Raw genomic sequence first — 55,623 nt, forward strand, 5'->3', positions numbered from 1 at the left:
GCGCCGCTCCAGGTGCCGGTCTCCACCGCGGTGCTGGCGGCGTAGTTGGTGGCCGGCTGCAGGGAGTAGATGAACGTATCAGCCACCGGCGCCAAACTCACCGACTGACCGGCAGCCAGCGCTTGGGACGGCGCCTGCCTCTGGGCTTCGGCATGACTGCGTTGGCCGACGACAGGAATCGACAGCAGGCACACCCCCAGCGCGATCGCCAGGCTCCGGCGCGACAGAGGCAACCATGACCAACCACCGCGCATGTCGGCTCCTTGGGAGGCTCACGGGGTACAACAGGCCCGGAGAAACACCACAAAGCTAGATCAACATCAGCAAGCAGGGACATACCGCACATGGTTGATCTATTGCTGCTGCTGATGGGGGAGCCCCTCTCCACCTCGCGCAGTACCCCACACCACCGGCACCGTGGTGCGCGGCAGCCTCAAACTGAGGCATGGATCACGGCGGGGGGCAGACATCGCCGATTCCGGAAGTAGGCTGCCAGCCCGGCTGCCTACTTCCGGATGCACCCTGCCAACCTGGCGGCTTTCGCGCTCCCGGCACCGGGCTGCCATCTACTGGCGCCCCGCGCTCCCACCGCAGGAGGTCGTTCGTGGTCCAGCTCCACCTTTGTTCCGGCATCGGCCCCGGTGACCCGGACGTGCCCGTCGTGGCGCTCGTCATCGACCGCGACGGCCTACCCGGCGAGCGCGCCCTGGACCGGCTGGGCATGTACTGCCATGAGTGGGAGGGCGGGTTGTACCTGCTGCAAACCGACGGCTGGGCCGAGCGTGTCCTTGAGGGCACCCGCCTGGTGGTCGACGTCGTGGTGTACCCGATTGGACTGCACAAGGTCGGTGTGGAGGTCGCGGCGTTCCCCAGCCGCTCGGCCATCGACCCGGACGCGCTCCTGGTGCTGCGTGCCGAGGCTGTGGTGGACCGGCGGGTGTACGCACAAGCGGCTCCCGAGACCCTGGTGTTCACCGCGGACCCGGGCCACACGCCCGATGACGCGATCGCCTCCGGACTATGGCCGATGGTGCTCGCGCCCCCACCCACCGAAACGGCAAACTAAGCCCGGACGAGACCCTGCCGTCGTGCCTGTTCCACCCTGCCGATCCCCCGCTCGTTGTACTCATCACTGGCAGCCTTCGTCCGGAACGGACACCTGTTGTTGCGCGCGGAATTGAGGGCAGGGAGGTCAGGCACCACCCTGCGGCGCGACTCGGCCAAGCCAGCGGCCCCGCCCTGGACCGAGTGGCGGTGAGGCGCCAGAGGTAGCGTGCCCGCCTGCCACACGGCGCCTGGATACAGAGCCCTGCCCGCCAGCCGGGTCGGGGGCTGAGGTGCGAGATAGCCGTCCCTTGCCCCGTACATGATCCAGAAGGCGTCGCTTGAGCCAGAGCAAAGAAGATTACTTCCAGCAAATCTCTTGTACTCAGTCAAAATTTGGCGCATCCTTCAAACATGAGCACGCGACACCTGCTGAACGACCTGGCCGCCATCTGCTATCCGGAACCGGCCTTCCCCGAAGAGGACCAGACACCGCCTGCCGAGCGGGACGCCGCACGCGCCGGCACCGAAGAGGCCCGCGCCGCCTTTCTTGCGCAGCTGGCCGCGGCCGAGGAGGGCAGCGGCCCGGACTTCGACCCGCTGCTGAACACCCTGGGAAACCTGGTCGCGATCAAGAAGGACGCCGACGAGAAGATCCGGCTGCTGCTGGCCTACGGACGCATCTACACCACCCCGCGCCCGCACACCCTGGAGGCCCTCGGCCAGGCCGCCGGGCTCACCCCCTCGGGAGTCAGCCGGGCCTTCGGCGCCGAAGAGATCCTCCAGGTCGGCGACCGCACCGGCCTGCGCCCGGCCGCCGCCGATGTCAGCGACCACCACCCCGAGCTCTTCCCCGAGGGCACCGCCAGCCAGAGGAGGTGCACCTGGGGCGGCAGCCGCACCAATCCGTGCACCGATGCGGCCAAGTACATCGTCACCGACAAGTCCGGCACCCGCTGGGCATGCTGCGACAGCCACCTGCCCGGCTACCTCCGCTCCCGCCCCCGCGCCTAATTGGCTGTGTCCGCCCTCGCCCGCTCCGGGAGGGGCGGAGCTAGCCGTCGCGGCCCGCCCGACCCTCGACGGCTCGGTGACGTCGCTGGCCGCTCGGTTGCTGCTCAAGGGCCACTGTCTGCTTTGATCTCTCGCCGCCGCTACAGCGAGAGATCAAAGCACAGCAGAGATCATCTGTTAGGAGCTCTTACTCTGTCGGGCGCGGTGGCGGTGCCGGGAGACGGTCGTTGATCGTCGGAGGCTTGCCGGTCGTGGTGGAGAACGGCTGCAGGGTGAACATGATCCGGTGGGTGTCGCTATGGGTGCTCTTGCGGCCTGCGCCTACCTCCACCACGCCCAGGCTCAGCTTGCCCTCACCTCCATTTTCCCGGGAGAGGGACTGTACAAACAACGGCCCTGTCTCACATTCGGTGGTGACGGAGTGTGCAGCTATCCGAGGAGGATGCGATGGCGAAGGAGGGTGAAGCCTGCTCGTCCATGCATCTGGCGGGCAATCCGTTTGGTCTTGGTGTTGACGCCCTCGGTGGGGCCGTTGCTGTAGGGCAGGGTGAGCGCGGCGATGACGGCGGCGCGATCTCGGTCCAGGCCCCGGGTGAAGGCGTGCAGATGAGGCAGTCCGGTTGCGCGGACCTGGACGATCCAGGCCGAGAGCCTGTCGGCATTGCCTTGGCGAGGTGTGAGTAGCGTGGCGAAGTCCCTGATGTTGACGGCCAGTTCAGTCATTTCTGGGCAGGCGGCGGTGAGCCGGGCCAGGAGGTCGTGATGTTCGCTCTTGAGGTTGTCGGGCCGGGTGAGGATCATGCGGGCGAGCCTGCGCGGGGAGATGTGAGGGCGGTCGGCGTCCGCGCGGCCTTGGTTGATGTACTTGTGCAGGAGATTGAGGCAGCCGGTGAAGCCGAGGTCCTTGATCTCTTCGAAGAGGTGCTTGACGGGGACGGCGGGGTTCTCGGCTCGGCGCTTGCGCAGGTGTTCGCGGTAGGGGTCGACGAGGCCGGCGCGGTATTTGGGGACGCGGAGCATCCGCTCGGGCCGGTCGGCGCGGGCGTAGCGTTTGACGGTATTGAGGGCCAGCTGGAGGCGGCGGGCGCATTCGAGTAGACCGACGCCCTGATCGAGGAGGCCGTGGACCTGGTGCCAGCGCTCCAAGGTGGTCTGCGCGCGGGGCCCGTCGTAGATGGGTGCATCCAGGACGCCGGCCCAGCAGCTGCTGTGCGCCTTCACCTCGCTGAGCGCGGCTTCGCACAGGTTGTGCCACAGGTGCCATCGGTCGGCGACCTGCACGGCGTCGGGAAGAGCGCGGTGGATGGCCTCGGCGTAGGTCGCGGAGCCGTCGCGGCAGATGATCTGGATGCCGGGATGATCACGCAGCCATGCCTGCAGGGTGTCGGCGGTCCGGTCGGGCAGCACGTCGATCCGCTCGTGGGTCTCGGCCCGGTGGGTAACGGGATCCGTAGGAGGGTGCGCAGGGCCGTGTGCCGCGACAGGCTCACCGCGAGTATCGCCAGCAAACGCGATCCCGCCCGGCCCGCTAACTCGTGGACCACGGCCTGGACCTGCTTGGTCAGGCGGGCGGTGCGGCGCTGATAGCGCTCCAGCACCCCGGGCACCTGCTCGCGGAAGGTGTGGCGGCAACCTCGCGTCGGGCACCTCAGACGCCGTACCCGCACGCGGACCACCACCCGCCGCCCATCGACCGGCACATCCATCACCGTCCGCAGCTGATAGCCGTGCACCCGCCGCGACGATCCCCCGCACGCCGGACAGAGCGCCTCCTGCTGCGGAGTCCTCGCCCGCACCACGACCTGCTCGCTCTCGGCGGCCACATCCTCTATGACCAGTGGGGACAGACCCGAGAACACTAGCTGCGCAAGCTCGTTGACATCCTTCACAGGAAGGTCAACGAGCCTCGCGACTTTCCGTCACCACCGAATGTGAGACAGGGCCTTCATTGGACAGACCCCCATGTCGGTCTGGCAGAAGGCGGAGGCGCTCGGCCGCGATGGCCGATAAGCGGCCGGGCACCGCTGCTCCGGCTGTGATCTACCGCTTTGAAGACAGGCTCCAAGGGTCCGTGTACGGAGCCGGTCGGCGCGCACCATGGATCCGCCGGCTCTCCTCCGTCTAATGGTGCGAGATACGAGGAGAGCCCTTGCACCCCGACCATCAGCGCGACTTCACCGAGTTCGTCGCCAGGCGATCCGACAGCTTGATCAGGCTCGCCTATGTCCTGACCAACGACCAGCACGCCGCCGAGGACCTGTTGCAGACGGCGCTGACCAAGACGGTCGCCCACTGGCGGCGCATCCGGGACAACCCGGAGGCATACGTGCGCCGGGTCATGTACCACGAACAGGTCGGGCGGTGGCGCAGCCCGCGCTGGGGCCGTGAACGCGTGCTCGAAGCGCCTCCCGATCACGGCGTGGCCGACCGCACCGGCGAGGTGGAGGCCCGCATCATCCTGGCCGAGGCGTTACGGATCCCGCCCGCGCGCAAACGGGCGGTGCTGGTGCTGCGCTACTACGAAGACCTCCCGGAGTCCGAGGTCGCCAAGATCATGGGCTGCTCGGTGGGCACCGTACGCAGCCAGACCCATCAAGCCGTCGGCCGCCGGGCTCACGGCGGTGACGGCGGCCGCGGTCACCGCCATGGTGGTCGCGACGGTGGTCCTGTCCTCCCCGGGCATCTCCGGCCCGGACACCGCGGCCGGTGTGGCGGTCCTGCCGGGCAACACCCCTGAGCAGCTGCGGCTCGTACGCGAGTGCATGCCCCGGGGCGGGCCGGTGCACAGCATGGACGGCGACTGGCGGATCGCCGAGCACGGGGCGGCTGAGGGCTTCCGGGTGCTGGCGGAATACCGGGACGAGGGCGGGAGCACTGCCCCGGTGGGCAGCGAGGCCGGTTTCGTGCTCTGTACGCCGACCGATCAGAAGGACATGGCCGAGCGTGCGGTCTTCACCCACTGGGGGTTCAAGCCGTCCGGGAACCTGGCCGGGCTCTCCGGTGATCTGCAGCCGGACGCGTACACCGGCCACACGCATTCGTACACCGTCGGCGAGCAGCGGTTGCAGAAGGACGACGTGTACCGGGTCGTCGCCGGGCGGGCCGGCGACGCCGTGCGGCGGGTGGAGGTCGACTGGGTGGGCGGGCGACGCACGTCGGCGCGGATCGCCAACGGGTTCTTATCGCACGGATCATCGGCAGGCCGGTGCGCGACTCCGCGGACCCTGAGAACGCGGAGGCCGCGACCCTGGAATCGCCGCCCGTCACGGTGACGGCGTACGGGGCCGACGGGAAGGTGCTGGAGCAGGAGAAGGACATCGCGTTCGGACCGCTGGGATGCGGCAGCGGCTGACGGCATCAGGCAGCCGCCGGAGCCGCGACAGGCCGGTGCCTCCCGGTCGCCGGTCCCGGCCGCGGTGCGGCCGGGACCTTACGCCGGGACTTTACGCCGGAGCCTCGCCCCGGAAGCCTCCGCCGGAGCCTCGCCCCGGAAGCCTCCGCCGGGCCCTTTCGCCGCCGCACCCCTCGCGTGGGCGAGGTCAGCGGGAGGCGTCGTCCAGCAGCGCGAGCTCGTCCTCGCCCAGGGTCACCTCGGTGGCCGCGAGCAGCGGGCGGAGCTGCTCGACGTCGCGGGCGCTGGCGATCGGCGCGGCCACGGTGGGCTGGGCGGCCAGCCAGGCGAGCGCGATCGTCGCCGGGACGGTGTCGTGGGCGACGGCCACCTTGTCCAGGGCCTCCAGGACGCGGGGCCCGCGCTCGGTGGCGAGGTACTCCGAGGCCTTGCCGGCGCGCGGGCTGTCGACCTGCACCCCGGACCGGTACTTGCCGGTCAGGAAGCCGCGGGCCAGCCCGTAGTACGGCGTGCTGGTCAGCCCGGCACCGGCCACCACCTCCCGCAGAGCGCCCTCGTAGCCGCGCTCGACCAGGTTGTACTGCTGCTGCACCACCCCGTAGCGGGCCAGACCCTCCCGCTCGGAGACGGCCAGCGCCTCGGCCAGCCGGTCGGCCTCGTAGTTGGAGGCGCCGATGTTGCGGATCTTGCCCTCGCGGATCAGCGCGTCGAACGTGGCGAGGGTCTCCTCCAGCGGGGTCTCCTCGTCGTCGAGGTGAGCCCAGTACAGGTCGATGTAGTCGGTCTGCAGACGGCGGAGGGAGTCCTCCACGGCAGCCCGGATGTTCGCCTCCGACAGCCCCGGACGGCTGTCCAGCATGCCCACCTTGGTCGCGAGCACGATCCGGTCGCGGTTGCGGCGCGAGGCCGTCCACTCGCCGATGATCGTCTCCGACTCGCCGCCGGAGTGCCCGGGAACCCAGCGGGAGTAGACGTCGGCGGTGTCGATGAAGTTGCCGCCCGCCTCGACGTAGGCGTCCAGGACGGCGAAGGAGGCCTCCCGGTCGGCGGTCCAGCCGAAGACGTTGCCGCCGAGGCAGAGCGGGAAGAGGTTCAGCTCAGAAAAGCTCATGGTCGCCACTCTATTGCCGAGTAGTCGCTCACTTTCGGGGCAGTCTCCGAGATCGACCGGACGTTATTATTTTCCGCGTCGATAAGACGGTCGGAGGCTCGCATGGCACCCGGTTCGCGGCTGCGCGGATTCCTCGTCGGCGCCGTGGTCGTGGTCGGGCTGTTCGTCCTGGTGGTGGCCGCCACGATCGCGCTGATCACCAACCAGCGCCGGCCGGTCGCCGAGCCCGATCCCCCCTCCGCCTCCGCCACCTCCGAGCGGCCGGACCGGAGCCCGGCCCCCGAGGACCCCGAGGGCATCGAGGTGGTCGGGGAGCGGAGACTGGGCGAGCGCCGCATGGAGCTGACCCTGCGCTCCACCGCCCTGGCCGACGTCACCAAGGTCCGGCTGCTGCTGCCCCGGGGCTGGTCCCGCGAGGCCGGGCGGACCTGGCCGTCGCTGTGGCTGCTCCACGGCGGCCTGGACGACTATCGGGCGTGGTCGAGGTCGGACGTCGAGCGGCTCACCGAGGACGCGCAGGTCATCGTGGTGATGCCCGACGGGGGCAGGTGCGGCAGCTACTCCGACTGGTACAACGGCGGCGACGGCGGCCCGCCCCGCTGGGCGACCTACCACCTCAAGGAACTGCTGCCCCTGCTGGAGAGCCGCTACGCGGCGAACGGGGAGCGGGCGATCGCCGGATACTCCATGGGCGGCCAGGGCGCGATGCTGTACGCCGCGAGCGGGCGGTTCAAGGCCGCCGCCTCCTTCAGCGGGGCCGTGCACACCCTGATGCCCGGGGTGGACATCGCCGTGATGCTCGGCACCACCGCGGGGTGCTTCGGCACCGACTGGAAGCGCATCTGGGGCGACCCGCGCGGCGACCGCGAGGTCTGGGAGCAGCACAACCCCTACCATCAGGCCGCCGAGCTGCGCGGGGTCGGCCTCTACGTGGCCGCGGGCGACGGGCGCAAGGGGGAGGGCGAGCTCTTCGGCGACATCACCGAGGAACTCGCCCACAAGGCGGCCACCGCCTTCGCCGGGCGCCTGCGGGAGCTCGGCGTCCCGGTGGAGACGCACTTCTACCGCGGCCGCCACAACATGACCTACTGGAACAGGGAGCTGCGCCGGGCGCTGCCCATGCTCCTGGAGTCCGTCGGCGTGAAGACCGGCTGAGCCGGGGATCGCCGGCGGGGATCGCCGCCGCGCCGGCCCCGGCCCGCCCCTCGCCCGGGCCGGGACCGGTCGTCCGCGGTCAGGCGGGGACCGGCTGCCCGGCCGGGCGGGAGGCGGGCGCGAGCCGGGTCTCACCGGGGGAGCCCTGCGCGTCGGCCAGCTGCACCAGCTCGTCCATCGCCTCCTGGATGTGCCCCATCAGCCGCCAGGCGTCCTCCACCCGCTCCGGGCAGGTGACGAGGCCGAAGTCGAGCGAGCCGTCGTAGGAGAAGCAGGTGATGTTGACCCCGCCGCTCACGTCGGTGAGCACCGACATCGGGTAGTAGGCCGTCATCCGGGCCCCGCACAGGTACAGCGGGAACTGCGGCCCCGGCACGTTGGAGACGATCAGGTTGACCGGGGGCGCCGCCATCGAGGCCAGCCGGAAGACCACGGGTGTGGCCAGCGCCGTCACCGTCGCCGGCACCATCGAGGACAGCTCGTCCGGCCAGTTCGTCGGGGAGCGGGCGAAGCGGCGCTTGGCGGCGCGCATCGCCGCGCCCACGGCCAGCAGGCGCTCGCGGGGGCAGTCGAGGTCGGTGGGCATCGGGGCGAGCATGGCCGACAGCTGGTTGCCCACCGTCTCCCGGGCGCTGGCCGTGCGGACCGCCACCGGGACCGCGGCGATCAGCGGCCGGTCCGGCAGCGCGTCGTGCTCGCGCAGCCAGGAGCGCAGGGCCGAGGCGCACAGGGCCATGACCACGTCGTTGACGCTGATCTCGAAGGCCCTGGCCACCCGCTTGACGTCGGCCAGCGGGACCGAGCCGTAGGAGAAGCGCCGCTCGGCGGTGATCGGGCCGTTGAACGGGGTGCGCGGGGCCGACAGCGAGGGCGGTTCGGGCAGGTTCCCGGCGCGCCCGAAGAGCCTGCGGGTCGCGGCGGCCACCAGTTTGGCGCCGGGCAGGGTGGCGGCGACCGGGATCACGTCGAGGTCGGCCGCGGCCCGGCCCAGGGAGCGCAGCACGCGCACCGGGTGGGTCGCCGAGCGGGCGAGCGCCCCGGCGAGCATCGTGATCGTCCCGGGGGCGGAGGTCGGCGCGCGCTCGGCGGGCGGATCGACCGCGCGGATCTCGGGGGTGAGGTCCAGCAGCGCGGCCAGGGTCTCCGCGCCGGAGATCCCGTCGACGGCGCAGTGGTGGACCTTGGCGTACAGGGCGATCCTGCCGCCGGTGAGGCCGTGGATCAGGTGCATCTCCCACAGCGGGCGGCCGCGGTCCAGGCGCCGCTCGTGGAGCCGGGCGACCGCGTCGGCGAGCTGGGACTCGTCGCCCGGCATCGGCAGGGTGGTCTCGTGCACATGGCCGGCGACGTCGAAGGACTCGTCCTCGGTCCAGTACGGGCGGTCGAGGCCGAAGGGCACGTCGGCCAGGCGCAGGCTCAGCGCCGGGATCAGGTGCAGCCGGTCGCGCAGCAGCGCGACCAGCGCCTGCCTCGTGACCGTGCCCGTCGGGGAGCCGGCCGGGTCCAGGACCGCGACGCCGGCGACGTGGGCGGAGGTGGTGGCCGATTCCGTGTGCAGGAACTGCGCGTCGAGCGAGGTCAGCTGGCGCATCGTCTCGGACCTCCGGGGTGAATAAGGCGGCAACGGATGACGGCAATCATCGCGCCGGTTCGTTTCCCCTACGTTTCACCGGTGCGACCGCAGGAGTATTTCAGATGAAATCAGCGGATCGGAACGCCGATTGTGGTAACACGTCTTGCCTGATCAACGGACATGCGCGCCGTACAGCGAAAACATTATCGGCGATCCGGGAAGGTGATATTCGTGTGTGGCAGACCTGTCAGTCATGCGTTTATCACCGTCACGGGATGGTGCGCGACCGCACCGAAGAGATAACCCAGTTCGTTGTACGGTGTGCGTTCGTCCTGGACCGTTCCGGCCGCGTCGGCGGCCCGGGCCAGCAGGGTGTGCGGACCGGTCGCCCGCGGGTTCCAGGTGATGTGCCAGCGTCTCCATGCCGCGGCGACGTCCGCCCCGTGCAGCAGGGCCCGCTGCCAGGTGAGGCCGCCGTCGAGGCTCACCTCGACCCCCGTGATCCGGCCCCCGCCCGACCAGGACCGGCCGTGCAGCACGTGCGGGCGACCGGCGGCCAGCGCGGCCCCCCAGGGGAGCTCGAAGGCGCTGCGGAGGTCCCGGACGGTCAGCGGTTCGCTGCCCCGCGCAGGGTGGTCGCCGCCGAACATCCGGTAGAACTCGGTGCTCCACGGGGAGGTCAGCGGCGAGGCGGAGACCTCGATGTCGCCCACCCACTTGATCGAGGCCAGGCCGATCCACGACGGGACGATCAGCCGGACCGGGTATCCGTGGTCGGGCGGGAGCGGGTGGCCGTTCATCTCGTAGGCGAGGATCACGTCGTCGAGCGCCTTGGCGATCGGGATCGCCCGCCGTACCCGCCCGTGGTCGACGCCCTCGGCGACGTAGGCGGGGTCGAGCCCGGTGGCCATCACGTCGACGGCGCCGGGCCGGAGTCCGGCCCGCTCCAGCACCGCGGCCAGCGGCACCCCGCGCCAGCGGGCCACCCCGATGCCGCCCAGCCGCCACGGAGTGCCGCAGACCTCCTGGCGCTGCTGGGTGGTGAAGAGGCTGCGGCCGTTGCCCGCGCACTCGATGGCCACATCACGCGTCACCGCCGGCATCGAGAGCAGTTCGCGGTAGTCGAAGGCACGCGGGGCCCGCAGCCCGGAGCCGTGCAGGAGCAGCCGCCAGGCCGTCACGTCGATGATCGGGGTGACGGTGTGGTTGCGCACGAAGAAGCGGTCGGCCGGCACGTGGTAGCCGATGCCGCGCATGGCCTCCCAGCGCATCTCGGCGTTGGTGTCGTGCACGACGAACAGCTCCGGCGGCAGCGGCTTGACGATCCCGTGGACGGGCGCCCTCCCTCCGGAGGCCGTCCCGTCCGGCGGGGACGTCCGGGCCGGATCGGCGGGCACGCCCGTGGCGGCCGCCCGGTCCGGGGTCGCCGTGCCTGCCCGGGTGGTCCGGCGGATCAGGTCGTCGTAGGCCATGTGGCACCTCCCCTTCCATTGTCATTCATTTCCTACCAGGAAACCATGTAATCCGGAGGAGGGGGAGGGAACCGCCTCCTAACCGCCGAGGAAGTCCAGCAGCCGGTCGAGCGGCCAGGCGTTGATCACGTCGTCCGCGGTCAGCCAGGCGCGCTGGGCGACGCCGACCCCGAAGCGCCGGTTCTCCAGGTGGGGGACCGCGTGGGCGTCGCTGTCGATGGAGAACTTCACGCCGTGGTGGCGCGCCAGCCGTACGAGGTCGGCGGGCAGGTCGGAGCGGTCGGGGAAGGAGTCGATCTCCATCGCGGTGCCGGTGCGGGCGGCGGCGCGGAAGACCTCCTCCCAGTCGGCGTCCACCGGGGGGCGCCGGCCGATCAGCCGGGTCGTGGGGTGGCCGATGACGTGGACGTGCGGGTTCTCGCACGCGGTGACGAAGCGCCGGGTCATCTCCTCGCGGGACTGGGTGAAGTGCGAGTGCACGCTGGCCACGCAGACGTCGAAGCCCGCCAGGATCTCGGCGGGCCAGTCGACCGAGCCGTCGGGCCCGATGTTGAGCTCGGCTCCGTGCAGGATCCGCATGTCCGGATATCTACCCTGCAGCTCGCGGATCCGCTCGCGCTGCTCCAGCATTTTCTCCAGCGTCATCCGGTGCATGGCCAGATCGGGGGCGTGGTCGGTCACCGCGTAGTAGGAGTGGCCGAGCGCGCGGGCGGCGGCGACCATCTCCTCCAGCGAGGCGATGCCGTCGGTCAGGTCGGTGTGGGTGTGCAGGTCGCCCTTGAGGTCCTGCAGGGTGACCAGCTCGGGCAGCGCGCCCTTCAGCGCGGCGGGGATCTCCCCGCCGTCCTCGCGCAGGGCCGGGGGGATCCACTCCATGCCGAGGGCCCGGTAGACGTCCTCCTCCGACTCGGCGGCGATCAGCCGGTCGCCGTCGAACAGGCCGTACTCGGAGAGCTTCCAGCCCTTCTTGACGACGATCTCGCGCAGGTGCACGTTGTGCGCCTGGGATCCGGTGAAGTACTGCAGGCCGGCGCCCCACGACTCGGCCGGGATCAGCCGCAGGTCCACCTGCAGGCCCTGCGGGGTGCGGATCGAGGTCTTCTTCTCGCCCGAGGCGATGACCTCCGCGACGTACGGCTGCGCCTTGAAGTCGTCCATCAGGCTCTCGGGGCCGACCGCGAGGATGTCGATGTCGCCGACGGTGTCCTTCATCCGGCGCAGGGACCCGGCGTAGGCGATGCGCTCGGCCCCGCCCTCCAGCGAGGCGATGATCCGCTCGGCCAGGTCCATCGCCACGCCGGTGTGCACCCGGGTGTCGGCCTGTTCGAGCTGCTCGACGCCGCGCAGCAGGTTCTCCTCCGTCTTGGCCCCGAAGCCCTTGACCCCCTTGAGCCGGCCCTGCCTGATCGCCTCGGTGAGGGCCTCGGGGGAGTCGATGCCGAGCTCCTGATAGAGGAAGACCGCCTTCTTCGGGCCCAGGGAGGGCACCCGGGTCAGCCTCCGCACCCCCTCGGGGACCTTGCCGCGCAGGTCGTCGAGCTGCCGGAAACCGCCCCGATGGAGGTATTCCTCGACCTTCTTGGCGATCGCCTCGCCGACCCCCGGCACGCTGCGCACGGGCACGGCCGCGATGTCCTCGGGGAAACCCGCGATGGCCTTGGCCGCCTTCTGGTAGCTGCGCACCCGGAACGCGTCGCCGCCCGTCATCGCGAACAGCTCGGCGTATTCCTCCAGGGCCGCGGCCACATCGTCATTCGCTCTCGCCATGGGCCCAGCCTAGAAGATCGCACCGACGTTTCCCCGGTTCCCCCTTGACTAAGCGGACTGTGGTCCGTATCTTCTCGAGAAGAAACGGACTACAGTCCGATTACTGTTCGGGAGGACGGACCCATGAGACTGCTGCACATCTCCGCCTCGCCGCGGGGCCCCCAGTCGGCGTCGCTGGCGATCGCCGAGGAGTTCCTCGCCGCCTACCGGCGCACCCACCCCGGCGCCGAGATCGACCGCTTCGACCTGTGGGACGGCACGCTGCCCGCCTTCGGCCCCGAGGCCGCGGCCGCCAAGATGGCCCTGTTCGCCGGGCAGACCCCCCAGGGGGACGCCTGGGACGCGGCGGTCAGGACGTTCGAGCGCTTCGACTCCTACGACGCCTACCTGTTCAGCGTCCCGATGTGGAACTCGGGCGTGCCCTACGTCCTGAAGCAGTTCATCGACGTCGTCAGCCAGCCCGGCATGGTCTTCGGCTTCGATGCGGAGACCGGCTACATCCCGCTTCTGAAGGACAAGAAGGCCGCCGTCGTCTACACCAGCGCGGTCTGGGCCCCCGGCCTGCCGCCCGGCTTCGGCGCCGACTTCCAGGCGCCGTTCTTCGACGGCTGGCTTCGCTGGGCCGGGATCACCGACATCACCGACATCCGCTACCACCCGACGGTGACCGGCGACGCCGAGCTGGAGCGCAAGAAGGCCCTGGCCCGCGCCCGCGAGGTCGCCGCCGCGTTCTGAGCCGCCCCGGCGGGCCGGGGGCCCGGTGTGGACGATCATGACCGCTCCGTCGGTGAACCGGTGCCGGCCCCCGGCCGGCCCGCCGGGGGAAGATCCTGTGCAGCCGTCCGGGCGGGTTCTCGACCGCGTGCCGCCCCAGGCACCGGTCGCCGTCGACGCGCACCAGGGGGATCCCGGCCGCCGCGAGATGGAGGGAGAGCTCGTTCATCTCGCGGTCGGCGGCGCGGGTCATGACCACCATGCAGGGGATGGCGCCGTCCCGCGAAAAGGGCGGCCGATGGGGATTCCCGTGACGGATTTCCGCGCCCGGTCCCGTACTGGATTTCCGTACGGTGATTCTGCGCGGTGACTTCCTGCCGGAGGGCCGGACGGCGGAACGAGGGCGTGCCGTCAGGTGACGCGCACTCACCCTCAGGCCACCGTCACCTCATCGGCCGCCGTGGCAGTCTTCGCGATAATAGACCTGGTCACCGGCTTACGCGCTCGCGAGCGCCTCGAAGGTCGCCCCCTCGATCTCCGACCACTCCTGCAACGACGCGGCCTCCCCGGCCGACATGGCGATCAGGGTCTGAGCCCGCTCCTGAATCGTCATGTGATCCACCCCCTTCGATGACGACACACCGGAACGGAACCAGAGGGGAATGCACTCCGGCCACGTAAAATTTCACACTTTTCCTGATTTTCCGGATTTATGGAAAACGCCGGAGCGATTCTCCGCAGCCGGCTGGACCCTGACACGGTGGCAGGGCGTAGAAAGGGATCATGGACACCGCGACGCTCACCGACCGCCTGACCCGGACCCTCGAACAGGGCCGGGCGCCCGACCTGCACGCCGTCGTCGCCGCCCGCCACGGCCGGGTGATCCTCGAACACTACGGCGAGGGCGAGGACTTCAGACTGAACGAGCCCCTCGGCCGCGTGCGCTTCACGCCCGACACCCTCCACGACCTCCGCTCGGTCACCAAGAGCGTCGTCGGCCTGCTGTACGGCATCGCCCTGGCCGAGGGCCGGGTCCCCGAACCGCGCGAGCCGCTGCTGCGCGGTTTCCCGGAGTATCCCGACCTCGCCGAGGACCCCCGGCGCGCCCGGCTGACGGTCGAGCACGCGCTCACCATGACGCTCGGCCTGGAGTGGAACGAGGACGTCCCCTACACGAGCCCGGCCAACAGCGAGATCGCGATGGAGCTGGCGCCCGACCGCTTCCGCTACATCCTGCAGCGGCCGGTCGTGGAGGAGCCCGGCCTGCGGAGGTCCTACTGCGGCGGCGCCTCGGCGCTGGTGGGACGGATCATCGAGAAGGGCACGGGGCTGGCGCTGCAGGACTACGCCCGCGACCGGCTGTTCGCCCCGCTGGGGATCGAGCGCTTCGAATGGTCCACCGGCGCGGACGGGGTGGCCATGGCGGCCTCCGGGCTGCGGCTGACCCCGCGCGACATGCTCGCGATCGGCCGGCTCGTGCTCGACGGGGGCGGCGGCGTCGTGCCCGCCTCCTGGCTGGAGACGGCGCTGCGCCCGCACGTGCGGATCGACGACGACTCCCATTACGGGTACCACTGGTACGTGGGCGACACCTGGGCGGCCGGGTTCGGCAACGGCGGCCAGCGCATCTACCTCGCGCCCGCGCTGGATCTCGTGGTCGCCGTCACCGCGGGGCAGTACGACCGGCCCGACCAGCCGGCCGCCTCGGTCGTGCTCGACGAGGTGATCCTGGCGGGGCTCCAGTCCTGACGCGCGACGCCGTACCGGGATGTTGGAGAATGCCGGGGTGAAACTCACAGACCTCCGCAATCTGGGCGCCAAGAGCGAGGACTGGCTGGGGCGGGTGGGCGTCCACGACGCCGGCGGGCTCGCCGAACTGGGTGCGGTGGAGGTCTACCGGCGGCTGCAGGACGCCGCCGTCCCGGGACTGTCGCTGAACGCCCTGTGGGCGATGGAGGGCGCGCTCACCGACATCGACTGGCGTCTCATCCCCGCCGAGCGCAAGGAGGAGCTGCTCGCCGAGCTGGCCGAGGGGTGAGCCGGGCGGGGGAGCCGGGCGGGGGAGCGGGCGGAGGAGCGCGGCGCCTTCCGGCCGCAGGTGTGCCATGATCGGTGCATGTCCGGGAGCGGAGCGGGTGGGGAAGACGGGCTCGCGCAGAACCGCGCGCTCTGGGACGAGCGGGCCCGCCTCCACGGCTCCACCGCCGCCGACCGGTTCTACGACGTCGAGTCGTTCCTGGCCGGCCGCCAGACGCTCTACGCGCTCGAACGCGAGCTGGCGGGCGACGTGACCGGCAAGGACCTGCTCCACCTGCAGTGCCACTTCGGCATGGACACGCTGAGCTGGGCCCGCCTGGGCGCCCACGTCACCGGCGTCGACTTCTCCCCGGTGGCGATCGAGCGGGCGCGCCTGCTGGCCGGACGGGCCGGGCTCACCGCGGCCTTCGTCGAGGCCGACACCCAGCGCCTGCCCTCCGGCCTGGCCGGCCGCTTCGACCTGGTGGTCGCCACCTACGGCGTCCTGTGCTGGATCGCCGACATCGCGGCGTGGGCGCGGAGCGCGGCGATGGCGCTGCGGCCCGGGGGCAGCCTGGTGCTGGTGGACCTGCACCCGGCCTACCAGTCGGTGGCCTCGCTCGACCCGCTGGTCGTCGACTGGCCGTACGGCGGCGGCGAGCCGCAGCGCGAGACGGTCAGCGGAACCTACGCCGACCCCGATCTGGCGACGCCGGAGCAGGAGACGGTCCAGTACCCCCACTCGCTCGGCGAGATCGTCACCGCGGTCGCGCGCGCCGGCCTGACGGTCAAGCACCTGGGCGAGCACATCGCCGCCGACTTCGACCCCCGCGGCATCCTCCCCCCGGACGAGGACGGCCTGTACCGCCTCCCCTTCGGCGACTCCCATCTCCCCGTCCTGTACTCCCTGCGCGCGACCTCCCCCGGCGTACGCCTGTCCTGACACCCGCCACCCGGCGCGACCGGCGCCCTGCGCGTCGCGTCAACCCGCGGGGGCCGGCTCGACATGGTGGCGGTCGTAGATCGAGGGCGGATCGTCCGGGTCGCCCGCCTGCCGTACCTCCGCCACGTGCGCCGGATGCTCCTCCAGCCACCGCCGCAGCCCCCGCAGTGCCCGCCCCTCTCACGACTGAATTCCCCATCCGTGAGAGGGGCGCCCGGATGTCAGCCCGCGGGGCGGCTCCAGAGCTGCGAGGAGTTGCCGTTGCAGAACCGCAGCTCCACGACCAGGCCGTCCTGCGAGCCCGGTGTGGCGACGCAGTGGCTCGCGGTGCCGGAGATCCTCGACCCCAGGAGGTTGTTGCCGATGCCGAAGGTCCAGTTCTCGTTGCTGATGTTGGCGCACCCCCACTGGTCGACGCGGGCTCCGTTGTAGGCCCCGTCGCGGACCTCCATGCAGTAACCGCTGGCCCGGTTCCTCAGGTGCATCTTGTTGCGGGGGAGGTACTCGATCAGCCACTGCTGGGCATGGGTCCCGTTGCAGGTCTGCTGGATGATCACATCTCCCTCCGCAAGGGTCTTCGGCTGGAGGCACTTGCCGTTCTGGACGCTCACCAGCTTGACGATCTCGCTCTCGGCCTGCGCCGGCGCCGCCGTCAGCCCGATGCCGGTCGTTACCGCCGCCGCGGACAACAGCGCGATGAGTGACTTCCGCATGAGGTTCCTTCTCTCAGTGATCGGCGTTCACGGTGATGGAGCGGTCCATCACCGGCTGCACGCCCTTCCGTGGCTTCTAGATCTGGGCGTTCCAAGCCGTTCCATCACAGAGAAGGCCGCGGATTCTCACCTCGGCCGGTGATCGACTTCTACGGCGTCAGGCATGGGGGCTCGCGCCGATCCCGGCTGCCTCAACAGCCCACCCGCGGGTGCGGCGGCGGGCGGGAGGCAGCCGGGGCCGGTCAAGCCGCGAAACCGGTCAGCACCCGCTCGGCCTGCTCCATCATCTCCCCGACGATCTCCGCCGCGGGCTTGATGTCGTGGACCAGGCCGACGCCCTGCCCCATCAGCCAGGGCATCTCCTCCCAGTCGCCCTCCGTCTCCGGGACCGGCAGCAACAGCCCGAACTTGCGCATGGCCGTCTCCCGCCCGCCGACGACCGTGGTGCCGACCTGATCGAGGGAGCCGAGATCGGCCGGGATCTCCGCCGGCCGGTCGCCCCACTCGGCCACCACGCGGTTGCGCTGCAGCCGCATCGGGTTGAACCGCGGAAACTCCGGCCCGAAGATCGAGGTGAGCACGGAGCCGTCGCCCGTGGCGGCGACCAGCCGCCGGTGGTGCTCGGGATGCACGCGGGCCTCGCGTGAGGCGACCATCCGGGTGCCGACCCACACCCCGTCCGCCCCCAGGCACAGCGCGGCGGCGACCTGCCGCCCATCCGTGATCCCGCCCGCGGCCAGGACCATCGCGCGCCCGCCCACGGCGTCCACGACGGCGGGCACGTTCACCATGGTCGGCAGGCCGCCGTAGTTGTGCCCGCCGGCCTCCCAGCCCTGGGCGATGACGACCTCGGCCCCGTCGTCCACGGCGATCCCGGCCGCGCCGGCGGAGCCGACCTGCTCCCAGACCGACACCCCGGCCTCGCGCAGCAGCTTCACCTGGTCCGCCGGCGGATGACCCCAGTGGAAGGAGACGATCGGCACGCGCTCGGCCGCGCACACCTCGACCAGCTCCCCGGTGGGGAAGAAGGTGATGAGGTTGACGTGGAACGGCCTTCCTCCGGTGCGGTCCCCGACCTCGCGGATGACCTCCCGGAGCCGGTCGGGGGACATGAGCGCGGCTCCGATCGCGCCGATGCCGCCGGCGTTGGTGACCGCCGCCGCGAACTCGGGCGTCTCAGCCACGAAGGCCATTCCGGCGCAGGCGAACGGGTACGGGTTGGCGTACCTGGCGGTGAGTCTGGTGGACAGCACGGACATGACGGCGTCCTCTCAGATGGGGCCGTGCAGCAGTTCGTGGAACCTCTTGTGGCTTTCGTAGGAGGCCGGAGGCCCTGCCTGGGCCCTGGCGGCCTGGGCCGTCACCGCCGCGGGCGGGTGGGCCGGCTTGCCGGGTTCGAACAGCCACGTCTGGAAGAGCGAGTCGAGCTGCTTGCCGGAGATCTTCTCCGACAGCGAGATGAACTCGCCGGTGTCCCCGTTGCCGTGCTGCTTGGTCCTGGCCCAGGCCTTGAGGATGGCGAAGAAGTCCTCGTCGCCGACCTCGCCGCGCAGCGCCTGCAGGGTCATGCCGCCACGCCAGTAGACCGAGGCGTAGAAGAGGAAGGGCGGGGTCGGATCGCCCGGCACCCTGACCCAGAACCGGGGGTGGTCGGCCGGGATGTCGTCGTAGATGGCGTTGGCCAGTTCGGCGGCGGTGCCCGTGCCCTCCTTCTCGGACCACAGCCACTCGGCGTAGGTGGCGAAACCCTCGTTCAGCCAGATGTCGCGCCACTGTTCGAGCGCGACGCTGTCGCCGAACCACTGGTGGGCGTTCTCGTGCACCACGACACTGACGTCGGGTCCGGACTCGAAGAAGATCGAGTCGTAGACGGGGTGCGACTGGGTCTCCAGCGCGAAGCCCACGTTCTCGTTGACGACCGAGCCGCCCATCGAGGAGAACGGATAGCGGCCGAAGACGCTCGACTCCCAGTCGATGATCTCGGCCGTGCGCTCGACGCTGGCCTTCGCGAACTCCAGGCGCGGGGAGGTGAGGCTCTTGTCGTAGGCGGTGGTCACCGGCAGGCCGGTGGACGAGCGGGCCCTGTGCACCTCGATGTCGCCGATGTAGAGCGTGGCCAGATACGTGGCCATGGGCTTGTCCATCAGATAGTGGAAGGTGGTCTTGCCGCGCGAGGTGCGCTGGGAGACGAGAACGCCGTTGCTGATCGCCTGCTTGCCCTCGGGCACGGTGACCGTGATGTCGAAGGTGGCCTTGTCGGCCGGGTGGTCGTTGCTCGGATACCACCACCAGGCGATCTCCGGCTCACCCAGCGCGAGCGCCCCGTCTGCCCGCTTGATCCACGGCCGGACGATGCCGGGCACCTCGACGGAGCCGGGGGTGCCCGCGTAGGTCACCTCGACGACGAACGGCAGGAACCTGGTCAGGGCCCGGGCCGGAGTGATCTCCAGCTCGTGCGCGCCCGTCCTGGCGAAGGCGGCCGTCCTGCCGTTGACCTTGACCTCCTGCACGTCCAGCAGGAAGTCGAGGTTGAAGCGGGTCAGCGTCTGCGAGGCGGTGGCCAGCAGAGTCGCCTTACCCTCCAGCCGGTCGGCGCCCGGCTGGTAGCCCAGCTTCAGGTTGTAGTGCTTGACGTCGTAGCCCCCGTTTCCGTAGTCGGGGAAGTAGACGTCTCCGATGCCGGGCGCGCCCGGGCCGCGGTCGGCGGCGGAGACGGGGGCGGACAGCGGTACGGCGAGTGTCAGGGATAGGGCGGCCGCCACGGCCGCACGCCTGATCGAGCGCGGGAACATGTCCCTCCTCGGGGGAGATCCGGTGCTCGCGAAGCTACGTCAACCGCAGCCAAAAGGCAGGGCACTTGACCGGAACCGGTCATCCCCGCGGTCAGGCGCAACGGCGGGCCGATCAGCGCGGAGACCGAGGCCGCTGTCACGACTGCGCATGATCTTGTATTGATCTAGTCTCAGTCTAGACAGACTAGACAGGAGGCTATATGGGTGGCTGGCAGGTTCAGGAGGCGAAGCAGCGCTTCAGCGAGGTCGTACGGCGAGCGGTGAGCGAAGGCCCTCAGGTGGTCACCCGGCACGGGGAAGAGGTGGCCGTGGTCATCGACATCGCCGAGTACCGCCGCCTCAAGGGGGAGACTCCCGACTTCGGGCAGTTCCTCCTGGAAGACCCCGACTGGAACGACGACATCGAGTTTCCCCGGAGCCGGGACCTGCCCCGAGAGGTGGACTTCGACTGATGGGCGTCGGCTACCTGCTCGATACCAACGTGGTCTCCGAAGTGCGCAAGAGAAACGGGAGCCCGCACGTCCGGGACTGGATCGGCGGGTCTCACGGGCCCACGCTCTACCTCAGCGCCCTGACGGTCGGGGAGATCCGCTGCGGAGCCGAGCTCCGCAGACGCAAGGATCCGGCCCAGGCGACCCTCCTGGAACGCTGGCTGCACACCCTCCACCGGCAGTTCGGTGATCGCATCGTCCCTGTCACTCCGGAGGTCGCGGAGGAATGGGGGCGGATGAACGCCGTCCGCCCGCTTCCGACGATGGACGGGTTGATCGCGGCGACGGCCAGGGTGCACGGATGGACCTTGGTGAGCCGTAACGTGAAGGACTTCTCGGGAACAGACGTGTCCGTGGTCGATCCCTTCGAGCCGCTCAACTGACCGGACAGGCGTCATCCGCGGGTGTAGCGGTGTTTGGCGCCGGGTGGGAAGCAGTCGGGGTCGCCGGTCTCGCGCAGGCGGATGTCGGGGGTCTGGCGGTGTTGCGGGACGTAGGCGGCGAACTCGCTGTTGAGGCGGAGCAGATGGGTCAGGATCGACTCGCCGGCGGCTTGGGCGATCTTGTCGGAGGGGGTCACACCGGGGGCGAGTTCGACGGTGACGGTCAGGCGGCGGTCGCGGTGCTCGTCCTCGACGGCCTCCAGGACGAACTTGCCGGTCACCAGGGAACTGACCTCCGGCTGCTCCAGGCCGATTGAGACGTTCTCCGGGTAGACGTTGGCGCCGTAGTAGGACACCGTGAAGTGGCTGCGGCCGAAGACGTGGGCGAAGGGGTGCCGCGGGCCGGTGGCGGCGGGGCGGAAGCCGTGCTCGCCGAGGAAGGCGAGCATGCGGTCGTACGGCGTCAGGCCGCCCTCGTCGGCGATGTGATAGCGGATCAGCGGGACGCCGTTGTCGCCGGAGAACAGCAGGGTGCCCTCGTGCTCCTCGAAGAAGCGGACGGCGGGGTCGTACTGGACGAGGGTGGGCAGACGGGAGGAGCCGAACAGCCGCCCGGCGACCTCGGGGCGGGCGGACAGGAAGCGCCGGATCTCGACGGACAGCGGGGTCTCGTTGCCCAGCACGCCCGCGTCGGCGGTGCCGTACAGCGAGGCGGTGTCGCGGACCGGGTCGGTCATGCCGGCGCGTTCGGCGACCAGGGTGCGCCACTCCTCGCTGAACACCTCTCCGGCGGTGACGAGCTTGACGCAATAGTCGGCCCACGGGACGCCCCGGGCGGTCCCGGCGTCGATCACGTCCTTGAGGAACGGCGGATAGCCGAGCAGGACGACCTGGTCGAAGTGCGGGGCCAGCTCGGGGACGACCCGCAGGATCTCGCGGCGGTCGCTGCCGGGGGCGACCACGGTGATCGGATAGCCGCGGTCGGCCAGGTGACGGCAGCAGGCGGTGGTGAACAGCCCACCCACCCAGGTGCCGAGGGCGAAGCAGACCACGGCGAGGGTACGGCGGCCGCGGGCGTCGAAGGCGTCCCGGAAGACCTCCTCGAAGCGCTCGGCGATCACCTGCTCGTCGGCCGTGGAGCGGGCCCAGAACGTCGGCGTCCCCGTCGACCCGGACGACACCGCGATCATGTCCCCGATCGTGCCGTCGCGGCAGAGGTCGGGCAGGGGATGACGGCGGACGTAGTTGTCCTTGGTGGTCAGCGGCAATCCCGCAAAATCCTGATATGTCCGGACGCGTTCCGGGTCGACGCCGTGCTCGGAGAGGAACACGCGATAGGCGGGCACCGAGGCCGCCACCCGGTGGAACAGCTCGACCACGCCGTCATGAGGATTCACCAGCCGACTGTACGGCCCGGCCCTCGCGCCCGGCCAGGACCCGCTCCGCGTATTTCTACCGTCGCCGAACGCGTACGGCGACACAGCGGACACGCCCCGCGTTGACCAGGATTTCCGGCATGTCTCTTCTGATGAGAACCCTCGTTCACAACCGGATACCGGCCTCCCCCGAGGAGGCCCTGACGGCCCTGCGGGAGGTGTCGGACACGCTGCGCCGGGAGGGCGACGCCCGGGCGATCTTCCCGGACGTCTACGCGGTGATCACCGAAGGGGTGGTCGACGGCATGGCGGCCGGCCTGTTCAGGCATCCGGAGTTCATCTCCCGGCTGGCCGGCCGGTTCGCCGCCCGCTATCTGCAGACGCTCTCCTGGTCGCTGTCCGGCGCCCCGCAGGACTGCGCCGCCTGGTCCGTCGCCTACGCGCAGGTGGGCAGGCCCGGTGTGGCCGCGCTCCAGCACGCCGGACTGGGCATCAGCGCCCACATCAACTTCGACCTCGCCCTCGGCATCGCCGAGGTCATCGGCGAGCTGGCCCCCGGCCGCGACCCGGGGCCGATGAGCGTCTTCAAGCACGACCACGACGCGGTGAACCGGATCCTGGAGGCCGCCATGCCCGTGGTGATGCGGCTGCTCGCCGAGCGGTACGGATGCCCGGTGGCCCCGCTGTTCACCGGACCCCTGGGCGGGCCGGCCGGGCGGCAGTCGCTGGCGGTGATCTCCCAGTGGCGGGAACTGGTCTGGCGCAACGCGCTGGACCTGCTGGAGGCCGGAGGTTCCGAGAGGAGAAGGCGCGCCGTCATCGAGCGGATGGACCTCAACTCCCGGGCCGTCGCCCTGCTCATCACGGGCCCGCCCCTGGTGGGACCGGTCCTGTCCCTCATCCGCCGCATCCCCGGGACGCGCCTGCCGGGGATGCGTGTCCTTGCCACGTCTGCGGCCTGAGCACCGTCCTCCCCGGCGTATCGCGAGCTGCGTATGATCACCGTGACGGTCCGCCGGTTGCCGCCCCGGCCCGTGACCGACGACTTGAGCGTGGCGCCGGTCTCGCCCTACGGCAGCCGGAACAGCCTCGGCGCGCGGTGACCCGCAGCCGATAGCCTGCGCCGATATGGGCGATATGGAAGACGACGTCCGGCGGTGGTTGCGGCGTGCCGGCACGGAGGACCCCGATGCCCGGCGGTGGTTGCTGCACGTCGACGAAGCCCGCCACTCCTGGGGTGTCCTGCCCCCCTGCCCGGATCCGGGAGACGACACGTGGCGGGTCCTGTGGTCGGCCGGCCTGCTGGGGCACGAGCAGTTCCGCCCTTCCTGGGACAACCAGCAGGACGGGGCGATCAGCGTGGCCGTGAGCGGGAACCTGGCCGTCACCGGTGGCGACAGCGGCGTCCTGCGCGTGTGGGACCTGCGTACGGCACGGCTGCTGCGTGAGATCCGGATCGGGTACGAACGGCTGAACGCCGTGGCGATCGCCGGCACGCTGGCTCTCGTCTCGGACCACGTCTGGAGGGTCCTGGCGTGGGATGTGACCGGTGCCGGCGGGCCGCGCGCGCTGGACGGCCACAAGGTCGGCGAGGCCCGGGCACTCGCCGTGGTCGGGGCCGGATCGCGATCGCTGGCCCTGGCCGCCTGCGGATCCGACCTCAGGGTCCGTGACGTGCGCACCGGAAAGGCCCTGCACGGCGTGCTGTTCCGCGGGCACGCGGGCCGGATCAACGCCGTGGCCACGATCGGGCTGCGCGGGCGCGCCATGGCGGTCACCTGCGGTGACGACGGGACGGTGCAGATGTGCGACCCCCGCACCGGCGAGCGCCACGGCGATCCCCTGACCGGTCACGACGGGCCGGTGCTCGGGGTGGCCACCGCCCGTCTCGGCGGGCGCCCCGTCGCCGTCTCCTGCGGGCAGGACGGCACGCTGCGGATCTGGGACCTGCTCACCGGCGAGCAGTACGGCCGGACCGTCGCCGTCCGGGCGGCCTCGGTGGCGACCGCCGTACTCGACGGCAGGCCGGTCGCGGTGACCGGCGGCGCCCGGACCCGGGTGTGGGACCTGCGCACGGGACGGGAGCGGGGCAGGCCGCTCGGCGAGGCCGGCGCGGGCGTCGCCGCCAGCGGCCACACGGCTGTGACCTGCGGTTCCGACGGGGTCGCCCGCCTCTGGGATCTGCGTACACGGCGGAGCACGCCTCTGGTGGCCGCCTCCCGGGTGGGCGCCGTCGCCCTCGGCGACTTCGGCGGATGGCCGGTGGTGGTCCACGCCTACGAGGAGGCACGCTGGCTGTCGGTCGCCGACCTCGGCGACGGCGGCCGGCACGGCCACGAGGGAGGCCGCTGGACCCGTGATCCGGCCGGGGGCGATGAGCGCCGTTCCCGCGGACAGCGCCGGGATTACGACATACCCGGCCGCATCGACGCCCTGGCGACCGCGACGGTCGGCGGCCGCTGCGTTCTCCTCGTCGCCAGTGGCGGCGACGGCCTGGTCCGGCGGTGGGATCTGGAGAGCGGAGAGCGCGACGGGGAACCGCTGGCCGTCCACACCGGCGTCGTGCACGCGATCGCCACGGCGGGGCCGATCGCCGTCATCGGAGGCGAGGACGGCGTGGTCGGCATCTGGGACCTGCGCACGGGCAGCTCCCGGGCCCTGCCGACCCCCGCCGCGGTCAACGCGATCGCCGTCACCGGCCGCACCGTGCTGACCGGCGGCGCCGGCGAGGTGACCCACCTGTGGGACCTGCGCACCGGAGAGCCGCGGGGGAGCCTTCCCACCGGTCAGGTCCACGCGATCGCGGCCGAGGGCGACCGCGTCCTGGTCGGGGGAGCCGGCCTGACCCTGTGGAATCTGCGCGGCGACCGCCTTCCCGGGGACCGGCGTGGCGACCGTCTCACGAGGAGCCCGCGTGACGACCGCCTGCCGGGACTCCGGGGTCGTCCCGGACCGTCCGGCGGCCGCTCCGGCGGCCGCTCCGGTGGCCGGTCCGCCTCCGCCGTATCCCTCGGCGGGCACCCGGACGGCGTCACGGCGGTGGCCGTCCGCGGGCACCGGGCGGTCTCCTCGGGCTGGGACCGTACCCTCAGGACCTGGGACCTGCGCACCGGCGAGCAGACCGGCCCGCCGGCGCACTTCCCCTGGCCGGTCTCCGCCCTGGCCTGGCACCCGGGCGGACGGCTGGTGGCCGGGTTCTCATGGGAGGTCGTCGTCCTCGACGAGACGGGGCGCCGGTCGTACGGCGAGACGTCCGTGCCGTACGGCCGGGCGCACTGACCCCGCGACGGCCGTGCCGCGTCAGTGCCGGACGGGACGCGGGCGGTACGGCTCGGCCAGGAAGGAGAGCTCCTTGTCGGTCAGCTCCAGATCCACCGCGGCCACGGCGTCGTCGACGTGCCGTTCCTTGGTCGCGCCCACGATCGGGGCCGTGACACCCGGCCGGCGGAGCAGCCACGACAGCGCCACCTGCGCCGCGGGCACCTCGCGCTCGCGGGCCACCTGGGCGACCCGGTCGAGGATCTGCCGGTCGTTGCCGGGGTCGGTGTAGAGCTCCCCGATGCGCGGGTCGTTCCCGGCGCGCACGCTCTCCTCCTCCGACCCGGCCCGGGCGAGCAGCCCCCGCGCCAGCGGGCTCCACGGCAGGAGTCCCACCCCCTGGTCGGCGCAGAGCGGGTTCATCTCCCGCTCCTCCTCGCGGTAGAGGAGGTTGTAGTGATTCTGCATCGATACGAATGTGGTCCAGCCGTGGAGCTCGGCGGTGTGCTGGGCCTTGGCGAACTGCCAGGCGGCCATGCTGGAGGCGCCGATGTAGCGGGCCTTGCCGGCCTGCACGACCTCGTGCAGGGCGCCCATGGTCTCCTCGATCGGGGTCTCGTCGTCCCAGCGGTGGATCTGGTACAGATCCACGTAATCGGTGCCCAGCCGGCGCAGCGAGTCGTCGATGGCGGCGTGGATGTGCTTGCGCGACAGACCCTGGTCGTTGGGGCCCCGGCCCACCGGGAAGAACACCTTGGTGGCCAGCACATAGTCCTCACGGCGGGCGAACAGCCGCGCCAGCAGCCGCCCGGTGACCTCCTCGCTGGTGCCGAAGGAGTACACGTCGGCGGTGTCGAAGAAGGTCACCCCCGCCTCCACCGCCCGGCGCACGATCGGTTCGGAGGCCTCCTCGTCCAGCACCCACTGGTTCCACTTGGCCGGGTCGCCGTAGCTCATCATGCCCAAACACACCCGGGAGACCTTCATCCCGGTCGAGCCCAGCCGCACGTACTCCATCGCGAACCCTCCTGATCTTGATGACCGCCCCCAGCCTACGACCGCGACCTCATCCGGCGCCCACCGGCTGTGCCCGTCGCGGCGGGTTGCGGCTCCCGGCCGTCAGGCGGCGTGTCCCAGCAGCAGGGCGGCGATCACCGGGCCCATGTACAGCAGGGGGAAGACGACGGTCGAGTACGAGCGTGCCCGCAGGACGGTGACGACGGCTCCGGTGAAGTACAGGACCAGGCAGATCCCGGCCAGGACGCCGATGACCGGTACGAACAGGCCGACGAGCAGGCCTGCGGCTCCCGCGGCCTTGGCGGCGCCGAGCCAGGGCCACCACGAGCGGGGGACGCCGTAGTCCGTCAGCGGCTTGACGACCCACTCGGCGCGGCGCAGGAGGGAGAAGGCCGAGAAGCCCACCCAGAGGGCGGCCAGGACGGTGACGACGGTGGCGGTGGTGGACATGAGGTGCTCCCTGACTGGTGTTTTTCTGTCACACCGATCCTGGAAGCCCCGGTTGATAACTCCGCGATGCGTTCACGATGCGTTCCAGCGGAGGGGTGCGGCCGCCGTGCTCGCTCCCGGCCTGGGCACGAGCGGGGCCGTGCCTGCCGGTGGGCGGGCCCGGAACCTCTCGCCTACCAGTCGATCACAGGTCGTTTTCAAGCACCGACGGCCACAGTGAGGGCGTGAGCCGTACGCGCAAGACCACGATTCCGCGCTCTCCCCTGGCGATGACCGGTCGGACGAAGAGGACCCCGGTCTACTGGGTGGAACCGGCACCAGCCAGGCCACCGGAGTCTTCGGGCGCCAAGAGGAGCATCCGGGGGACGGTGGGAGGGATCATCTACGGGACCTTCCTGATGGCTCTGTTCGTCATACTGGTGGTCACGATCGTCGGAGTCGTCAGCACGGAGGTGAGGACGGCCTTCGGCCACGAGGGCACGCCCGGCGTCGCGACCGTGCTGTCGTGCGAGCCCCACACCGTGGGAAGCGGACGGTCGAGGCGCACGAACTACGACTGCGAAGCGCGTTTCGTCTTCGACGACCCCTCCAGGCCGCCGATCGTCATCGACACCGTCCCTGAGGCGGAAGTGGGTCAGGTCTTTCCGGGCGTGCTGACCGCCGAGGGGGATCGGGTGCTGCCCACCGGGGAGTTCGGCAGGTGGCGGGCGGTCCTGGTGCCGGCCGGTCTCGGGCTCGGCCTGGCGGCCACGGTGTTCTTCGGCGCGATCATGACGGGCTCCAGGAAGGCGATCATCGTGACCGGCGTGCTGATGCTGCCCTTCCTCGCCGTGGTGATCATCGCCGGCATCGCCGTCGCGTGATCCCGGATCGGCTGCCGTGCGGCGCGGCGTGGGCGGGCAGCACCCGACCGCCATGGGTGGGCTCACCCGCGCGGCCCGCACTGCCGTACCCGTACCCGTTCCCGGCTCGGGAACCTGCTCCGCTAGCAGTCGCAGATGAAGCCGTAGGTGCCCCAGTCGGCCTTGATGGTCAGCTGGTACTTGCTGCCGTAGAGGCCGTAGATCCCGGTGCGGAAGCTCTGGTTGGGCCGCACCTCGCCGGAGCCGACCCGCGCCCCGGTCTCGCGGTCCCAGACCTCCCAGCGGGCGATGTAGGTGTTGGCCTCGATGCCGATCCACACCCGGTGCAGATCGGCCCTGGCCGGGGTGTGGCCGCTGGCGCACTTGCCGCTCCACAGATCCGGCCGGCACGTGTGGTAGGTCTCGGCGGCGGCGGGCTGGGTGAACACGGCGGATGCGGTGAGGACGCAGAGGGCGACGAGGGCTGATTTCAAGGATGTACGCATCGAGTCGGTCTCCTTGATCATTTCGGGTGGGGTCAGTATGTCAGTGACGCCGATCACCCCATAAGGCCCAATTGTCGGAGGCGCGTCCCACCCCTCCGACGACCGGCGGTTCAGTCCCGCACGGCCGCCTCGATCGCCTGCTTCATCTCCGCCGAGCCGCGTTCGACGCGGATCCGGAGCTCGGCGCCGAAGGAGTGCGGCAGGACGTCGGTGGTCCAGATCAGCCGGCTCGCCCGCTCGCCCTCGGGACGGACCTCGAAGGAGGCGTGGTGGTGCCGGAGCGGCGGGCGCGCGCCCTCGACGACGGAGTAGGCCAGGCGGCGGGCGTCGTCGTCGATCGAGACGATCAGCTCGCGGACCACGTGCCCGTCGGGGAAGGTCAGGAACCGCTGGTCGCCCTCGATCCGGGTGGCTGCGACGCGGCCGGGCAGCAGGCGTTCGTGCACGGCTCCGACGTCGCGCAGCACGTCCCACGTGTGCTCGGGGGAGGCGTCGATCACGATCTCGTGGCGGATGGAGGCCATGGGCCGGGGGCTCCTCTCAAGGCGGTACAGATCGTGATCAACCTAGCCGGAGGGCCGTTCGGGGAAGGAATAGGGTGGGACCTCTTCGTGTCCGGCGCATCGCCGGGGTTCGATGTGCTCCGTCGCAGGGCGAGCGCTGGGTGATCTTTGTGGTGGAATGTTCCGCGTGGAGCGGGCGAGGCAGTTGCTGGGGGAGATGCTGGTCTACTGCTTCGCGGTGGTCCTGCTCACCGGGGGATTCCTGGCGTTCTTCTACAAGCCCAGCGGCGAGGCCGTCCTCTACGGTGGCGGCTACGAGCCGCTGCGGGGCGTCACCTTGAGCGCGGCGTACGACTCGATCCTGTACATCGGCTTCGATGTGCGCGGCGGGGCGTTCATACGGGGCCTGCACCACCACTCCTCGATCCTGCTCGGCCTGGGGACCGTCGCATGGCTCCTGCTCGGCCGGTTCCGGTACGCCTTCGCGGTGCTGGGACTGGGCGCGTTCGCGGGGATCTCCGGTTACGGGGCCGCCGACGACCTTCTGTCCGGAACCTTCCTGGGCAAGGCGCCCATCCCCCTGTGGTACGGCCTGCACCTGCTGGTGGCCGTGGCGGTGGGCGCCGTGCTGGTGGTCTCCTCCCGGCGGGAGGCGGCCCGGCAGCCCAGGACGGTCCCGTTCGTGGTGCTGAGCATCGGTCTCACCCTTCTGGCGGTCTTCGGGCTCTGAGGCGTCACCGGTTCCGGCGATCGGCCGGCGGCCCGCCGTACCGGATAACCCGGTGATCAAACGGCCGGGGACTGGCAGACTTCGGGGGACTTTTTGTGTTCTGCCGGTGATGCGAAGAACGTCCTCCGGGGGAGAGCCGATGGTGCGGCGCGTGGGTTTGCTGGGGCTGGTGTCGGCCGTTCTGGTCGGGGCCGCCGGGTGCGGGAGCGGTGCGGAGGCGCGGGCGCAGGTGCTGGAGGCCGCGGGGGTACGGCAGAGTGTCGTGTGCACGGGGACGGGGAGCCCGGCGGTCGTGATGGTGCACGGCATCGGGGACCGGGCGAGCTCGGGCGACCTCGTCCCGGCGCAGGAACTGCTGTCGCAGACCCATCGCACCTGCCGGTACGACCGGCCCGGGACCGGGCAGAGCCCGCCTCCGCCGCGGGCCGGGCGGACGGGCGACGACCTGGTCGCGGAACTGTCCGCGGTGGCGGATCTGGCCGATCCGTCGGCCCCCGTCATCGTCGTGGCGCACTCCTTCGGCAGCTATCCGGCGCTGCTGATGGCCGACAGGCATCCGGACCGGGTGGCGGGCCTGGTGCTCGCCGACACCGTGGATCCGGGGTTCGGCCTGCTGGCCGCGCTGGGCGCCGGCAGCTGGAAGGAGGCGCGGCAGGGTCGCGAGGGCCTGGACCTGGAGGCGGTGGAGCGCCAGGTCGGTCGGGTCGGCTCGCTGGAGCGGCTTCCCCTGGTGGTGGTCAGGCGCGGAGAAGGCGTGAGCCAGGCCTGGCTGGCCGCGCAGCAGGCGCTGGCGGGCAGGTCCTCGCACAGCAAGCTGCTGGTGGCCGAGGACAGCGGTCACGAGGTGCCCTCCGACGCGCCCGAGAAGGTCCGCGAGGGGGTGGAGGCCCTGGCCGGCCTCGGCGGATGACGCGCCCCGAGCGGAGGGCGGCCGGGCCGGAGAGGACGGCGGGGCCGGAGCGGGCCACGGGGCCCGGATAGGTTGGGAGGACGCTCCGCCAGGTGTGGGTATGTGGTCGTGAGCGAGTCCATCGGATGACCGGTGCCGGCCGCGGCGTCGACGACGGCGCGGTGCCGGTCCACCCGGCCGGGCGCGAAGAGCGGAGGAGGGGGCATGACCGTCATCGCCGTCACCGGTGCCACCGGCAGGCTCGGGGGGAGGATCGCCCGGCTGCTGTCCGGGGCCGGTCTCGCGCAGCGGCTCGTCGTACGCGATCCGGCGCGGGCCCCGCGGCTGGAGGGGGCCACCGTGGTCACGGCCGAGTACGGCGACGCCGGGGCGGCGCGCCGGGCGCTGGAAGGCGCGGGCACCGTGCTCATGGTCTCGGCCTCGGAGACGCCCGACCGGGTGGAGCGGCACCGGGCCTTCGTCGACGCCGCGGCCGCCGCCGGGGCCGGGCATCTGGTCTACGTCTCCTTCTACGGCGCGAGCCCGGCGGCCACCTTCACCCTGGCCCGCGACCACTGGGCCACCGAGCAGCACATCCGCGGCAGCGGGCTGCCGTTCACGTTCCTGCGCGACAACCTGTACGCCGACTTCCTGCCCTTCATGGTCGGCGAGGACGGCGTGATCCGCGGTCCGGCGGGGCAGGGGCGCGTCGCCGTCGTCGCGCAGGACGACATCGCCGAGGTGGCCGCCGCCGTCCTGCGTGATCCGGCCGGGCACGCGGGCGGGACCTACGACCTGACCGGGCCGCAGGCTCTCGGTTTCACCGAGATCGCCGAGATCATCAGCTCGGTCACGGGCAGGAAGGTGACCTACCATCCCGAGACGCTGGAGGAGGCCTACGCCTCCCGCGCCTCCTACGGCGCCCCGGACTGGCAGGTGGACGCCTGGGTGTCGACCTACACCGCCGTCGCGGCCGGGGAATTGGCGGGGGTCGGCTCCGCCGTACCGGACATCACCGGCCGCCCCGCGACCTCCCTGGCCGACCTGCTCCGCCGTACGTCGTGATTCCCCCGGCCGACCTGCTCCGGCGAACATCGCGATCTCCGTGACCGGAGCCGGACCGTGGCGGACAATTCGGTTCATGAGTTCATCGCGGCACGACCACGCCCTGCCTCCGGCCCGCGTCGAGGAGGTCTCCGACGGCGTGTACGCCTACATCCAGCCCGACGGAAGCTGGTGGATCAACAACACCGGCTTCCTCGCCGGGCGGCGCGGTGTGATCAGCATCGACTCCTGCGCCACCGAGCGGCGCACCCTGGCCTACCGCGAGGCGATCGGGTCGGTCACCGACCGGCCGGTCACCACGCTGGTCAACACCCATCACCACGGTGACCACACCTTCGGCAACTTCGCCTTCCCCGAGGCGACCATCGTGGGGCACGAGAAGACCCGCGAGCGGGTCATCGAGGAGGGGGTCTCGGAATACCTCACCGTGGCCTGGACGCCCGTCGAATGGGGGAACCTCAGGACGGATCCGCCCTTCCTCACCTACACCGACGGGGTCACGCTCTACTCCGACGAGCTGCGCTGCGAGGTCCGGCACGTGGGCGTCGCCGCGCACACCACCAACGACTCGATCGTGTGGATCCCGGAGCGCAGGGTGCTGTTCTCCGGTGACCTGGTCTTCAACGAGAGCACGCCGTTCGTCCTGATGGGCTCGGTGCGGGGCGCGCTGCGGGTGCTCGACGACCTGGAGGCGCTGGACCCCCGGACGATCGTGCCGGGGCACGGCGGGGTCTGCGGGCCGGGCGCCATCGACCAGGTCCGCGGCTATCTGCGGTTCGTGCTGGAGACCGCCGAGCGCGGCCGCAAGGCCGGTCTCTCGCCGCTGGAGACGGCGCGCGAGACCGACCTGGGGGAGTACGGCGAGATGCGCGACCCCGAGCGCATCGTCGGCAACCTGCACCGGGCCTACGCCGACCTCGACGGCCGGGCTCCCGGAGAGCCGATCGACGTGGTTACCGCGGTCCTGGAGATGATCGAGTTCAACGGCGGCAAGCCGCTGACCTGCCTGGCCTGAGGCACACGGCCCGGCGGGCGCCGGTCAGGCGCCCGCCGGGCGCGCCCGGTCACGGGGCGAGGTGACGCGACCACCACTCCAGGACCGCCTCGAAGCGCTGCAGGCGGTGCCTGGGCCGTCCGCTGCGGGTGAGCTCGTGGCCCTCCCCGGGGAACAGCAGGAACTCGGCCGGGACGCCGTTCTTGCGCAGGGCGACGAACATGCGCTGGGCCTGCTCGACCGGGCAGCGCCAGTCCTCCTCCGAGTGCACCACCGCGAACGGCAGGGTGATCCGGTCGGCGTGGTAGAGCGGGCTCATCGCCCGCTGGGCCTCGGCGCCCGGACCGCAGTAGGCCTCGGCGAAGTACCAGCCGATGTCGGAGGAGCCGACGAAGGAGTCCCAGGCGTTGACCGCGCGCTCGCTCCAGGCGGCCTTGAAGCGCGACCCGTGGTGGGCCGACAGCCAGCTGGTCATGAACCCGCCGTAGGAGCCGCCCATGACGCCCACCCGCTCCGGGTCGCACTCGGGCTCGGCCAGCGCCGTGTCCAGCAGCGCGAGCACGTCGTCGGCGTCCACGGTGCCGAGCGCGCCCACCACGGCCTGGCCGTGCGCCTGGCCGTACCCGGCCGAGCCGCGCGGGTTGGGCAGGACCACCGCGTACCCGGCGGCGGTGTAGACCTGGGTCTCGTCGAGGAAGCCCCACCCGTGGTGGTGGAACGGTCCGCCGTGGACGTTGAGCAGGACGGGGTGGGGTCCCTCGCCCTCGGGTACGGCCAGCCAGCCGTGCACCGGGTAGCCGTCGCGGGAGACGCCGTTGATCTCCCGCAGCGGGCGGGTCCCGGCCAGCGGGCCGCAGAAGTCGGCCAGCACCCGGCCCCACGGCGCGGCGTCCGGGCCCGGGTCCTCGCCGGCCGGGACGGCCTCGACGACCTGGCCGGGGTGCTCGGGGGTGGAGAGCGTCGCGACGGTGCGCCCGGCGCCGGCGGCGAACGCCTTGACGTTGGCCCGCTCGCCGAGCACGACGGGCAGTTTCTCCAGGGGCGCGTGCAGCGAGCCGGAGCGCACCAGGCGCACCTCGATCGCGCCGCGCGTGCGCACCGCCACCAGGATCCCGTCCTCGACGGGCACGGGCGTCAGCGCCTCGCAGTCGACCGACTCCTCCTCGGTCAGCCGCGTCCCGGTCGCGGGCTCACCGCCGATCCGCAGGGGCGCGCGGTATAGGCCGGTGTTGCGGGCCACGCTGTGGACGCCGGTGAACTCCGTGCCGAGGTAGAGCACCTCACCGCCGGGCAGCGCGACCGGGCAGGAGGCGGAGCCGGCGCTGCGGACCACCGGGACGGGGTCTCCGCCGATCGCCGGGACCGCGTACAGGTCGCTGTGCAGGCTGTCGGGATCGAGGTCGCGCGGGGCGGAGACCAGCACGTGCTCCTCGTGCCAGAAGGGGTCCTCGACGCCGCAGCGCCCGTCGGTCAGCCGTACCGGCTGGGGGATGTCGGCCAGCACGTTGATCACGTACAGGACCGCCGGCCGGTCCTGGGTGAAGCCGATGTTGTCATAGCGGTAGCGGAAGCGGGTGATCCGGCGCGGCGCCTCGGCCGCGGCCCGCACTCCCTCCTCGGTGCCGTAGCGGCCGGGTTCGGGGCACCGGGCCACGAAGGCGATGCGCCGGGAGTCGGGAGCCCACGCCGGGGCGCCCGCCCCGAGCGGCAGGTCGGTGACCGCGCGGGCCTCGCCCCCGCCGGTCGGCATCACGTGCAGTTGCGGCCGGCCGCCCGCGCTCGCCCGCAGGAAGGCCACCCAGGCGCCGTCGGGGGAGATCCGCGGCTCGGTGTCGTGGTCGCCGTGGGTGAAGCGCACGGGCGGGCCGTCGTGCGGGATCCGCCACAGGCCGCCACGGTAGGAGTCGGTTTCCAGGTCGGGGTGTGAGACGTCGGTCAGGAGAAGGTCGCCGTGCAGGGCGACGGTGCCGGGGACGTGCAGTAGAGCGAGGTCTTCTGGGCGCATGACCTGGGACGCTACCACTGGGGGACGAACCGGTCACTGGTTGTCGAACGCCATATTTCACATCCCCCTGCGGAGGGTCTTACCCCTCCGTGACGGTCATCTGAAGAGTGGTGGGTCGGGGCTTGGGGCTGCGCATATCGGATGCCGGGTAACGGTTGAGCGATCAGTGAAGTCATGACACGTTGGGAGAAAAGCCGGTGAATGGACATTCCGTGGTCTCTGCCAAAAGAGTGATTTCCCGCGTTGTGTACGGCTCCCGCTACGATCGCGTGCCCTGGGGGCAGCGGATCTACGTCCGCCCGGGCGAGCGCCTCGCCCGCGAGATGCAGTGGCGCATGAGACTGCGCCGGACCCGGGTCATCACCCTGGAGGAATTTCAGAAGCAGATGGAGCTGGGGGAGATCGAGGAGTTCATCACCTGTCACCTGTGCGGTGACACCCGCCAGCAGCCGCTGTTCCGGCCCACCGGGGGCAAGGGCAAGAAGATCAGCTGGAGCTACCGGGTGGTGCGCTGCCCGGCGTGCGGCTTCCTGTACCGCAACCCGAACATCCGGCCCGAGCGCCTGGGCGACCTGTACGCCAAGAACTACAGCGGCTTCCTGACCGGGAACTACGCGGCCGGCCGCCAGCGCCGCTACCGGCTGACCATGGACGCCTTCAGCCCGGTCTTCGACCAGGGGCACGACGGCGACGGGGACCGCCGGCTGCTGGACTTCGGGTGCGGGTCGGGGCTGTTCCTGGAACTGGCCGAGCAGCGGGGGTTCGACGCGGTCGGCATCGACCTGTCGCCCGACTCGGTGGCCGAGGCCAACCGGCGGCTCACCCGGGCCCGGGCCTACTACGGCGTCCCCGAGGACGTGCCGGAGATCGCCGGGGGCGGCTTCGACGTGATCACCCTCTGGTCGGTGCTGGCCCACCTGCCCCGGCCGATCCAGGACTTCCGCACCTTCCGCGGCCTGCTGGGACCGGGCGGGGTGCTGCTGATCCTGACGGTCAACGCCGCCTCCCTGCAGCTCAAGGCCTACGGCAGCAAGTGGAACGGGTTCACCAGGAACCACCTGATGTTCTACTCGGCCGAGACGATGCCGGCGCTGCTGCGCCGTACCGGGTTCGCCGGAGTGGCCTTCGCGCCCTTCTACGGCGACACGGTGGAGGCGGGCACCACCAGGCTGCCCGAGACGATGCGGCGGCGGCTGCGCCGCAACGTCGAGCTCGCCGACGGCGGGAACATGCTGCGCGCACTGGCCTTCGCCGACGAGGAGGCGATCGAGAAGTGGGGCGGGGGCATGAAGGTCCGCCGCCTGACCGGCGTGTCCGAGCCCGTCGGCTGATCCGGGTCCGCCGGGTCTCACGCCACTGTGATCCGGCAGACCGGGACCGCCGGGTCACAGCAGCGTGAGACCGCCGTCCACCGCCAGGACCTGGCCGGTGACGTAGCCCGCCTCGGCCGACAGCAGGAAGGTGACCACGCTCGCCACCTCCCAGGCGGTGCCCTGGCGGCCCATCGGGATCATCACCCGGTCCCGGTGCTCCCAGAGCTTGGCCGCGTCCCGTCCGAGGGGCGTGTCGATCAGGCCGGGGGCGACCAGGTTGGCCCTGATCCCCAGGCCCGCGCCCTCCAGCGCGACATGCTTGGCCAGCCCGACCAGTCCCGCCTTGGAGGCGTCGTAGGCCGGGATCAGGCTGCCGGGGCGCAGCCCGGCCACCGAGCCGATGAAGACGATCGACGCGCCCGCCTGGAGCAGCGGCAGCGCGCCCTTGCAGATCAGGAAGTGGCCGCGCAGGTTGACCGCGAACACCCGGTCCCAGTCGTCCGCGCCGGTCCCGGCCAGGGCGAGCCCGGCGCCGATCGCGGCGTTGAGCACGATCCCGTCCACGGCGCCCACCCGGCCGGCCAGCGCCTCGCAGGCGTCGCCGTCGGCGAGGTCCACGGCGACCACCTCGGCCCGCCCGCCCTCGCGGGTGATCCACTCGGCGGTCTCGGCGGCCGACTTGTCGTCCACGTCGGCGCAGACCACCGCGGCGCCCTGCCTCGCGGCCTCGACCGCGATCGCTCTGCCGTTGCCGGGCGGCGCGTCCGGCTCGGAGGAGGGGCGGGTCCCCGCGCCCACGACGAGCACACGTTTACCTACCAAGCGATCGTTCACAACGGTGATCGTAGTAAGTAACCTCTGGTCCGTGAATCCCCGAGTCGAGCCGCTGCCGCCCGAGCAGTGGGACCCGTTCCTCACCCGCGTGGTCGAGGGGACCGGGCCCTACCACGTCTTCACCACCCTGGCCCGCCATCCCGCCCTGTTCCAGGCGTGGATCGGCTTCGGCGCCGCGCTGCTGTACGGCACGCTGTCCGCCAGGGACCGCGAGCTGGCGATCCTGCGCACCGCGCACCACCGCGGCAGCGCCTATGAGTGGGCCCAGCACGTACGGCTGGCGCGCGAGGCGGGCCTGACCGACGCCGAGATCGAGGCCGTCCGGACGAGGGGGGAGTGGAGCCCCGCCGACCGGCTGGTCCTCGACGTCGCCGACGAGCTCCACGCGCGCGGCGACCTCGCCGACGCCACCTGGGAGGCGTTGTGCGCCCGCTACGACGAGCCCGGCCGGATCGAGCTCGTCATGCTCGTGGCCCACTACGACATGCTCGCCGTCGTCCTGAACACCCTGCGCGTGCCCCTGGAGGAGCCGGGCCCGGCCCCGTGACCCCGCCGTTCCCGCCGGTCAGGGTCAGCGCGGCGCGTCCTGCAGCATCCTGAGCATCCGCAGCGCGTCGTGGGACGGGGAGCCCGGGTCGGTGGTGTACAGCACCACCCGCTGGTCCAGGTCGGGGACGTGCAGCACCTGGCACCACACCTCGATCATGCCGATCAGCGGGTGGTGCATCTGCTTGCGCCGGTCGCGCTGGACCTCCACGTCGTGCGCCGCCCACATCCGCCCGAACTCCGGGCTGGCGGCCAGCATCTCCGTCACCAGCTCGCCGATCGACGGGTCGCCGGGATAGCGCGCGGCGGCGGCGCGCAGGTCGGCGACCGCGACCCGGGCGAAGCCGCCCCGCGCCGGCTCGCACAATCCCATGCGCAGGTCGGAGGAGCCGAAGATCCCGCGGATCATGTTGAGGTCCTGCGGGGCGGCGTCGTCCAGGCTGTGCAGCATGCCCGCCAGCCGGTTCCAGGCGAGGACGTCGTACTTGGCGTCGAGCACGTAGGCGGGCGTGTCCCCCAGCGACTGCAGCAGGTTCAGCACCCCCGCCGGCACCTCCCGGGACGGTCCGCCGCCGGGCGCCGGGGCCTCCCCGGCCAGGTGGAACAGGTGCGCGCGCTCGTCGCCGGTCAGCATCAGCGCGCGGGCCAGCGCGCCCAGCACCTGACGGGACGGGCGGGGACCGCGGGCCTGCTCCAGCCGGATGTAGTAGTCGATCGACATGCCCGCGAGCTGGGCCACCTCCTGGCGGCGCAGACCCGGGGTGCGCCGGGGCCCGGCCTCGGGCAGCCCGGCCTCGCGCGGGGTCAGGCGGGCGCGGCGGTTGCGGAGGAACTCGGCGAGCTCGCTGCGGTTCATGCCTCCAGCATGGCCGCTCGCGGGCCGCCGTGGGTGGTACCGCCGATCCCAGCCTCCCCGGGTCTCTCCCGCTCCGGCCGGACCCCCGGCACGGTGGGACGCATGATCGCTCTCATCACGGGTGCCAACAAGGGCATCGGATACCAGACCGCCAGGCTCCTCGCCGAGAAGGGCGCGACCGTTCTGATCGGGGCCAGGGACGCCGGGCGCGGGCAGCGGGCGGCCGGGGAGCTCGAGGTCCGGTCCGTCCAGCTCGACGTGACCTCCGCCGAGTCCGTCGCCTCCGCCGCCAAGTGGATCGAGGAGGAGTACGGCGTGCTCGACGTCCTCGTCAACAACGCCGGGATCATGGTCTCGGAGGACGACCCGGCGGCGCCCAGCGCGACCCCGGTGGACGCGCTGCGCGCCACCTACGAGACCAACGTCTTCGGCGTGGTCGCCGTCACCAACGCGCTGCTGCCGCTGCTGCGCCGCTCGGCGGCGGGCCGGATCGTCAACGTCTCCAGCGGCCTGGCCTCGCTGACCCGCATGACCGACCCGCAGGACGAGTTCTGGGCCGCCAACTACCTGGCCTACAACTCCTCCAAGGCGGCGCTGAACATGATCACCGTGTCCTACGCCAAGGAGCTGGCCGGCACCGCCGTCAAGGTCAACGCCGCCGACCCCGGCTACTGCGCGACCGACATCAACGGCCACAGCGGCCCCCGCGACCCCGAGCAGGGCGCGGCGGTCGCCGTACGGCTGGCGCTGCTGGACGCCGACGGCCCGACCGGCGGCTTCTTCGAGGACGCCGGCACCTCCCCCTGGTGACGGGTGCCCGCCGGAGGTGAGGACGGGGACGGCCGGCCTTCGCCGGCCGTCCCGGTCCGTGCCGTCGCGGCGGGCCCTGCCGCCCCGGGCGGAGGGCTCAGCCCTGCTTCAGCAGCTGGGGAGCGTTGTCGATCAGCCAGGTCTCACCGGCCCGCTGACTCACGGGGAACCCGGTGGTGAAGCCCCACGACGCCGGTTGCACTCCCAGCGCGGTCAGGATGCTGGGCACCAGCTTCATGTCGGGCGCCGAGGGCAGGTTGAAGTACCACCGGAGCTCCTCGGCGATGTGGTTCTGGCGGATGCCCGGGTCGAGTCTCTGATCTGCGAGAGGACGGCCGATCTCGTCTCTCAGGAACTTGAGGCTCATGATCTCTCCGATCGACAGCCACTCCCTCCTGAGACGTTCGTAGGTCTCGGCGGCCTCCTTCATCCGCTGGTCGAAATCCTGCTGGTTCAGGGTTCCCTTGTTGTCCTTGTTCTGCCGCATGAGCGTGAGGGCCTGGGAGTCGAGCGACGGGTAGGTGACCTCAGCGAAGATCGAGATCTGGCCCGGCCAGTTGGCCTTGGCGAAGATGTGGTCCACGCTCTGGGACGCGGTCAGGTCCACCCAGGCGATCTCCCTGCCGCTCTTCTCCGCGAGCACCAGGTCCGGCCGGGTGCCGCCATGAGTGATCTGCGGGGTGACGGTGTATCCGTCGGGCACTCTGTGGGCGAAACCCGACCGCTGGTCGCTGACGAACGTCTCGATCACGTAGCCGAAGCAGGCGGCCATGCACATGACGGGCTTGCCCTGCAGGAACTCGGCCCACATCTCGCCCCACCTGCGGGTGTAGCCGTTCAGGCCGGTCAGCGGCCCGAGACTCGGTACGGAGACGGCGTGCAGGTAGGCATTCTGGGTCGCCCTGTCGACCTCCTCGAAGAACGCCTTCGCCAGTCTGCTGGTGTCCGGGTTGTTCCTGTCGTACCAAGCGTTCTCGACGGCCATTGCCGACCTCCTCGTCGTCGCGGCGACCCGGGCTTCAGTGAACAACGCCCTTCCCCGCCTGGCCACCGGCCGGTTCATTACGGTCCCGGTCCTCTCATCACGGCCTATGCAGGGGTGATTTACGTCTCGTGCCGATTAGACGGCGGCATCGGGGAAGACGGGGAGGGAGGGCCGTGACCGATTGAACGGATGGTGTGATGGGCCAGCAGGTCGACAAGGATCGTTACTCCGAGGCGGAGTTCGCCCGTTTCGGGGAGCGGCTGGGGGAACAGCTCACCGAGCTTCACGAGCTGCTGGCCCGGCCCGGGTTCGGGACGGGGCCTGCGACGATCGGGGCCGAGGTGGAGCTGTTCCTCACCACTCCCGACGGGCACCCGCTCCCGCGCAACCGGGAGGTGTGCGACGTCGCCGGCGACGACCGGCTCACTCTCGAGCTCGGCCGGTTCAACCTGGAGGCCAACCTGACCCCTCTGCCGCTGGCGGGCAGGCCCTTCACCGCCATGGAGCGGGAGGTGCACGAGGTCATCGCCAAGGTGGACGCCGCGGCGGCGGCCGAGGGCGGCCAGGTGGTGGCCATCGGCATCCTGCCCACGCTCAGCGAGCTGGACTTCAGCCACGAGACGATGAGCGACGAGAGCCGCTACCGGGCGTTGAGCCGGGGCATGCGGCGGCTGCGGGTCGAGCCGTACCGGGTGCGCATCCACGGGGCGGAGAAGCTGGAGCTGGAGGTCAAGGGCGTGATCCTGGAGAGCGCCAACACCTCCTGGCAGGTCCACCTGCGCACGGCCCCCGGCGACTTCGCCCGCGTCTACAACGCCGCCCAGCTGGCCACCGGGCCGGTCCTCGCGGTCAGCGGCAACTCCCCGACGTTCATGGGCAGGCGGTTGTGGGAGGAGACCAGGATCGCGCTGTTCGAGGAGTCGGCCGACGACCGCGACCTGGAGCGGCTCGGGCGCAGGGACCGGCGGGTGGCCTTCGGGTCGGGCTGGGTGGAGAGCGCCGAGGACCTGTTCGCGGCGTGCGTGCGCGACTACGAGCCGATCCTGCCGATGACCTCCGAGGACCCGGGGGAGGACGGGCGGGCGCCGGCCCTGGCCGAGCTCCGGCTCCACCAGGGCACGGTCTGGCAGTGGAACCGGCCGGTCTACGATCCGGCGGACGGGGGTCACCTGCGCGTGGAGATGCGGGCGCTGCCCGCCGGGCCGACCGCCGCCGACATGGTGGCCAACTCCGCCTTCCTGCTCGGCCTCACCTCGGCCCTGGCCGTCGAGCCGGTCGAGGAGTTCCCGTTCTCCTCCGCCTACCGCAACTTCTACCGGGCGGCGATCGACGGCCTGGACGCCTCGCTGTGCTGGCCGGGCCTGCAGGAGGACAGGCCAGCCGCCGAGCTGGCGCTGGAGCTGCTCCCGGTGGCCCGGGCCGGTCTCGACCGGGTCGGGGTGGACCCCGGGGAGTCCGAGCGGATGCTGGGGATCATCCGGGAGCGGGTGACGCGGCGCCGTACCGGGTCGATCTGGCAGCGGGAGACGCTGGCCGCGACGGACGGCGACGCGGCCCGGATGGTGACGCGCTACAGGGAGCTGGCGCTGAGCGGGGAGCCGGTGCACACCTGGCCCCGGTGATCGGCCCCGGTGATCGGTCCCGCTGATCGGAAAGGAGACGATCACGGCATACTCATGAACTCCACACCATGATCCGCCAGACTGGTGAAAACGGGGAAGGAGTTCCATGAGTGGTATGAAGGCCGTGCCTGCGGGGCCGTTCCAGCTCAGGAGGGGCGGGGGCCCGCCTCCCGGGATCGCCGTGCTGGAGCGCGAGCTCGACCGCGTGCCGCTGAGCACCGTGCTGGCCAAGGCCAACCGGGTCACCGTCAGGAAGGGCGCGGAGGGGACGGGGGCGTTCGGCTCGATGAGGCCCCGCCCGGCCGACTGGTACACCTTCGACGCCGCCGACAACGCCGTCACCGACTGGTACCCGCAGGGGCTGACCAGCGCCGCCGACGCGGGCGTGTCCGGCGGCGTGTTCGTGGTGAGCTGGTACTTCAAGCCCGTGGGCGCCGCCGAACGGGGGGTCCGCCTGTCCTTCATGAACACCGCGACGCTGCGCTACCGGCACGTCCTGCTCGTGGACGTCCGCCCGGACGGGAACATCGTCCCGATCAACATCCACGCCGGAGGCGTGGCCTGGTACGGGGACCTGCTCTACGTCGCCGACACCGCGCGGGGGCTGCGGGTCTTCGACGTCCGGCACATCTACGAGGTGAACGGCGAGGACGGCGCCGCCATCGGCAGGCGCGACGGGGTGTACAACGCCTTCGGCTACCGCTACGTGATGCCGCAGACCGGTTCCTGGAACACGACGACCGGCACCGCCCGCTTCTCCTTCGCCTCCGTCGACCGTACGGCCGAGCCCGACCTGCTGGTCTCCGGGGAGTACGTCGACGACCCGACCGGGGTCGGGCGGGTGGCGCGCTGGCGGCTGGCGGCCGACGGCACCCTGGCGGCCGACGGCGAGGGCGTCGCCGCGGCCGCCGACGCCTACGCCATGCCCGTGCTCAAGATCCAGGGCGCCCTCTCCCACGGCCGCACCTGGTATCTGAGCCAGACCGCCGGATCGAGGGGCAACGGCACACTGGTGGTGGCCGGCGACGCCGTGACCCGGCGGCCGTACCCGGTCGGCCCCGAGGACCTCACCCGCGTGCGCGAACAGGTGTGGAGCGTGAGCGAGTTCCCCGGGCGCCGCGTGGTCTACGGCGTCCCCCTGTAGACCCGCGGGCGCAGACCCGTGACCCCGCAGACCCGCAGACCTGTGCCTCCGCAGAGCCCGGCGGCGCTCAGTGGATGGCGCCCCCGACCAGGCGCAGGTCGTCGTGGAGCAGGACCGCGGCCGTCACGATCGCGGTCAGCGCCTCGGCGACCAGCTGCACCGGCATCGACGGCTCGCCGTGGTCCAGCACCTGCTGCGGGGCGTAGGGCACGTGCACGAACCCGCCGCGGAGCTCGGGGAACTCCGTGGCGATCAGGTGCATGAGGCCGTAGAAGACGTGGTTGCACACGAACGTCCCCGCGGTGTGCGACACGCTCGCCGGGATCCCCGCCTTCCTGGCGGCGGCCACGCACGCCTTCACCGGGAGCGTGGCGAAGTAGGCGGACGGGCCGCCGGGGACGATCGGCTGGTCGATCGGCTGGTTGCCCGCGTTGTCCGGGATGCGGGCGTCGTCCAGGTTGATCGCGACGCGCTCGACCGTGACGGCGTGCCGGCCGCCCGCCTGCCCGACGCACACGACCACCTCGGGCTCGTGCTCCAGGATCGCCTCGCGCAGGCGCTCCGTCGCCTCGCCGAAGACGCACGGCAGCTGTACGGCGTGCACCGTCAGCTGCACCGGCGGCGCCTGCGCCACGAGCCGGACGGCCTCCCAGGACGGGTTGACGGTCGCGCCGTCGAACGGCTCGAAGCCGGTGAGCAGTGCCCTCATCGCCGCTCCCCTTGGTTCGTCATAGGACGAACCTTACTTATCGGGCATAAGCGTGACGGCGACGGGGCGGTGGTCGGAGTGCTGGACGTTCGGGTTGGCGTGGTCCGCGCCGGTGAATCCCGGCGTGACCAGCACGTGGTCGATCTGCTCCACCGAGCGGCCGGGGGAGGGGATCGTGTTGAACGGCCTGACCGGGGCGATGGGGTCGGTCAGCCCGGCGCCCATCAGCACTTCCCAGGCGGGGTCCGACGGCTCGATGTTGAGGTCGCCGGCGACGACCACCGGCCGGGAGGCCGCGGCCCGCCGGACGATCCCCGCCAGTTGCTCCACCTGGTCGAGCTCGCGCCAGCCGGGCGGCGGCTGCAGGTGGGTGCCGATCACGGTGATCTCCCGTCCCCGCCACCGCACCCCGACCTCGACCGCCTGCGCGCCGGTGGGCCCGCCCTGGACGAGCACGTGGTTGCGGACCGAGGTGATCGGCAGGTTCGTCAGCACGGCGTCGCCCCACACCTCGTCGGCGGCCGGGGCCCAGACCAAACGCATGCCGAGCCGCTCGGCGATGAGCCGTACGTCGTCGTGGGCGCCGTTGAGCAGCCAGCCCCGGTCGGCCTCGCTGAGCACGACCACGTGCGGCCTCAGCTGCCTGAGGGTGTCGGCCTGCTGCCCGAGAGAGAGCCGGCCCGGCTCGCCGTACCCCATCCGGATGTTGTAGGCCGCGACCCGCAGGCCCTCACCGGGCGGCTGCCAGGCGGGGACCGGGCCCTGCCAGAGCGGCACGGCGGCCACCAGCGCGGCGGCGGCCACGGCGCCCGCCGCGGTCACGGGCAGCCGCGGCCGGGGGACCGGCTCCAGGCGGCGCACGCCCCCGGTCGCGCTCACGGCGGTCACCAGCAGCGCCGCGGCGATCGGCACCCAGTCGTTGGGCAGGTAGAGGTCGTAGGCGGCGTAGTAGGCGAAGGTGAGCACGACGAAGACCAGCATGCCCCCGGCGGCGGCCAGGCCGCGCCGGGCCGGCCGGTCGGCCCCGGCGGGCGGGGAGGAGGCCGCGGCGTAGGCGAGGCAGGCGACCAGCGCCAGCTGGCCGAGCACCTGGGCGGCGATCAGCCATGACGGGGAGACCCCGTGGATCCCGCCGATCACCGGGTGCAGGAAGGCGAACGCCACGGCGGAGGCGGTCAGGACCGCGCCGGGCAGCAGCGGGTGCGACCGCCAGGGGAGTACGGCGGGCCGCAGCGACAGCACCGCGAACCCCGCCACGATGGCCGCCACCCAGGCGGGGGCTCCCGCCGTGGACTGGGCGTAGGCGGCGTTGCCGGTGTACAGGCCCCACAGCAGCAGCGCCGGTCCGACCAGCAGCCAGGAGCGCGGAGCGCCCGCCCTCTCCCGGAGTTCCGCCGGGTGTTGCGCGCCGCCCACCTTCACCGGGCGCTCCGTGTGCCGGGCGCGCACCAGGAAGATCGCGAACAGTGCGAGCTCGGCTGTCACCAGCGATCGCGGCAGCCCTCCGGGGCGCCACATCAGGTCGATGCCGTCGAGGGCGGAGTGGACCACGGTGGAGAGCACGAGCCCCGCGGCCACCCCGGACAGCGCGGGCCGGGCGTCCGCGGCGGTCATGGCCACGGCGACCAGCCAGACCAGCCCGGCCAGCACGCCGGCGCTGGCCGTGTACAGCTGCGCGTCACCGCCGTCGGTCAGCTGCAGCACGGCCCGGGCGGCCAGCAGCAGCGCCCCGGCGCCCAGCGCGATCCGCGGGGCCGGGACCAGCCGGGCCAGCGGCACCGCGAGGAAGGCCGCCACGAACCACGACAGGGCGTACAGGCCCATCATCTCGGCGGGCGTGCTGCCGGCCCGGCCGAAGAGTGTGATCAGCGACGGCAGGAAGACGCGCAGCACGTCGGTCAGAACGAGCACGCCCAGGGCGACGTCCGGGCGGATCCGCATGCCCACCTCCAAGGAATATGAGCCATCCTCGCTTCCTTGGGGCGTCCCGGCAAGAGAGATCGCCGGAGCCGTACCCGCGAATCGGCCCGAGCGGACCGCGGCGGGGCCCGGGGCGGGAGACGGTGAGGATCAGGCCTGGGCGGGGCCGTCGAGATAGCGGAACGCCTCGTGCGCCGAGCGCACGCTGTCGCGCAGCGCCTGTTCGAGCCGCCCCGCGTCCTGGGCCAGATTGTCGATCTGCGGCACGGCCAGCGCGTCGGCGCCCGTCTCGGCCAGGAGCTGCTCGTACTTCGGCAGCCGGGACCTGAGCACCTCGATCTGCTCGTGGGCGCGCAGCGCGCGCTCGGCCTCCTCGACGTGGCGGGCGTAGCGCTCCAGGGCCTCCACCCGGGCGACGACGGCGGCCTCGCTGGCGGCCAGGGCCCGCTCCAGCGGCTGCATCGCCGCGACCACCTCGGGGCTGTCGCCCTCGGTGACCAGGCGGCGGTGCTCGCCGCGCAGGGCCGACAGCTTGGCCAGCAGCCGGGAGATCTCCCACTCCTGCGCCGGCAGCATCACCGAGTTGCGCACGCCGTCGAGCATCCCGCTGATGTGGACCCCGGAGGACAGGACGTACTCGACCGCCTGCCGGGTGCGCTCGCGCAGCAGCTCGGCGGGGTAGTCGAAGTCCTCCGCCAGCAGGAAGCGGCCCTCGTACCAGCGGGCGTGACGGTAGACGTCGTGCTCCTCGGGGTCGGTCTCCATCGGCTCCTTGGCGGCGAGATGGCCGACGAAGGCGACGAAGATCAGGAGGGCGGTGACGAACATGAGGATGTGCCCGCCGTCGGCGAGCAGGACGACGCCCAGCAGGAAGAGCGCGGCGGCCGCTCCGCCGGCCTGCAGGAGCCGGGTCGCGAGCTTGGGGGTCACAGGTTGCGGTTCGGGGGTCCAGCCTGCGCGGATGCGGGACAGCAGGGGCCCGTGCCGGCGGAACAGGTCGGCGACGTCCGCGGGCACTTCCGGATCGACAACCACATACTGCACCTGGTGGCTCCCCCTCCTCCGGTTATACCGTAGTCAAGAAAGCTTATATTTTCGGCTATCCATCGAGATAGCGGAACGCTTCGTGTGCCGAGCGCACGCTGTCGCGCAGCGCCTGCTGCAGCCGGTCGGCGTCCTGCGCCAGGTACCCGATCTCCGGAGCCATCAGCCTGCCGGCGCCGGCCTCGGCCAGGAGCTGCTCGTACTCCGGCAGGTGGGAGCGCAGGGCCTCCAGCTGGTGCTGGGACGCCAGCGCGCGCTCGGCCTCCTCGACGTGGCGGGCGTAGCGCTCCAGGGCCTCCACCCGGGCGACGACGGCGGCCTCGCTGGCGGCCAGGGCCCGCTCCAGCGGCTCCATCGCCGCGACCACCTCCGGGGTCCTGCCGCTCCTGGCGAGGTCGCGGTGCCTGGCGCGCAGGGCCGACAGCTTGGCCAGCAGCCGGGCGATCTCCCACTCCTCGGCGGGGAGCATCACCGAGTTGCGCACGCTGTCCAGCAGGCCCATGGCGTTGATCCGGGAACGCAGGATGCGGTCGATGGCCCGCTGGACCCGGCCGAGCAGTTCCCTCGACGGATGGTCGAAGTCCTCCAGCACCAGGAAGCGGCCCTTCCACCGGCGCGAGTGGCGCAACAGCACGCGCTCTATGGAGTCGGCGGGCAGGGGCTTCCTGGCGAAGTACACGACCATGAGGACGAACAGCTCCACCAGCATCAGGAAGAGCAGGGGATAGGCGGCCCCGCCCACCGCGATCACGGTCCCCAGCGCCAGCGCGGTCGTCGCCCCGAAGAACCCCATGACGGCACCGGGGATCCCCGTGCCCGCCTCGGGGTCCCAGCCGTTGTGGAACCTGGAGAGCAGCGGTCCGTTCCGGCGCATGAGGTTGGCCACCTCGGCGGGCACTTCCGGATCGACCACCACACGCAGCACGGTCTAGCCCCCTTCGCCGAAGCCGAAAGCATATCCATCACCCCGGTTTCAGGTGATGCGTCCTTCCATGGTGCATCGTGATGGGGTATGCGTGACGCCTGCGGGGACACTCCATCCCCTCTTCGTCCCTTCTTCTTCGCTCAGCCGCGGCCGCCGTACGGCGGGAGCAGGCGCTCGGCGACCGCGCCCAGGGCCGCGACCTCACCGGCGTCCAGCCGCACGGGCCGGTGGGCGATCCAGCCCGGCACCCGGGCCGCGCGCATCAGCATGACCTTCGAGGCCATGAACGAGCACCCGCGGGACAGCCGCGTCCCGTGCACCGCCACCAGCGGGGTGACCTCCACCGGCCGGCCGTGGCCGTACCCCAGCATGTCGGCGACCGCCCGCGCCCCGGACGCCGCGGCGCGCACGTGGTCGTCGGCGGGGGAGCGCCCGATCCACAGCCGGCCCTTGCTGCTGGCGACCCGGGCGCGCCGGTGCCAGCTCCCGGAGTCCACGACGTAGACGCCGGTCGGGCCGACGATCAGGTGGTCGAGGTTGTCCTCGGCGCCCGGCAGCGCCCGGTCGTGCAGGACCACGTAGCCGCGCCGCTGCAGGGAGCGCAGTATCCGCGCGGTGGCCCGCTCCCCGGGCGAGGCGGCGTCCCGCGGCCGGACGCGCCGGTGGTACAGCAGGTCGGCCAGTACGGCCAGGGCGGCGGCGGTCACGCCCGCGCGCCAGTTCCACGTCCACGCCGCCACGGCGGAGACGAGGGCGACGGCCGCCCCCCGCGGCACCAGATCCCGCTCGCGTACGAAGCCGCGCACCACCCGGCGCCGCGCCACAAGCGGGGCACCGCACACCGCCGGACCGTCCATCCCCGGCTCCCCCTCCGCCGACGACACGCATTCATTGATTCGGTATCGTGACACACCGAACACTGTGGGTGACCGGCGGGGTGGAGGAACGGCGGGGTGGAGGAACGGCGAAAGCCCCGGTCGTGGACCGGGGCTTTCGGCGGACCGGGGGACCGGCCGGGTGGTGGACGATACTGGGATTGAACCAGTGACCTCTTCCGTGTCAGGGAAGCGCTCTCCCGCTGAGCTAATCGTCCTCGGGTGAGACCAGAGCGGAAGACGGGATTCGAACCCGCGACCCTCACCTTGGCAAGGTGATGCTCTACCACTGAGCCACTTCCGCGTGCCTGCTCCGGGTCGCCCCTTCGCAGTCGTGCTTCACTTTACCGGATCCCGCAGGCTCCGATGTCCGTGAGCTGAGGTGGAGACGGGATTTGAACCCGTGTACACGGCTTTGCAGGCCGTTGCCTCGCCTCTCGGCCACTCCACCAGCCGGATCCCGAGGGATCCGCCGAGCGGAAGACGGGATTCGAACCCGCGACCCTCACCTTGGCAAGGTGATGCTCTACCACTGAGCCACTTCCGCGTGTTTCCCGGTGAATTCGCCCGGGGCACGGAGAAACTCTAGCGCCTTTTCGGAGGTGCGTGCGCGCATCGGGGGGCCGGTCGTGCGGAACGGCCCGTCAATTGGGCCTTGATCCGCGCCGGGGAGGGGCGCACGCTCGGGGTGGGTGAGGGGGGACGGCCGGAATCTGGGAGGCGCCTCGTGACCGAAAATCCGCCGGGAGTGACGGAACGTCAGCTCGGAGTCAGCCGCCCCGCCCTGGTCGTCACCCACCTCCCCGAGCCCGAGGAGGTCTTCGGGGTAGGCAGGCTCGGAGCGAAGGAGCTCTTCAAGTTCGCGGTCGGGCCCAGCCTGATCGCCCTGGGGATCTCCATCGGCAGCGGGGAGTGGCTGCTCGGTCCCCAGGCGGTCGGGCAGTACGGGTTCGTGGGCGTCGGCTGGGTGATCCTCGTCTCCGCGATCCTGCAGACCTTCTACAACGTCGAGTGCTCGCGCTACGTGATCGCCACGGGGGAGGTGCCCGTCGTCGGCTGGGGCCGGGTGCCGCCCGGCTATCTGTTCTGGGTGCCGATCTCCGTCTTCATCATCATCTTCGCCTTCATCGCGGGCGGCTGGGCGAGCGCCGCCGGGCAGGGCGTCTACGCGCTCGTCCACGGCGTGGTGCCGCCCGCCGAGTCGACGGAGCCCGAATGGTGGGCCGTCGCGCTGCTCGTGCTCGTCTTCCTCATCACCGCCTCCGCCCGGCGCATCAGCCGGGCGCTGGAGCTGGCGAACTGGGTCATGGTCAGCACGATCCTCCTCGGCCTGCTCCTCATCGACCTGTTCGTCGTCCCCTTCAGCCAGTGGTGGGAGGCGATCCGCGGCTTCGTCACCCCCGCCGCGCCGCCCGCCGGGATCACCGCGACCCAGATCGGCGCGCTGGCCGGGTTCACCGCCCTGGCCTCCGGCCTCAACTGGTACGTCATGGGTCACTATCGGGACAAGGGGTACGGCATGGGCCACCGGGCCGGGTTCATCGCCGGCCTGCGCGGCGAGCGCCGGGAACTGCTGGCCAGCGGCGTCACCTTCCCCGAGGACGAGCGGAACGCGGCGCTGTGGAAGCGCTGGTACCGGCTGCTGCTGATCGACATGTGGGGCGTGTTCTTCGCCGGCGCCATGCTGGGCATGCTGCTGCCCACGATCCTGATGGCCCAGGCGGTCGAGATGTCCGGCCGGCGGCCCACCCAGGCCGACGTCCCGACCTTCGTGGCGGGCGTGCTGCGCGCCGAGTACGGCCCGTTCCTGTTCTACGTCGCCCTGGTGCTGGGCGTGCTGATCCTGTTCTCCACCCAACTCGGCATCTTCGAGGCGATGGTCCGGGTGACCACCGATGCCGCCCACGCCACCAGTCCCCGGCTGCGCGCCCTGATCGAGGGCGACCCGCGCCGGTTCTACTACCCCTTCATGATCGTGCTGCTGGTGATCATCAGCATCATCATCTTCCAGGCGCTGCCGGTCAGCCTGGTCCAGTGGTCGGCGAACATGTCCAACCTGGGCGCGCTGATCTATCCCTTCCTGCTGATGTACCTCAACAGCCGGCTGCCCCGCGCCGCCCGCCCGCGCTGGTGGCACTACGTGATCCTGGTCCTCAACTTCCTGTTCTTCGGGTTCTTCTTCGTCAACTTCATCGCCGACTTCGTGGGGGACCCGCTGCTGACCTTCTGACCGGGTCCCCCGCGAAGGGATCAGCGCCGCAGGAGCGTGACGTCGGCGGCCCGGACGAACGCGAACCGGTGGCCGAACTGGACCTGGTAGTAGACCGTGCCACCGGTGATCAGCCGGTGCTTGGAGGTGTCGAAGGTGACGGCCCGCAGATAGGAGCCGCGGCGGACCAGGCCGACGCTGTAGCGCTGACCGGCCGGCATGACGTACTGCAGCGGGGTGAGCTTCTGCGGGCTGAGCCCCCGGTAGGCCCCGGGCTCGGGGTAGGCCCTGCCGTACAGCTTCACCGCCGACAGGCCGGGCCGGGGCGTCACCAGCGGCCCGGAGGCGCGCACGGCGGTGCGCGCGCCCTTCGGGTCGTGGAACCAGGCCTTCTGACCGAGATACCAGATCGCGGTCCAGGCGCCCCGGCGGTCGGCCACGGCGTAGCGCTGGCCCGTCGAGGCGCGCGCGGCGTGGTCCTGCACGCCGTAGCTGGAGCGGCCCCCGGGATGCTTGCCGACGTCCCTGACCAGCGGGGCGGTGGCGGAGGGCCGGGTGTGCAGCCACACCGAGGACGAGCCCCGCGAGGGGCACGCGCCCCCGCAACCGGTGAAGCGCTGCCGGTGGGCGGCGAACCTCGGCAGGATCATCACCGAGCGCGAGCTCTGCCCGCCCGAGCGGGCCACCCGGGCCAGCGGGCTGCCGAGCAGCTCGAAGTAGTGCGCCCAGTCCCAGAACGGTCCCGGGTCGTTGTGCATGCCGCGCACCGACGAGCGGGTGGGGCCGGGCACGTTGTCGTGGCCGACGATGTGCGCCCGGTCCAGCGGCACGCCGTACTTGCCGGCCAGGTACCTGACCAGCTTCGCCGAGGCGCGGTACATCGCCTCGGTGTACCAGGAGCCGCCCCTGGCCAGATAACCCTCGTGCTCCAGCCCGATGGAGCGGGAGTTGACGTCCCAGTTGCCGGCGTGCCAGCCGATGTCCTGGCCGCGCAGGTGCTGGGCGATGCGGCCGTCGCCGGAGCGCAGCGTGAAGTGCCAGCTCAGGTAGGTCGGGTTGCGCACCGAATTGATCATCGAGCGGTAGCTGCTCTCGCCGTCGTGGATGACGATGTAGTCGATCTTCCGCGGCACCTGGAGGCGGTCGTGATTGCCGTAGTGGCCCTTCTTCTTGAGCCGCTTGTACGGCGAGGGCAGCCACACGCAGGAGACCGAGGCCGGGCAGTCGGGCCCGGCGGCAGCGGCGGCCCCGGCCGCCCGGCGCGTGCCCAGCCGCTCGGGCGAGCCGGCCGGCGGGTTCACCGACGGGTCGGACCGCAGGACCACCCGCTCTCCCCCGTCGGTGACCCGCGCGGCGCCGGTGCGGATCGTCGCGTAGACCTCGTCGGCGAAGACGGCCGCCGCCCCGGCGTCGTCCGAGCCCGCGTAACGGGCCACCGCCCCGTACCAGCGGGCCGGGTCGTCGTCCGCGGGCCCGCCGGTCCGCCGCTGGTACTCGGCCAGGAGCGCGGCGCCGCCCCGGACGTTGGCGGCGGGGTCCTCGCGCAGCCGGTCGGCGGGGACGCCGGTCAGCCGGGACGCCAGGCCCAGGGTGTCCTCCAGCGGCTCGGGCGCGGCGGGCGCCGGGGCGGAGGGCCTCATCGGCCGCGTCTCGTCGCCGCGCGGGTCCTCCTCGCCGTCGTGGTGGCCACCGGCTTCCGGCGGTACGGCGAGCCGCCCGTCGACCAGGTGCATCGGGCCGTAACCTCCGGAGACGCTGGGCAACCCGTCGTTGCCGTCCCAGCGGGACTCCAGGTAGGAGACCGCGAGCAGCACGCTCTGCGGCACGCCGTAGTCCTCGGCGGCTCGGGCGAAGGCGGCCTGCAGGCCGTCGGGAGGGTCCTCCCGGAGGGCGGCGTTCCCCGGAGCCATGGGGATCATAACGGCGAGAGCGGCAAGAGCTGCGGTACCTGACAGACGTCGCATAGTAGTTCCTCCCGCACCAATGACTACCCTTGGTCGCTATCGGTTACCTAGAGTCACGGTTGTGTTTGAGCGGGAAGGGAAGTGGTCAATCCCTGCCCGAATCCGGGCAGGGAACTTGGAGAACGGCGAGACGAATGCATAGTGTCCAGATCTGTGTCCATGACCTGGCAACAGCACGAGGACCTGATCGCCCACCTGACCCGGACGAGCTCGCTCCGCCCGGGTGAGGCCGCGCGGGTGGTGGCCGACGTGCTGGCGTACTTCTCGGAGCCCGTGGAGGAGTTCGTCCGGCGGCGTCACGCCGAGCTGCGGGGCAGGGGACTGGCCAACGACGAGATCTTCCCTCGGATCGCCGCCGAACTCCCGGGCCGGAGGGTGGCGGCGCCCGAGCTCTCCCTGCGCCAGCTGCGCAGGATCGTCTACGGGTAGCAGTCGGAACAGATGAACGGGCAGCAACGGGTAAGTCTGCGGATGTGCCGTCGACAGCGAAGGAATAGCTGAATGTGTGGAATCGTGGCCTATGTCGGGCCGAAGGACGCGGCGCCGATCCTGCTGGAGGGCCTGCAGCGCCTGGAGTACCGGGGCTATGACTCGGCCGGTGTGGTCGTCGTCAACAAGGGCCTGAAGATGCGCAAGGTCAAGGGCCGGGTCGCCGACCTGGCGGCGGCCGTACCGGCGCGCTTCAAGGGCGCCACCGGCATCGGCCACACCCGCTGGGCCACCCACGGCGTGCCCAGCGACGAGAACGCCCACCCGCACCTGTCGAACGACGAGCGCATCGCGGTCGTGCACAACGGCGTCATCGAGAACGCCGACGAGCTGCGCGCCAAGCTGGAGGCCGACGGCGCGGTCTTCCTGTCCGAGACCGACACCGAGGTGCTGGCCCACCTGGTCGCCCGGACCGTCAAGGAGTCCGACTCGCTGGAGGAGGCCGTGCGGACCGCGCTCAAGCGGGTCGTCGGCACCTACGGCATCGCGGTCATCGACGCCGAACGCCCCGGCGAGATCGTCGTGGCCCGCAACGGCAGCCCGATCGTGCTGGGCATCGGCGAGCGGGAGATGTTCGCCGCCTCCGACGTGGCCGCGCTGGTCCGCTACACCCGCCAGGTGGTGCACCTGGAGGACGGCGAGCTCGCGGTGCTGAAGGCCGACGGCTTCCACACCTTCGCCAGCGACGCCCGGGAGACCGCCAAGGAGCCGCTGACCGTCGACTGGGAGACCGCGAACTACGACACCGGCGGCTACGAGCACTATCTGCTCAAGGAGATCTCCGAGCAGCCCGAGACCGTCGCCCGCACCCTGCGCGGCCGCCTCGACGAGCGTTTCAACGTCGCCCACCTGGGCGGCCTCAACATGGACGCCCGGGAGATCAGGTCCTTCCGCCGCGTGAAGATCATCGGCTGCGGCTCGGCCTACTACTCCGGCCAGATCGGCGCGCAGCTCATCGAGGAGCTGGCCCGCGTCCCGGCCGACGCCGAGCCGGCCAGCGAGTTCCGCTACCGCAACCCCGTCGTGGAGCCCGACACCCTGTACGTGGCCATCAGCCAGTCGGGGGAGACCTACGACACCCTCGCCGCCGTCCAGGAGCTCAAGCGCAAGGGCGGCCGGGTGCTGGGCATCGTCAACACCGTCGGCAGCGCGATCGCCCGCGAGTGCGACGGCGGCGTCTACCTGCACGCCGGCCCCGAGGTCTCGGTCGCCAGCACCAAGGCGTTCACCTCCACCGCCGTGGCCTTCGCGCTGCTGGCCCTGCACATGGGCCGGGTGCGCGACCTGTCCCCGTCCGACGGCCGCCGCATCTGCGAGGGGCTGCGCCGCCTGCCCGACCAGATCAAGGAGATCCTCGCGCTGGAGCCGGAGATCAAGGGGCTCGCGCAGAAGTACGCCTCCGCGCCGAGCATGATGTTCATCGGGCGGGTCCGCGGCTATCCGGTGGCCCGCGAGGGCGCGCAGAAGCTCAAGGAGATCTCCTACGTGCACGCCGAGGCCTACCCGGCCAGCGAGCTCAAGCACGGGCCGCTGGCGCTGATCGGCCCCGAGATGCCGACCGTGGCGATCGTCCCCGACGACGAGCTGCTGGACAAGAACCTCACCGCGCTGGGCGAGATCCGCGCCCGCGGCGGCCAGGTGATCATGATCGGGCACCGGGTGGCCGACCCCAAGCTGGCCGAGGACTGCCTGGTGGTGCCCAAGAACGAGGTCGAGCTGGACCCGATCCTGCTGGGCATCCCGCTGCAGCTGTTCGCCTACCACGCCGCGGTGGCCCTGGAGCGCGACGTCGACAAGCCGCGCAACCTGGCCAAGAGCGTCACCGTGGAGTGATCCGGAGCGCCCTCCCCCATCCGGTCCGTGTCACAGAGTGGCGTTCATGTAACCTTCTGTGAAGGACCTCGGGGGAGGGCGCCGATGCATCGCAGACGGTTCTTCACGCTCGGTGCGCTGATGCTGGCCGCCGCGGCCGGATGCGGCCGGGACGAGGCCCCCGGTCCGGTGACGGGCCGGCTGTCCTTCATCACGCCCGCGGCGCGCGGGGAGCGGTGGGACCGCACCGCCCGCGCCCTGGCCTCGGTCGTCACCGCCGAGAGGCTCGCCGCCGCGGCCGGGGTCGGCAACCAGCCGGGCGAGACCGTCGTGAGCCTGCTCGACGCCTTCGCCGTCCCCTCCCCTCCTTCCACGCCGTTCGCCCGGGAGGGCAGGCTGCTGGTGGCCGGGATGTCGACGGTCACCGGGGCCGAGATGTCGGGCGGCGTCAGCGTGGTGGAGTCCGCGACCCCGCTGGCCCGGCTGGTCGGCGACTGGGCGGCGCTGGTGGTCGCCGAAGGCTCGCCCCTGCGCTCCTTCGAGGACCTGGCCGCCGCGCTCCGCCGCGACCCGGCCGGGCCCGCCGTCGGCGGCCGCGAGGTGGGCGGTTCCGACCACGTCCTGTACGGCATGATCGGCCAGTGCCTCGGGGTGGACGTCCGGCTGCTCGACTACGTCGGCTACCTCGACTCCGCCGACGCCCTCGAAGCCCTGCACGGCGGACGGCTGGCCGCGCTCCTGGGGCCGGCCCGGTCCTTCTCCGGCGACGTCGCCGCGGGCCGCCTGCGCCCGCTGGCGGTCTCGGCCGCCGACCGGATCGACGGGATCGACGCGCCGACCCTGCTGGAGCTGGAGATCCGGCTGGAGTACAGCGACTGGTGCGGGGTGCTGGGCCCCCGGCGGATGAGCGAGGCGGACGACGAGGCCGCCGTCGCGCTGTGCGACCGCGTCGACGCCTCCCCGCGGTGGCGGACGCTGTGCGCGGAGCAGGGCTGGGACCGCTTCTACCTGAGCGGCGGCGACTTCCGCCAGTGGCTGGCCACCGAGACCAGGCGCACCCGGGAGGTGCTCTACGACCTCGGCTTGCTGAGCGCCTCCGACACAAGGTGTGGGGCTGCTTGCGTTGAGAGCCACTAGATGTAGGATCCTTCCTCGTTGCTGGTTCGCCCCGGGAGGGGCGAGGCAAGAGGGAACCCGGTGCGAGTCCGGGACTGCCCCGCAGCGGTGAACGGGAACGACCGCCGTCAGTAGAGCACTGGGGAGACCTGGGAAGCGACGGCCAGTAGGAACGCGTGTGACGCCCGTGAGTCCGAAGACCTGCCGGTGACGTGATCAGTCCAGGGCCTCGAGGGAGGGCCCGCGGACGACGGCGGTCCCGGCGTGCCCGTGAA

At 71.6% G+C, this 55,623-nt stretch carries 51 protein-coding genes, 4 tRNA genes, 1 pseudogene and 1 riboswitch; of the genes and pseudogenes, 27 read left to right on the forward strand and 29 right to left on the reverse strand.

Going from position 1 to position 55,623, the window contains the following annotated elements:
• A partial coding sequence (locus tag Pta02_RS06730) for a hypothetical protein (protein ID WP_203873821.1) occupies positions 1-254 on the reverse strand: 254 nt, incomplete at its 3' end.
• Positions 255-604: 350 nt separating this feature from the next.
• Between Pta02_RS06730 and Pta02_RS06735 the strand changes: the two genes are divergently transcribed.
• Positions 605-1,066 carry a hypothetical protein gene (locus Pta02_RS06735; RefSeq protein WP_203873822.1) on the forward strand — a complete coding sequence of 154 codons (462 nt, stop codon included), beginning with the start codon at positions 605-607 and terminating at the stop codon, positions 1,064-1,066.
• Positions 1,067-1,458: 392 nt separating this feature from the next.
• Positions 1,459-2,058 (forward strand): hypothetical protein, encoded by a 600-nt coding sequence (locus Pta02_RS06740; RefSeq protein WP_203873823.1) that lies wholly within the window; start codon positions 1,459-1,461, stop codon positions 2,056-2,058.
• Positions 2,059-2,245: 187 nt separating this feature from the next.
• Here Pta02_RS06740 and Pta02_RS42275 read toward each other — a convergent pair whose 3' ends face one another.
• Both Pta02_RS42275 and Pta02_RS06745 read right to left on the reverse strand, forming a co-directional pair.
• Positions 2,246-2,449: a trypco2 family protein gene (locus tag Pta02_RS42275; RefSeq protein ID WP_373872348.1), complete on the reverse strand. Its 204-nt coding sequence runs from the start codon at positions 2,447-2,449 to the stop codon at positions 2,246-2,248.
• A gap of 38 nt (positions 2,450-2,487) precedes the next feature.
• A pseudogene (locus Pta02_RS06745) lies at positions 2,488-3,947 on the reverse strand (ISL3 family transposase).
• 260 nt (positions 3,948-4,207) lie between these two features.
• Here Pta02_RS06745 and Pta02_RS06750 point away from each other — a divergent pair.
• Together Pta02_RS06750 and Pta02_RS06755 are read left to right on the forward strand one after the other, a co-directional pair.
• The gene (locus tag Pta02_RS06750) at positions 4,208-4,795 is read left to right on the forward strand and encodes a SigE family RNA polymerase sigma factor (protein WP_203873824.1); all 588 of its coding nucleotides are present in this window, start codon (positions 4,208-4,210) and stop codon (positions 4,793-4,795) included.
• Positions 4,704-5,330, forward strand: a complete 627-nt coding sequence (locus tag Pta02_RS06755) for a hypothetical protein (protein ID WP_203873825.1) — start codon at positions 4,704-4,706, stop codon at positions 5,328-5,330. The genes Pta02_RS06750 and Pta02_RS06755 overlap by 92 nt, the downstream gene beginning before the upstream one ends.
• Before the next feature lie 267 nt (positions 5,331-5,597).
• Here Pta02_RS06755 and Pta02_RS06760 read toward each other — a convergent pair whose 3' ends face one another.
• On the reverse strand, positions 5,598-6,521 hold the full coding sequence (locus Pta02_RS06760; RefSeq protein WP_203873826.1) for an aldo/keto reductase: 924 nt from the start codon (positions 6,519-6,521) through the stop codon (positions 5,598-5,600).
• A 102-nt stretch (positions 6,522-6,623) separates the two neighbouring features.
• Between Pta02_RS06760 and Pta02_RS06765 the strand changes: the two genes are divergently transcribed.
• Positions 6,624-7,676: an alpha/beta hydrolase gene (locus Pta02_RS06765; RefSeq protein WP_203873827.1), complete on the forward strand. Its 1,053-nt coding sequence runs from the start codon at positions 6,624-6,626 to the stop codon at positions 7,674-7,676.
• A 79-nt stretch (positions 7,677-7,755) separates the two neighbouring features.
• Here Pta02_RS06765 and Pta02_RS06770 read toward each other — a convergent pair whose 3' ends face one another.
• From Pta02_RS06770 to polX, 3 genes are all read right to left on the reverse strand, one after another.
• A complete protein-coding gene (locus Pta02_RS06770; protein ID WP_203873828.1) occupies positions 7,756-9,267 on the reverse strand; it encodes a WS/DGAT/MGAT family O-acyltransferase in 1,512 nt (503 codons plus the stop codon).
• Positions 9,268-9,500: 233 nt separating this feature from the next.
• Positions 9,501-10,721, reverse strand: a complete 1,221-nt coding sequence (locus tag Pta02_RS06775) for a sulfite oxidase (protein ID WP_203873829.1) — start codon at positions 10,719-10,721, stop codon at positions 9,501-9,503.
• A 78-nt stretch (positions 10,722-10,799) separates the two neighbouring features.
• Positions 10,800-12,488: a DNA polymerase/3'-5' exonuclease PolX gene (polX, locus tag Pta02_RS06780; RefSeq protein WP_203873830.1), complete on the reverse strand. Its 1,689-nt coding sequence runs from the start codon at positions 12,486-12,488 to the stop codon at positions 10,800-10,802.
• Positions 12,489-12,611: 123 nt separating this feature from the next.
• Here polX and Pta02_RS06785 point away from each other — a divergent pair, with 123 nt between their 5' ends.
• The 4 genes from Pta02_RS06785 to Pta02_RS06800 all read left to right on the forward strand — a co-directional run bounded on the left by Pta02_RS06785 (position 12,612) and on the right by Pta02_RS06800 (position 16,161).
• Positions 12,612-13,223, forward strand: a complete 612-nt coding sequence (locus Pta02_RS06785) for an FMN-dependent NADH-azoreductase (protein WP_203873831.1) — start codon at positions 12,612-12,614, stop codon at positions 13,221-13,223.
• A gap of 762 nt (positions 13,224-13,985) precedes the next feature.
• The gene (locus tag Pta02_RS06790; protein ID WP_203873832.1) at positions 13,986-14,951 is read left to right on the forward strand and encodes a serine hydrolase domain-containing protein; all 966 of its coding nucleotides are present in this window, start codon (positions 13,986-13,988) and stop codon (positions 14,949-14,951) included.
• A 37-nt stretch (positions 14,952-14,988) separates the two neighbouring features.
• Complete coding sequence (locus Pta02_RS06795; protein WP_203873833.1) at positions 14,989-15,240, forward strand: TfoX/Sxy family protein; 252 nt, start codon at positions 14,989-14,991, stop codon at positions 15,238-15,240.
• 78 nt (positions 15,241-15,318) lie between these two features.
• On the forward strand, positions 15,319-16,161 hold the full coding sequence (locus tag Pta02_RS06800) for a class I SAM-dependent methyltransferase (RefSeq protein WP_203873834.1): 843 nt from the start codon (positions 15,319-15,321) through the stop codon (positions 16,159-16,161).
• 221 nt (positions 16,162-16,382) lie between these two features.
• On the opposite strand, the gene Pta02_RS06805 is transcribed toward Pta02_RS06800, so the two are convergent.
• From Pta02_RS06805 to Pta02_RS06815, 3 genes are all read right to left on the reverse strand, one after another.
• Complete coding sequence (locus Pta02_RS06805) at positions 16,383-16,874, reverse strand: RICIN domain-containing protein (RefSeq protein WP_203873835.1); 492 nt, start codon at positions 16,872-16,874, stop codon at positions 16,383-16,385.
• A gap of 242 nt (positions 16,875-17,116) precedes the next feature.
• A complete protein-coding gene (locus Pta02_RS06810; RefSeq protein WP_203873836.1) occupies positions 17,117-18,133 on the reverse strand; it encodes an NAD(P)H-dependent flavin oxidoreductase in 1,017 nt (338 codons plus the stop codon).
• A gap of 12 nt (positions 18,134-18,145) precedes the next feature.
• Complete coding sequence (locus Pta02_RS06815) at positions 18,146-19,666, reverse strand: M1 family metallopeptidase (protein WP_203873837.1); 1,521 nt, start codon at positions 19,664-19,666, stop codon at positions 18,146-18,148.
• Between the two features lie 200 nt (positions 19,667-19,866).
• On the opposite strand from Pta02_RS06815, the gene Pta02_RS06820 reads away from it, so the two are divergent.
• Together Pta02_RS06820 and Pta02_RS06825 are read left to right on the forward strand one after the other, a co-directional pair.
• Positions 19,867-20,118, forward strand: a complete 252-nt coding sequence (locus Pta02_RS06820) for a type II toxin-antitoxin system Phd/YefM family antitoxin (protein WP_203873838.1) — start codon at positions 19,867-19,869, stop codon at positions 20,116-20,118.
• Complete coding sequence (locus Pta02_RS06825; RefSeq protein ID WP_203873839.1) at positions 20,118-20,540, forward strand: type II toxin-antitoxin system VapC family toxin; 423 nt, start codon at positions 20,118-20,120, stop codon at positions 20,538-20,540. The genes Pta02_RS06820 and Pta02_RS06825 overlap by 1 nt, the downstream gene beginning before the upstream one ends.
• Positions 20,541-20,551: 11 nt before the next feature.
• On the opposite strand, the gene Pta02_RS06830 is transcribed toward Pta02_RS06825, so the two are convergent.
• Positions 20,552-21,937, reverse strand: coding sequence for a phenylacetate--CoA ligase family protein (locus tag Pta02_RS06830; RefSeq protein ID WP_239129758.1), 1,386 nt, complete (start codon positions 21,935-21,937; stop codon positions 20,552-20,554).
• Positions 21,938-22,068: 131 nt separating this feature from the next.
• Between Pta02_RS06830 and Pta02_RS06835 the strand changes: the two genes are divergently transcribed.
• Both Pta02_RS06835 and Pta02_RS06840 read left to right on the forward strand, forming a co-directional pair.
• Positions 22,069-22,878, forward strand: a complete 810-nt coding sequence (locus Pta02_RS06835; protein ID WP_203873840.1) for a DUF5995 family protein — start codon at positions 22,069-22,071, stop codon at positions 22,876-22,878.
• A gap of 166 nt (positions 22,879-23,044) precedes the next feature.
• The gene (locus Pta02_RS06840) at positions 23,045-25,195 is read left to right on the forward strand and encodes a WD40 repeat domain-containing protein (RefSeq protein ID WP_203873841.1); all 2,151 of its coding nucleotides are present in this window, start codon (positions 23,045-23,047) and stop codon (positions 25,193-25,195) included.
• A 21-nt stretch (positions 25,196-25,216) separates the two neighbouring features.
• Here Pta02_RS06840 and Pta02_RS06845 read toward each other — a convergent pair whose 3' ends face one another.
• Entirely contained in the window at positions 25,217-26,191 is a 975-nt protein-coding gene (locus Pta02_RS06845; RefSeq protein ID WP_203873842.1) for an aldo/keto reductase, read from the reverse strand.
• Between the two features lie 102 nt (positions 26,192-26,293).
• The gene (locus Pta02_RS06850; RefSeq protein WP_203873843.1) at positions 26,294-26,641 is read right to left on the reverse strand and encodes a DoxX family protein; all 348 of its coding nucleotides are present in this window, start codon (positions 26,639-26,641) and stop codon (positions 26,294-26,296) included.
• 368 nt (positions 26,642-27,009) lie between these two features.
• Between Pta02_RS06850 and Pta02_RS06855 the strand changes: the two genes are divergently transcribed.
• Positions 27,010-27,504, forward strand: coding sequence for a hypothetical protein (locus Pta02_RS06855; RefSeq protein ID WP_203873844.1), 495 nt, complete (start codon positions 27,010-27,012; stop codon positions 27,502-27,504).
• A 122-nt stretch (positions 27,505-27,626) separates the two neighbouring features.
• On the opposite strand, the gene Pta02_RS06860 is transcribed toward Pta02_RS06855, so the two are convergent.
• Positions 27,627-27,989, reverse strand: a complete 363-nt coding sequence (locus Pta02_RS06860) for a hypothetical protein (protein WP_203873845.1) — start codon at positions 27,987-27,989, stop codon at positions 27,627-27,629.
• A gap of 110 nt (positions 27,990-28,099) precedes the next feature.
• Positions 28,100-28,513 carry an SRPBCC family protein gene (locus tag Pta02_RS06865; RefSeq protein ID WP_203873846.1) on the reverse strand — a complete coding sequence of 138 codons (414 nt, stop codon included), beginning with the start codon at positions 28,511-28,513 and terminating at the stop codon, positions 28,100-28,102.
• A 166-nt stretch (positions 28,514-28,679) separates the two neighbouring features.
• Between Pta02_RS06865 and Pta02_RS06870 the strand changes: the two genes are divergently transcribed.
• The 4 genes from Pta02_RS06870 to Pta02_RS06885 all read left to right on the forward strand — a co-directional run bounded on the left by Pta02_RS06870 (position 28,680) and on the right by Pta02_RS06885 (position 32,191).
• A complete protein-coding gene (locus Pta02_RS06870; RefSeq protein ID WP_203873847.1) occupies positions 28,680-29,222 on the forward strand; it encodes a cytochrome b family protein in 543 nt (180 codons plus the stop codon).
• Positions 29,223-29,373: 151 nt separating this feature from the next.
• On the forward strand, positions 29,374-30,132 hold the full coding sequence (locus Pta02_RS06875) for an alpha/beta fold hydrolase (RefSeq protein WP_203873848.1): 759 nt from the start codon (positions 29,374-29,376) through the stop codon (positions 30,130-30,132).
• 204 nt (positions 30,133-30,336) lie between these two features.
• Entirely contained in the window at positions 30,337-31,176 is an 840-nt protein-coding gene (locus Pta02_RS06880; RefSeq protein ID WP_203873849.1) for an SDR family oxidoreductase, read from the forward strand.
• Between the two features lie 76 nt (positions 31,177-31,252).
• Positions 31,253-32,191 (forward strand): MBL fold metallo-hydrolase, encoded by a 939-nt coding sequence (locus Pta02_RS06885; protein WP_203873850.1) that lies wholly within the window; start codon positions 31,253-31,255, stop codon positions 32,189-32,191.
• Between the two features lie 49 nt (positions 32,192-32,240).
• Here Pta02_RS06885 and Pta02_RS06890 read toward each other — a convergent pair whose 3' ends face one another.
• Positions 32,241-34,175, reverse strand: a complete 1,935-nt coding sequence (locus Pta02_RS06890) for a S9 family peptidase (protein ID WP_203873851.1) — start codon at positions 34,173-34,175, stop codon at positions 32,241-32,243.
• A gap of 230 nt (positions 34,176-34,405) precedes the next feature.
• On the opposite strand from Pta02_RS06890, the gene Pta02_RS06895 reads away from it, so the two are divergent.
• Entirely contained in the window at positions 34,406-35,506 is a 1,101-nt protein-coding gene (locus tag Pta02_RS06895; RefSeq protein WP_203873852.1) for a class I SAM-dependent methyltransferase, read from the forward strand.
• Positions 35,507-35,560: 54 nt separating this feature from the next.
• Here the strand turns inward: Pta02_RS06895 and Pta02_RS06900 are convergent, their stop codons facing one another.
• Complete coding sequence (locus tag Pta02_RS06900) at positions 35,561-36,322, reverse strand: SDR family NAD(P)-dependent oxidoreductase (RefSeq protein WP_203873853.1); 762 nt, start codon at positions 36,320-36,322, stop codon at positions 35,561-35,563.
• 31 nt (positions 36,323-36,353) lie between these two features.
• Here Pta02_RS06900 and Pta02_RS06905 point away from each other — a divergent pair, with 31 nt between their 5' ends.
• Positions 36,354-36,869 carry a carboxymuconolactone decarboxylase family protein gene (locus Pta02_RS06905; RefSeq protein WP_239129761.1) on the forward strand — a complete coding sequence of 172 codons (516 nt, stop codon included), beginning with the start codon at positions 36,354-36,356 and terminating at the stop codon, positions 36,867-36,869.
• A gap of 24 nt (positions 36,870-36,893) precedes the next feature.
• Here the strand turns inward: Pta02_RS06905 and Pta02_RS06910 are convergent, their stop codons facing one another.
• The gene (locus Pta02_RS06910) at positions 36,894-37,724 is read right to left on the reverse strand and encodes a helix-turn-helix transcriptional regulator (RefSeq protein WP_203873854.1); all 831 of its coding nucleotides are present in this window, start codon (positions 37,722-37,724) and stop codon (positions 36,894-36,896) included.
• Positions 37,725-37,826: 102 nt separating this feature from the next.
• On the opposite strand from Pta02_RS06910, the gene Pta02_RS06915 reads away from it, so the two are divergent.
• Positions 37,827-38,534 (forward strand): SDR family oxidoreductase, encoded by a 708-nt coding sequence (locus Pta02_RS06915; RefSeq protein WP_203873855.1) that lies wholly within the window; start codon positions 37,827-37,829, stop codon positions 38,532-38,534.
• Between the two features lie 97 nt (positions 38,535-38,631).
• On the opposite strand, the gene Pta02_RS06920 is transcribed toward Pta02_RS06915, so the two are convergent.
• The gene (locus Pta02_RS06920; RefSeq protein ID WP_203873856.1) at positions 38,632-39,519 is read right to left on the reverse strand and encodes a hypothetical protein; all 888 of its coding nucleotides are present in this window, start codon (positions 39,517-39,519) and stop codon (positions 38,632-38,634) included.
• Between the two features lie 197 nt (positions 39,520-39,716).
• On the opposite strand from Pta02_RS06920, the gene Pta02_RS06925 reads away from it, so the two are divergent.
• Entirely contained in the window at positions 39,717-41,141 is a 1,425-nt protein-coding gene (locus Pta02_RS06925) for a glutamate-cysteine ligase family protein (protein WP_203873857.1), read from the forward strand.
• A gap of 106 nt (positions 41,142-41,247) precedes the next feature.
• A complete protein-coding gene (locus Pta02_RS06930; protein ID WP_203873858.1) occupies positions 41,248-42,285 on the forward strand; it encodes a hypothetical protein in 1,038 nt (345 codons plus the stop codon).
• Positions 42,286-42,352: 67 nt separating this feature from the next.
• Here the strand turns inward: Pta02_RS06930 and pcp are convergent, their stop codons facing one another.
• From pcp to Pta02_RS06975, 9 genes are all read right to left on the reverse strand, one after another.
• Positions 42,353-42,994 (reverse strand): pyroglutamyl-peptidase I, encoded by a 642-nt coding sequence (pcp, locus tag Pta02_RS06935; RefSeq protein ID WP_203873859.1) that lies wholly within the window; start codon positions 42,992-42,994, stop codon positions 42,353-42,355.
• Between the two features lie 33 nt (positions 42,995-43,027).
• Positions 43,028-44,935 (reverse strand): endonuclease/exonuclease/phosphatase family protein, encoded by a 1,908-nt coding sequence (locus tag Pta02_RS06940; protein ID WP_203873860.1) that lies wholly within the window; start codon positions 44,933-44,935, stop codon positions 43,028-43,030.
• Between the two features lie 129 nt (positions 44,936-45,064).
• Positions 45,065-45,958, reverse strand: coding sequence for a hypothetical protein (locus tag Pta02_RS06945; protein ID WP_239129764.1), 894 nt, complete (start codon positions 45,956-45,958; stop codon positions 45,065-45,067).
• Positions 45,959-46,013: 55 nt separating this feature from the next.
• Positions 46,014-46,883, reverse strand: coding sequence for a hypothetical protein (locus Pta02_RS06950; RefSeq protein WP_239129767.1), 870 nt, complete (start codon positions 46,881-46,883; stop codon positions 46,014-46,016).
• 140 nt (positions 46,884-47,023) lie between these two features.
• A complete protein-coding gene (locus tag Pta02_RS06955) occupies positions 47,024-47,740 on the reverse strand; it encodes a nuclease-related domain-containing protein (protein WP_203873861.1) in 717 nt (238 codons plus the stop codon).
• Positions 47,741-47,901: 161 nt separating this feature from the next.
• Positions 47,902-47,976 (reverse strand) — tRNA-Val (locus Pta02_RS06960).
• A 14-nt stretch (positions 47,977-47,990) separates the two neighbouring features.
• Positions 47,991-48,062, reverse strand: a tRNA-Gly gene (locus tag Pta02_RS06965).
• A gap of 76 nt (positions 48,063-48,138) precedes the next feature.
• Positions 48,139-48,209, reverse strand: a tRNA-Cys gene (locus tag Pta02_RS06970).
• Between the two features lie 24 nt (positions 48,210-48,233).
• A tRNA-Gly gene (locus tag Pta02_RS06975) sits at positions 48,234-48,305 on the reverse strand.
• A 201-nt stretch (positions 48,306-48,506) separates the two neighbouring features.
• Here Pta02_RS06975 and Pta02_RS06980 point away from each other — a divergent pair.
• Complete coding sequence (locus tag Pta02_RS06980) at positions 48,507-49,988, forward strand: Nramp family divalent metal transporter (protein ID WP_203873862.1); 1,482 nt, start codon at positions 48,507-48,509, stop codon at positions 49,986-49,988.
• Positions 49,989-50,008: 20 nt separating this feature from the next.
• Here the strand turns inward: Pta02_RS06980 and Pta02_RS06985 are convergent, their stop codons facing one another.
• A complete protein-coding gene (locus Pta02_RS06985) occupies positions 50,009-51,877 on the reverse strand; it encodes a peptidoglycan recognition protein family protein (RefSeq protein WP_239129769.1) in 1,869 nt (622 codons plus the stop codon).
• A 213-nt stretch (positions 51,878-52,090) separates the two neighbouring features.
• Between Pta02_RS06985 and Pta02_RS06990 the strand changes: the two genes are divergently transcribed.
• The 3 genes from Pta02_RS06990 (at position 52,091) to Pta02_RS07000 (ending at position 55,369) form a co-directional block, all read left to right on the forward strand.
• Complete coding sequence (locus tag Pta02_RS06990; protein ID WP_203873864.1) at positions 52,091-52,360, forward strand: hypothetical protein; 270 nt, start codon at positions 52,091-52,093, stop codon at positions 52,358-52,360.
• 72 nt (positions 52,361-52,432) lie between these two features.
• Complete coding sequence (glmS, locus tag Pta02_RS06995) at positions 52,433-54,253, forward strand: glutamine--fructose-6-phosphate transaminase (isomerizing) (protein WP_203873865.1); 1,821 nt, start codon at positions 52,433-52,435, stop codon at positions 54,251-54,253.
• Between the two features lie 84 nt (positions 54,254-54,337).
• On the forward strand, positions 54,338-55,369 hold the full coding sequence (locus Pta02_RS07000) for a Bug family tripartite tricarboxylate transporter substrate binding protein (RefSeq protein WP_203873866.1): 1,032 nt from the start codon (positions 54,338-54,340) through the stop codon (positions 55,367-55,369).
• 5 nt (positions 55,370-55,374) lie between these two features.
• Positions 55,375-55,571: riboswitch (cobalamin riboswitch) on the forward strand.
• The last annotated feature ends 52 nt before the right edge of the window (positions 55,572-55,623 follow it).

Origin of the sequence: Paraplanobispora takensis (assembly GCF_016863195.1) — a bacterium.
Taxonomy (GTDB): domain Bacteria; phylum Actinomycetota; class Actinomycetes; order Streptosporangiales; family Streptosporangiaceae; genus Planobispora; species Planobispora takensis.

What these genes read in the sequence shown, in the direction of transcription:
- Pta02_RS06740 (WP_203873823.1), top strand. Translation starts at nt 1,459, where the DNA reads ATGAGCACGCGACACCTGCTGAACGACCTGGCCGCCATCTGCTATCCG.
- Pta02_RS06755 (WP_203873825.1), top strand. Translation starts at nt 4,704, where the DNA reads ATGGTGGTCGCGACGGTGGTCCTGTCCTCCCCGGGCATCTCCGGCCCG.
- Pta02_RS06760 (WP_203873826.1), bottom strand. Translation starts at nt 6,521, where the DNA reads ATGAGCTTTTCTGAGCTGAACCTCTTCCCGCTCTGCCTCGGCGGCAAC.
- Pta02_RS06765 (WP_203873827.1), top strand. Translation starts at nt 6,624, where the DNA reads ATGGCACCCGGTTCGCGGCTGCGCGGATTCCTCGTCGGCGCCGTGGTC.
- Pta02_RS06770 (WP_203873828.1), bottom strand. Translation starts at nt 9,267, where the DNA reads ATGCGCCAGCTGACCTCGCTCGACGCGCAGTTCCTGCACACGGAATCG.
- Pta02_RS06775 (WP_203873829.1), bottom strand. Translation starts at nt 10,721, where the DNA reads ATGGCCTACGACGACCTGATCCGCCGGACCACCCGGGCAGGCACGGCG.
- polX (WP_203873830.1), bottom strand. Translation starts at nt 12,488, where the DNA reads ATGGCGAGAGCGAATGACGATGTGGCCGCGGCCCTGGAGGAATACGCC.
- Pta02_RS06785 (WP_203873831.1), top strand. Translation starts at nt 12,612, where the DNA reads ATGAGACTGCTGCACATCTCCGCCTCGCCGCGGGGCCCCCAGTCGGCG.
- Pta02_RS06790 (WP_203873832.1), top strand. Translation starts at nt 13,986, where the DNA reads ATGGACACCGCGACGCTCACCGACCGCCTGACCCGGACCCTCGAACAG.
- Pta02_RS06800 (WP_203873834.1), top strand. Translation starts at nt 15,319, where the DNA reads ATGTCCGGGAGCGGAGCGGGTGGGGAAGACGGGCTCGCGCAGAACCGC.
- Pta02_RS06805 (WP_203873835.1), bottom strand. Translation starts at nt 16,874, where the DNA reads ATGCGGAAGTCACTCATCGCGCTGTTGTCCGCGGCGGCGGTAACGACC.
- Pta02_RS06810 (WP_203873836.1), bottom strand. Translation starts at nt 18,133, where the DNA reads ATGTCCGTGCTGTCCACCAGACTCACCGCCAGGTACGCCAACCCGTAC.
- Pta02_RS06815 (WP_203873837.1), bottom strand. Translation starts at nt 19,666, where the DNA reads ATGTTCCCGCGCTCGATCAGGCGTGCGGCCGTGGCGGCCGCCCTATCC.
- Pta02_RS06820 (WP_203873838.1), top strand. Translation starts at nt 19,867, where the DNA reads ATGGGTGGCTGGCAGGTTCAGGAGGCGAAGCAGCGCTTCAGCGAGGTC.
- Pta02_RS06825 (WP_203873839.1), top strand. Translation starts at nt 20,118, where the DNA reads ATGGGCGTCGGCTACCTGCTCGATACCAACGTGGTCTCCGAAGTGCGC.
- Pta02_RS06835 (WP_203873840.1), top strand. Translation starts at nt 22,069, where the DNA reads ATGAGAACCCTCGTTCACAACCGGATACCGGCCTCCCCCGAGGAGGCC.
- Pta02_RS06840 (WP_203873841.1), top strand. Translation starts at nt 23,045, where the DNA reads ATGGGCGATATGGAAGACGACGTCCGGCGGTGGTTGCGGCGTGCCGGC.
- Pta02_RS06845 (WP_203873842.1), bottom strand. Translation starts at nt 26,191, where the DNA reads ATGGAGTACGTGCGGCTGGGCTCGACCGGGATGAAGGTCTCCCGGGTG.
- Pta02_RS06850 (WP_203873843.1), bottom strand. Translation starts at nt 26,641, where the DNA reads ATGTCCACCACCGCCACCGTCGTCACCGTCCTGGCCGCCCTCTGGGTG.
- Pta02_RS06860 (WP_203873845.1), bottom strand. Translation starts at nt 27,989, where the DNA reads ATGCGTACATCCTTGAAATCAGCCCTCGTCGCCCTCTGCGTCCTCACC.
- Pta02_RS06865 (WP_203873846.1), bottom strand. Translation starts at nt 28,513, where the DNA reads ATGGCCTCCATCCGCCACGAGATCGTGATCGACGCCTCCCCCGAGCAC.
- Pta02_RS06880 (WP_203873849.1), top strand. Translation starts at nt 30,337, where the DNA reads ATGACCGTCATCGCCGTCACCGGTGCCACCGGCAGGCTCGGGGGGAGG.
- Pta02_RS06885 (WP_203873850.1), top strand. Translation starts at nt 31,253, where the DNA reads ATGAGTTCATCGCGGCACGACCACGCCCTGCCTCCGGCCCGCGTCGAG.
- Pta02_RS06890 (WP_203873851.1), bottom strand. Translation starts at nt 34,175, where the DNA reads ATGCGCCCAGAAGACCTCGCTCTACTGCACGTCCCCGGCACCGTCGCC.
- Pta02_RS06910 (WP_203873854.1), bottom strand. Translation starts at nt 37,724, where the DNA reads ATGAACCGCAGCGAGCTCGCCGAGTTCCTCCGCAACCGCCGCGCCCGC.
- Pta02_RS06915 (WP_203873855.1), top strand. Translation starts at nt 37,827, where the DNA reads ATGATCGCTCTCATCACGGGTGCCAACAAGGGCATCGGATACCAGACC.
- Pta02_RS06920 (WP_203873856.1), bottom strand. Translation starts at nt 39,519, where the DNA reads ATGGCCGTCGAGAACGCTTGGTACGACAGGAACAACCCGGACACCAGC.
- Pta02_RS06925 (WP_203873857.1), top strand. Translation starts at nt 39,717, where the DNA reads ATGGGCCAGCAGGTCGACAAGGATCGTTACTCCGAGGCGGAGTTCGCC.
- Pta02_RS06930 (WP_203873858.1), top strand. Translation starts at nt 41,248, where the DNA reads ATGAGTGGTATGAAGGCCGTGCCTGCGGGGCCGTTCCAGCTCAGGAGG.
- pcp (WP_203873859.1), bottom strand. Translation starts at nt 42,994, where the DNA reads ATGAGGGCACTGCTCACCGGCTTCGAGCCGTTCGACGGCGCGACCGTC.
- Pta02_RS06940 (WP_203873860.1), bottom strand. Translation starts at nt 44,935, where the DNA reads ATGCGGATCCGCCCGGACGTCGCCCTGGGCGTGCTCGTTCTGACCGAC.
- Pta02_RS06955 (WP_203873861.1), bottom strand. Translation starts at nt 47,740, where the DNA reads ATGGACGGTCCGGCGGTGTGCGGTGCCCCGCTTGTGGCGCGGCGCCGG.
- Pta02_RS06985 (WP_239129769.1), bottom strand. Translation starts at nt 51,877, where the DNA reads ATGGCTCCGGGGAACGCCGCCCTCCGGGAGGACCCTCCCGACGGCCTG.
- Pta02_RS06990 (WP_203873864.1), top strand. Translation starts at nt 52,091, where the DNA reads ATGACCTGGCAACAGCACGAGGACCTGATCGCCCACCTGACCCGGACG.
- glmS (WP_203873865.1), top strand. Translation starts at nt 52,433, where the DNA reads ATGTGTGGAATCGTGGCCTATGTCGGGCCGAAGGACGCGGCGCCGATC.
- Pta02_RS07000 (WP_203873866.1), top strand. Translation starts at nt 54,338, where the DNA reads ATGCATCGCAGACGGTTCTTCACGCTCGGTGCGCTGATGCTGGCCGCC.